At 59.9% G+C, this 56,071-nt stretch carries 53 protein-coding genes and 1 pseudogene (1 of these 54 cut by a window edge); 23 read left to right on the forward strand and 31 right to left on the reverse strand.

Annotated features, from left to right (window positions below; genetic code table 11):
• Positions 1–82: 82 nt before the first annotated feature.
• Together ACP7A2_RS13665 and ACP7A2_RS13670 are read right to left on the reverse strand one after the other, a co-directional pair.
• A complete protein-coding gene (locus tag ACP7A2_RS13665; RefSeq protein ID WP_426134611.1) occupies positions 83–499 on the reverse strand; it encodes a PaaI family thioesterase in 417 nt (138 codons plus the stop codon).
• A 91-nt stretch (positions 500–590) separates the two neighbouring features.
• Complete coding sequence (locus ACP7A2_RS13670; RefSeq protein ID WP_426134612.1) at positions 591–1,676, reverse strand: DUF1615 domain-containing protein; 1,086 nt, start codon at positions 1,674–1,676, stop codon at positions 591–593.
• A gap of 354 nt (positions 1,677–2,030) precedes the next feature.
• Here ACP7A2_RS13670 and ACP7A2_RS13675 point away from each other — a divergent pair, with 354 nt between their 5' ends.
• The 3 genes from ACP7A2_RS13675 (at position 2,031) to ACP7A2_RS13685 (ending at position 7,738) form a co-directional block, all read left to right on the forward strand.
• Positions 2,031–6,839, forward strand: a complete 4,809-nt coding sequence (locus ACP7A2_RS13675) for an RHS repeat-associated core domain-containing protein (RefSeq protein WP_426134695.1) — start codon at positions 2,031–2,033, stop codon at positions 6,837–6,839.
• A gap of 3 nt (positions 6,840–6,842) precedes the next feature.
• Positions 6,843–7,262 carry a hypothetical protein gene (locus ACP7A2_RS13680; RefSeq protein WP_348054833.1) on the forward strand — a complete coding sequence of 140 codons (420 nt, stop codon included), beginning with the start codon at positions 6,843–6,845 and terminating at the stop codon, positions 7,260–7,262.
• A gap of 146 nt (positions 7,263–7,408) precedes the next feature.
• Positions 7,409–7,738: a hypothetical protein gene (locus ACP7A2_RS13685; RefSeq protein WP_426134613.1), complete on the forward strand. Its 330-nt coding sequence runs from the start codon at positions 7,409–7,411 to the stop codon at positions 7,736–7,738.
• Positions 7,739–7,797: 59 nt separating this feature from the next.
• On the opposite strand, the gene hemB is transcribed toward ACP7A2_RS13685, so the two are convergent.
• From hemB to ACP7A2_RS13700, 3 genes are all read right to left on the reverse strand, one after another.
• On the reverse strand, positions 7,798–8,772 hold the full coding sequence (gene hemB, locus ACP7A2_RS13690) for a porphobilinogen synthase (protein ID WP_426134614.1): 975 nt from the start codon (positions 8,770–8,772) through the stop codon (positions 7,798–7,800).
• Between the two features lie 129 nt (positions 8,773–8,901).
• Positions 8,902–9,744 carry a PhzF family phenazine biosynthesis protein gene (locus tag ACP7A2_RS13695; RefSeq protein WP_426134615.1) on the reverse strand — a complete coding sequence of 281 codons (843 nt, stop codon included), beginning with the start codon at positions 9,742–9,744 and terminating at the stop codon, positions 8,902–8,904.
• Between the two features lie 3 nt (positions 9,745–9,747).
• Positions 9,748–10,446 carry a glutathione S-transferase N-terminal domain-containing protein gene (locus tag ACP7A2_RS13700; protein ID WP_426134616.1) on the reverse strand — a complete coding sequence of 233 codons (699 nt, stop codon included), beginning with the start codon at positions 10,444–10,446 and terminating at the stop codon, positions 9,748–9,750.
• A 251-nt stretch (positions 10,447–10,697) separates the two neighbouring features.
• Between ACP7A2_RS13700 and ACP7A2_RS13705 the strand changes: the two genes are divergently transcribed.
• Positions 10,698–11,399, forward strand: a complete 702-nt coding sequence (locus ACP7A2_RS13705; RefSeq protein ID WP_426134617.1) for a histidine phosphatase family protein — start codon at positions 10,698–10,700, stop codon at positions 11,397–11,399.
• A gap of 64 nt (positions 11,400–11,463) precedes the next feature.
• Positions 11,464–12,519 carry a permease gene (locus ACP7A2_RS13710; protein ID WP_348054827.1) on the forward strand — a complete coding sequence of 352 codons (1,056 nt, stop codon included), beginning with the start codon at positions 11,464–11,466 and terminating at the stop codon, positions 12,517–12,519.
• Here ACP7A2_RS13710 and mnmH read toward each other — a convergent pair.
• From mnmH to ACP7A2_RS13730, 4 genes are all read right to left on the reverse strand, one after another.
• On the reverse strand, positions 12,509–13,609 hold the full coding sequence (mnmH, locus tag ACP7A2_RS13715) for a tRNA 2-selenouridine(34) synthase MnmH (RefSeq protein WP_426134618.1): 1,101 nt from the start codon (positions 13,607–13,609) through the stop codon (positions 12,509–12,511). The genes ACP7A2_RS13710 and mnmH overlap by 11 nt on opposite strands.
• Positions 13,609–14,643 (reverse strand): selenide, water dikinase SelD, encoded by a 1,035-nt coding sequence (gene selD, locus ACP7A2_RS13720; protein ID WP_426134619.1) that lies wholly within the window; start codon positions 14,641–14,643, stop codon positions 13,609–13,611. The genes mnmH and selD overlap by 1 nt, the downstream gene beginning before the upstream one ends.
• 94 nt (positions 14,644–14,737) lie before the next feature.
• Positions 14,738–15,487 carry a TerC family protein gene (locus tag ACP7A2_RS13725; RefSeq protein WP_426134620.1) on the reverse strand — a complete coding sequence of 250 codons (750 nt, stop codon included), beginning with the start codon at positions 15,485–15,487 and terminating at the stop codon, positions 14,738–14,740.
• A gap of 31 nt (positions 15,488–15,518) precedes the next feature.
• Positions 15,519–15,770, reverse strand: coding sequence for a hypothetical protein (locus ACP7A2_RS13730; RefSeq protein ID WP_426134621.1), 252 nt, complete (start codon positions 15,768–15,770; stop codon positions 15,519–15,521).
• A 134-nt stretch (positions 15,771–15,904) separates the two neighbouring features.
• Between ACP7A2_RS13730 and nhaR the strand changes: the two genes are divergently transcribed.
• Positions 15,905–16,807 (forward strand): transcriptional activator NhaR, encoded by a 903-nt coding sequence (nhaR, locus tag ACP7A2_RS13735; protein WP_426134622.1) that lies wholly within the window; start codon positions 15,905–15,907, stop codon positions 16,805–16,807.
• A gap of 4 nt (positions 16,808–16,811) precedes the next feature.
• Here nhaR and ACP7A2_RS13740 read toward each other — a convergent pair whose 3' ends face one another.
• On the reverse strand, positions 16,812–17,969 hold the full coding sequence (locus tag ACP7A2_RS13740) for an MFS transporter (protein ID WP_426134623.1): 1,158 nt from the start codon (positions 17,967–17,969) through the stop codon (positions 16,812–16,814).
• A gap of 242 nt (positions 17,970–18,211) precedes the next feature.
• On the opposite strand from ACP7A2_RS13740, the gene sstT reads away from it, so the two are divergent.
• On the forward strand, positions 18,212–19,432 hold the full coding sequence (sstT, locus tag ACP7A2_RS13745) for a serine/threonine transporter SstT (protein ID WP_426134624.1): 1,221 nt from the start codon (positions 18,212–18,214) through the stop codon (positions 19,430–19,432).
• Positions 19,433–19,495: 63 nt separating this feature from the next.
• Here sstT and ACP7A2_RS13750 read toward each other — a convergent pair whose 3' ends face one another.
• The gene (locus ACP7A2_RS13750) at positions 19,496–20,005 is read right to left on the reverse strand and encodes a DUF1993 domain-containing protein (RefSeq protein ID WP_426134625.1); all 510 of its coding nucleotides are present in this window, start codon (positions 20,003–20,005) and stop codon (positions 19,496–19,498) included.
• A 125-nt stretch (positions 20,006–20,130) separates the two neighbouring features.
• On the opposite strand from ACP7A2_RS13750, the gene ACP7A2_RS13755 reads away from it, so the two are divergent.
• The gene (locus ACP7A2_RS13755; RefSeq protein WP_426134626.1) at positions 20,131–20,778 is read left to right on the forward strand and encodes a YceH family protein; all 648 of its coding nucleotides are present in this window, start codon (positions 20,131–20,133) and stop codon (positions 20,776–20,778) included.
• A 120-nt stretch (positions 20,779–20,898) separates the two neighbouring features.
• Here ACP7A2_RS13755 and ACP7A2_RS13760 read toward each other — a convergent pair whose 3' ends face one another.
• The gene (locus ACP7A2_RS13760) at positions 20,899–21,717 is read right to left on the reverse strand and encodes a shikimate 5-dehydrogenase (protein WP_426134627.1); all 819 of its coding nucleotides are present in this window, start codon (positions 21,715–21,717) and stop codon (positions 20,899–20,901) included.
• Between the two features lie 156 nt (positions 21,718–21,873).
• Here ACP7A2_RS13760 and ACP7A2_RS13765 point away from each other — a divergent pair, with 156 nt between their 5' ends.
• The 3 genes from ACP7A2_RS13765 (at position 21,874) to ACP7A2_RS13775 (ending at position 22,930) form a co-directional block, all read left to right on the forward strand.
• Positions 21,874–22,227, forward strand: coding sequence for a hypothetical protein (locus tag ACP7A2_RS13765; RefSeq protein ID WP_426134628.1), 354 nt, complete (start codon positions 21,874–21,876; stop codon positions 22,225–22,227).
• A 234-nt stretch (positions 22,228–22,461) separates the two neighbouring features.
• Positions 22,462–22,656: a hypothetical protein gene (locus tag ACP7A2_RS13770; protein ID WP_375067308.1), complete on the forward strand. Its 195-nt coding sequence runs from the start codon at positions 22,462–22,464 to the stop codon at positions 22,654–22,656.
• 91 nt (positions 22,657–22,747) lie between these two features.
• Positions 22,748–22,930: a hypothetical protein gene (locus ACP7A2_RS13775; RefSeq protein ID WP_348054814.1), complete on the forward strand. Its 183-nt coding sequence runs from the start codon at positions 22,748–22,750 to the stop codon at positions 22,928–22,930.
• A 3-nt stretch (positions 22,931–22,933) separates the two neighbouring features.
• Here the strand turns inward: ACP7A2_RS13775 and ACP7A2_RS13780 are convergent, their stop codons facing one another.
• The gene (locus ACP7A2_RS13780) at positions 22,934–24,001 is read right to left on the reverse strand and encodes an AI-2E family transporter (RefSeq protein WP_426134629.1); all 1,068 of its coding nucleotides are present in this window, start codon (positions 23,999–24,001) and stop codon (positions 22,934–22,936) included.
• A gap of 242 nt (positions 24,002–24,243) precedes the next feature.
• On the opposite strand from ACP7A2_RS13780, the gene yegQ reads away from it, so the two are divergent.
• Complete coding sequence (gene yegQ / locus ACP7A2_RS13785; RefSeq protein WP_426134630.1) at positions 24,244–25,557, forward strand: tRNA 5-hydroxyuridine modification protein YegQ; 1,314 nt, start codon at positions 24,244–24,246, stop codon at positions 25,555–25,557.
• A gap of 47 nt (positions 25,558–25,604) precedes the next feature.
• Here yegQ and ACP7A2_RS13790 read toward each other — a convergent pair whose 3' ends face one another.
• The 3 genes and pseudogenes from ACP7A2_RS13790 to ACP7A2_RS13800 all read right to left on the reverse strand — a co-directional run bounded on the left by ACP7A2_RS13790 (position 25,605) and on the right by ACP7A2_RS13800 (position 28,764).
• Positions 25,605–26,426, reverse strand: a complete 822-nt coding sequence (locus ACP7A2_RS13790; protein ID WP_426134696.1) for a methyl-accepting chemotaxis protein — start codon at positions 26,424–26,426, stop codon at positions 25,605–25,607.
• Positions 26,427–26,462: 36 nt separating this feature from the next.
• A pseudogene (locus ACP7A2_RS13795) lies at positions 26,463–27,284 on the reverse strand (cache domain-containing protein); the annotation flags it as partial.
• Positions 27,285–27,444: 160 nt separating this feature from the next.
• Positions 27,445–28,764: a Na+/H+ antiporter family protein gene (locus tag ACP7A2_RS13800; RefSeq protein ID WP_426134697.1), complete on the reverse strand. Its 1,320-nt coding sequence runs from the start codon at positions 28,762–28,764 to the stop codon at positions 27,445–27,447.
• A gap of 339 nt (positions 28,765–29,103) precedes the next feature.
• Here ACP7A2_RS13800 and ACP7A2_RS13805 point away from each other — a divergent pair, with 339 nt between their 5' ends.
• On the forward strand, positions 29,104–31,251 hold the full coding sequence (locus ACP7A2_RS13805) for a methyl-accepting chemotaxis protein (RefSeq protein WP_426134631.1): 2,148 nt from the start codon (positions 29,104–29,106) through the stop codon (positions 31,249–31,251).
• A gap of 144 nt (positions 31,252–31,395) precedes the next feature.
• On the opposite strand, the gene ACP7A2_RS13810 is transcribed toward ACP7A2_RS13805, so the two are convergent.
• From ACP7A2_RS13810 to ACP7A2_RS13825, 4 genes are read right to left on the reverse strand one after another with little or no spacing between them, the layout of a single operon-like run.
• A complete protein-coding gene (locus ACP7A2_RS13810; protein WP_426134632.1) occupies positions 31,396–32,715 on the reverse strand; it encodes an ATP-binding protein in 1,320 nt (439 codons plus the stop codon).
• Positions 32,712–33,380, reverse strand: a complete 669-nt coding sequence (locus ACP7A2_RS13815) for a response regulator transcription factor (protein ID WP_426134633.1) — start codon at positions 33,378–33,380, stop codon at positions 32,712–32,714. Before ACP7A2_RS13815 ends, ACP7A2_RS13810 begins: the two co-directional genes overlap by 4 nt.
• On the reverse strand, positions 33,380–33,694 hold the full coding sequence (locus ACP7A2_RS13820; protein ID WP_348054808.1) for a PepSY domain-containing protein: 315 nt from the start codon (positions 33,692–33,694) through the stop codon (positions 33,380–33,382). Before ACP7A2_RS13820 ends, ACP7A2_RS13815 begins: the two co-directional genes overlap by 1 nt.
• Positions 33,694–33,996, reverse strand: coding sequence for a PepSY domain-containing protein (locus tag ACP7A2_RS13825; protein WP_426134634.1), 303 nt, complete (start codon positions 33,994–33,996; stop codon positions 33,694–33,696). The genes ACP7A2_RS13820 and ACP7A2_RS13825 overlap by 1 nt, the downstream gene beginning before the upstream one ends.
• A gap of 160 nt (positions 33,997–34,156) precedes the next feature.
• Between ACP7A2_RS13825 and ACP7A2_RS13830 the strand changes: the two genes are divergently transcribed.
• The 6 genes from ACP7A2_RS13830 (at position 34,157) to codA (ending at position 39,127) form a co-directional block, all read left to right on the forward strand.
• Positions 34,157–35,236: a patatin-like phospholipase family protein gene (locus ACP7A2_RS13830; protein WP_426134635.1), complete on the forward strand. Its 1,080-nt coding sequence runs from the start codon at positions 34,157–34,159 to the stop codon at positions 35,234–35,236.
• Positions 35,237–35,312: 76 nt separating this feature from the next.
• Positions 35,313–35,669: a 6-carboxytetrahydropterin synthase QueD gene (gene queD, locus ACP7A2_RS13835; protein ID WP_219268315.1), complete on the forward strand. Its 357-nt coding sequence runs from the start codon at positions 35,313–35,315 to the stop codon at positions 35,667–35,669.
• Between the two features lie 92 nt (positions 35,670–35,761).
• Positions 35,762–36,211, forward strand: coding sequence for a GNAT family N-acetyltransferase (locus tag ACP7A2_RS13840; RefSeq protein WP_426134636.1), 450 nt, complete (start codon positions 35,762–35,764; stop codon positions 36,209–36,211).
• 217 nt (positions 36,212–36,428) lie between these two features.
• Positions 36,429–37,697: a cytosine permease gene (codB, locus tag ACP7A2_RS13845; RefSeq protein WP_426134637.1), complete on the forward strand. Its 1,269-nt coding sequence runs from the start codon at positions 36,429–36,431 to the stop codon at positions 37,695–37,697.
• 27 nt (positions 37,698–37,724) lie between these two features.
• The gene (locus ACP7A2_RS13850; protein WP_426134638.1) at positions 37,725–37,874 is read left to right on the forward strand and encodes a hypothetical protein; all 150 of its coding nucleotides are present in this window, start codon (positions 37,725–37,727) and stop codon (positions 37,872–37,874) included.
• A 17-nt stretch (positions 37,875–37,891) separates the two neighbouring features.
• A complete protein-coding gene (codA, locus tag ACP7A2_RS13855) occupies positions 37,892–39,127 on the forward strand; it encodes a cytosine deaminase (protein WP_426134639.1) in 1,236 nt (411 codons plus the stop codon).
• A gap of 9 nt (positions 39,128–39,136) precedes the next feature.
• Here the strand turns inward: codA and ACP7A2_RS13860 are convergent, their stop codons facing one another.
• From ACP7A2_RS13860 to ACP7A2_RS13880, 5 genes are all read right to left on the reverse strand, one after another.
• Positions 39,137–41,293: a lipase family protein gene (locus tag ACP7A2_RS13860; protein ID WP_426134640.1), complete on the reverse strand. Its 2,157-nt coding sequence runs from the start codon at positions 41,291–41,293 to the stop codon at positions 39,137–39,139.
• A 14-nt stretch (positions 41,294–41,307) separates the two neighbouring features.
• Positions 41,308–42,087, reverse strand: a complete 780-nt coding sequence (locus ACP7A2_RS13865; RefSeq protein WP_426134641.1) for a hypothetical protein — start codon at positions 42,085–42,087, stop codon at positions 41,308–41,310.
• The gene (locus ACP7A2_RS13870; protein ID WP_426134642.1) at positions 42,084–42,917 is read right to left on the reverse strand and encodes a DUF4123 domain-containing protein; all 834 of its coding nucleotides are present in this window, start codon (positions 42,915–42,917) and stop codon (positions 42,084–42,086) included. The genes ACP7A2_RS13865 and ACP7A2_RS13870 overlap by 4 nt, the downstream gene beginning before the upstream one ends.
• Positions 42,917–44,935 carry a type VI secretion system tip protein VgrG gene (locus ACP7A2_RS13875; RefSeq protein ID WP_426134643.1) on the reverse strand — a complete coding sequence of 673 codons (2,019 nt, stop codon included), beginning with the start codon at positions 44,933–44,935 and terminating at the stop codon, positions 42,917–42,919. Before ACP7A2_RS13875 ends, ACP7A2_RS13870 begins: the two co-directional genes overlap by 1 nt.
• 302 nt (positions 44,936–45,237) lie before the next feature.
• Positions 45,238–46,215, reverse strand: a complete 978-nt coding sequence (locus ACP7A2_RS13880) for a diaminopimelate epimerase (RefSeq protein ID WP_426134644.1) — start codon at positions 46,213–46,215, stop codon at positions 45,238–45,240.
• Between the two features lie 341 nt (positions 46,216–46,556).
• Here ACP7A2_RS13880 and ACP7A2_RS13885 point away from each other — a divergent pair, with 341 nt between their 5' ends.
• Complete coding sequence (locus ACP7A2_RS13885; RefSeq protein ID WP_426134645.1) at positions 46,557–47,708, forward strand: MFS transporter; 1,152 nt, start codon at positions 46,557–46,559, stop codon at positions 47,706–47,708.
• Positions 47,709–47,732: 24 nt separating this feature from the next.
• Here ACP7A2_RS13885 and ACP7A2_RS13890 read toward each other — a convergent pair whose 3' ends face one another.
• The 6 genes from ACP7A2_RS13890 to ACP7A2_RS13915 form a co-directional block, all read right to left on the reverse strand.
• Complete coding sequence (locus ACP7A2_RS13890) at positions 47,733–48,281, reverse strand: type III secretion effector protein (protein ID WP_426134646.1); 549 nt, start codon at positions 48,279–48,281, stop codon at positions 47,733–47,735.
• Between the two features lies 1 nt (position 48,282).
• Positions 48,283–48,645 (reverse strand): hypothetical protein, encoded by a 363-nt coding sequence (locus ACP7A2_RS13895; protein WP_426134647.1) that lies wholly within the window; start codon positions 48,643–48,645, stop codon positions 48,283–48,285.
• A gap of 176 nt (positions 48,646–48,821) precedes the next feature.
• A complete protein-coding gene (locus tag ACP7A2_RS13900) occupies positions 48,822–49,163 on the reverse strand; it encodes a type III secretion protein (protein WP_426134648.1) in 342 nt (113 codons plus the stop codon).
• A 163-nt stretch (positions 49,164–49,326) separates the two neighbouring features.
• Positions 49,327–51,732 carry a TonB-dependent siderophore receptor gene (locus tag ACP7A2_RS13905; RefSeq protein WP_426134649.1) on the reverse strand — a complete coding sequence of 802 codons (2,406 nt, stop codon included), beginning with the start codon at positions 51,730–51,732 and terminating at the stop codon, positions 49,327–49,329.
• Between the two features lie 97 nt (positions 51,733–51,829).
• Complete coding sequence (locus tag ACP7A2_RS13910) at positions 51,830–52,783, reverse strand: FecR family protein (RefSeq protein ID WP_426134650.1); 954 nt, start codon at positions 52,781–52,783, stop codon at positions 51,830–51,832.
• Positions 52,784–52,806: 23 nt separating this feature from the next.
• Positions 52,807–53,307: a sigma-70 family RNA polymerase sigma factor gene (locus ACP7A2_RS13915; protein WP_426134651.1), complete on the reverse strand. Its 501-nt coding sequence runs from the start codon at positions 53,305–53,307 to the stop codon at positions 52,807–52,809.
• Between the two features lie 200 nt (positions 53,308–53,507).
• On the opposite strand from ACP7A2_RS13915, the gene ACP7A2_RS13920 reads away from it, so the two are divergent.
• From ACP7A2_RS13920 to ACP7A2_RS13930, 3 genes are all read left to right on the forward strand, one after another.
• Positions 53,508–54,092: a hypothetical protein gene (locus ACP7A2_RS13920; RefSeq protein WP_426134652.1), complete on the forward strand. Its 585-nt coding sequence runs from the start codon at positions 53,508–53,510 to the stop codon at positions 54,090–54,092.
• Positions 54,093–54,250: 158 nt separating this feature from the next.
• Positions 54,251–55,051 carry a glucose 1-dehydrogenase gene (locus ACP7A2_RS13925; RefSeq protein WP_426134653.1) on the forward strand — a complete coding sequence of 267 codons (801 nt, stop codon included), beginning with the start codon at positions 54,251–54,253 and terminating at the stop codon, positions 55,049–55,051.
• Positions 55,044–56,071: the 5' portion of a glycoside hydrolase family 15 protein gene (locus tag ACP7A2_RS13930; RefSeq protein ID WP_426134654.1), read on the forward strand. 799 nt of this gene lie beyond the right edge of the window; only the first 1,028 of its 1,827 coding nucleotides appear in the window; it begins with the start codon at positions 55,044–55,046; its stop codon lies beyond the right edge, outside the window. Before ACP7A2_RS13925 ends, ACP7A2_RS13930 begins: the two co-directional genes overlap by 8 nt.

Genomic DNA, 56,071 nt, shown 5'->3' on the forward strand with positions numbered 1-56,071 from the left:
AAGGCGGTGTGTCAGGCACGTTGATGCGACTGACACACCGCCTTCGCGAGCAAGCCCGCTCCCACACTTTTGATTTGTACAGTCAGTCAAACCGTGGCACCGCAAACACCGCATTCGCCCGCGCCACTACTTTCTCTCCCACCTGCAAGCTCACCGTGGCAAACGCCATCTGGCGGCCGCGCTTGTGGTGCTCCAGCCGCACCACAATCCACTCCCCCACCTGCACCGCTCCCAAATAATCCACAGTCATGCTCGCCGTAATCAACGGCAGCGGCGGCTCGCTGGAAAACGCCATCGCGTACCCCATGCCGATATCCGCCAGAGTCGCCAACACCCCGCCATGCACCGTGCCGCGTCCATTGGCGTGACGATTGTCGGCGCGCAGGCCGATTTCCAGTTGCACACCCTCGCCTCGACAATAAGCCGGGCCGAGCAAGTCGAGAAGCGGGCTACTGCGTGGCAGCGAGACAAACCCTTCGGGCACGGCGTGAGCAATCATGGTGAATTCATCCTTGGAGGCAGGGTTGAGATTTAACTCAACCCACCGTCAGCCGCCACCACCATCAACCCGACCGATTACGCGTGATCAGCTAACGCTTCATACAGCGTTGATAGCGCTCATCCACGCGCTTGGCGAACCACGCCGTCGTGAGGTTGCGGGTAATCTTCGGACTCTTGAGCACGATGCCCGGCAAAATCGCCCGTGGCATCGGCTTACCGGCGGCCTTCTCAGCCAGGGCAAATACGCGCTTGTAGAGGGTCGTCTCCTCAAAATCCAGTTGCTCGCCCTGCTCCAGCTGGCTGCGGATGCTGGGGTTGCGCATATCCAGCTTCGCGCCCAGCGAGCGTACCGCCAACTCGGTGGTGCCTGGCAACAATGAACCGTAGGAAATCAAATCACCGTCCAGCGCCAGCTCGGTGCCAGTGACACGGCTGACAGCCGCCTGGAACGCGGCGTTACGGCTGGCGTACCAGCCCGCGTTGAAGTCGGCAAAGCGATACAGCGGCCGGTCATAATTCACCGGGTAACCGAGCAAATGCGCGATGCCGAAATACATCCCGCCTCGACGGGTGAAGACTTCCCGACGAATCGTTCCATCAATGGTGTAGGGATAACCCCGCGCCTGTTTTTGCGCAAACTCGATGCTGACCTGCATGGGGCCTGCGGTATGCACCGGGTTAAAGCCACCGAATAGCGTGCTGCCCAAGGGCACCATGCTGATGAAGTCGTCAAAAATCCCGCTCAGGTCTTTCTCGGTGCGCGCGGCGTTCAGCCGGTCGGCGTAAGACTTGCCATTCGGCGAGCGCAATTGCAGCGAGGTGCGCACGACAAAGGCCGGTACATGAACTTTGCCCGCGCGCCGCAGCATTTCGTCCATGGCGATTTTGCCCATGTTCGGCACGGGTGGATCGACCTGATAGGTGGACTCTTGTTCGGTCACCGCCAATACGGCGCAGATATTTTCAGTGCCGGGGTAGATCTTCTGCGTGTCGAAGGCCGTGTAGATATCCTGCGCCCAGCCATTGCGGTCGGCCACCGTAGCGGGCAGCAGGCGCACAATCTGCGCCTTCACCTCGGCTTCGCTACGCTCGGGCAATTGCGGCCCGCGTGAGGTAGAGCAGCCAGCCAGCACCAGCAAGGTCGTGAGAAACAGGATCAGTCGGTTTGAATACATGGGGCTTCCTTGGACAACGGCAGGCTGGGCATTGCGGATATCGACAGGTAAGTCTAACCGGGGTTCGCCGACCTGCTGCACTCCCAGTGGTGACCGAACGTGACAAGGCCAGACGCCAGCAGTCTCTCAGGAGAATTCGATGCCTGGCATCAAGAGCACGCATGCTGCTGAAACATCCCACGCAACGCCCGGATAAGCTCTACATCTCTTCTCTGAAAACCTCTGCAAAGTCCTTCGCCTGATCACACAGTGCGAGGGATTGCAGATGGTTTTTTTCGTTAGTGCCCCGATTGTTGGGGCTGTCTCTTGATCGCCGCTACCGGCCAAACCATTGGCCTTCTGGTACTGGCGGCCATGGATTCGAATACCCGCGACGTCGAATCCGTCATCAGCGATTTCAAACGCTGCCTTAATAGTTACGACACTTGGGCGGAAAGCTTTTTCAGCTTTTCGGCGCTGGATATCGAGCAGGTATTCAAGGTCGGGGATGAAGTGGCGCTGGTGGCGCCAATCAACGGCGCAATCCTGCCCAGCAGCAGCGTTGCCACCTGCAAGGCCAACGGCACGTTGACCCTGGTGCATATGTTCCAAAGCGCGAAGTTTGTGCCCATTGGCAACACCCCGGTGATGCTGCAACGCATCGATCCTGCTGGCGCCCCGTTGGGCGAACCTATTCATAAGACGATTGGCCCGAGCGGCATCCTCGAAATCACTGAGTGTGATCGCAATCAAACGTATCAAGTCAGTTTCTACCCCAACGTTTCCAAAGCGCATTACAAGGCGTTGTACGCGTCCTATCAGTCGGTTATCGCACCGCTGGAGGGCTGGTTGCGCAGTGAGTGGACGACCACTTTCGGACCGATCTGGGAAAACTATTCCGAGGCGAACTACCTCACGCGTTACCTCATGCTGCACAAAGCTTACGCCCGAGGGTTTGGCGAGGCGTTGCAATCGCTGTGGGACAACATCAAACAGCTGTGCGAGTGGATTTCCCATCCGTTGGTGTATGCCGAAAAACTACTGCATTACCTGTCCCAGGCCGAGTTTGAAAAACTGCTGGCGCTGAGCGCGGACACCCTCGCAAAAGCCTTGCTGGTGCTCAGTGATGAGCCGCTGATGTTTATTCATCTGTCGGCATTCGTGAGTTGGATGCGGTTGATGCCGCCGCCGTATATGAATGAGTTGCTGGGCGAGATCAGCGGCGAAGTGCTGATCAACCTGCTGCTGGGTTTAGCCACTGCCTGGATAGGCGTGGTGGTGCGCATAAGCCCGAAGGTGCTGGCTGGTATCAAGTCTCGCCGGGCGCGTGAGTGGTTGCAGCACGTGGCCAAACAGTTCGGAAAATCTCGCCTGGATCAGCATGCGCAAGTGGCAAAGCCGATCTTGCTGGGTGGGCCGGCGACGTCGATCAAGACGATCCCGGCTGCGTCGTTGAAGGCTGGGGATCAGGTGGTTTCGAACCCGGTGCCGGCGGTTCGTGGGAAGACGCAGCGGACGGTGTTGGTCAGGCAAGAGCACGTCGACGATGTGCCATCCTCGGGTAAGAACCCCAACGGGAATGCGGCGGTTTCTGCGGATAAGACCGCTACCAACGGTTGCCCGGTGTCGATGGTGACCGGCGAGGAACTGCTGACACTGGTTGACGGCACTTTGGATGGGATTTTGCCGTTTGAGTGGACGCGGCTTTATCGCACCAGTGCGGTGGAAGTGGATTGCGGGTTGGGGGTTGGCTGGAGTCATTCGCTGGCTCAGCGGCTGGCGGTGGTGGGCGATTCGGTGGTTTGGACGGACCACGAGAATCGGATTACCGAGTTTCCGCTTCCCACTGCTGCACGTCCGGCGATTACCAACAGCCTCGCTGAAGCTGCGATCTACTTGGGTTCGTTGCCTGACGAGTTAGTACTAGCTCAGGGCTCGCGGTTCTACCACTTTCGCGATGGTTCGCTGACAGCGATCAGTGATGCGTATGACAACCGGCTGCGTGTTTCCCGCGATCTTTTGGGACGGGTTGAGCGGCTCGATAACGGCGTGGGTCGTTCGCTGCTTTTGCGCTATGAGCATGGCCATATTGTTGCGGTGGACTATCAGGTTCATCGGGCAGAAGGGCCTGGGCCGCTTGTTTGGGTTACTGAGCAGAACGTTGTTTCCTACAGCTATGACGACATTGGACGACTGGCTTCGGCGACCAATGCCGTAGGCGAAAGTGAGGTTTATCGGTACGACGAGCAGCACGTCATTCTTGAACGCCAGTTGGCCGGTGGGGCGAGTTTCTTTTGGGAGTGGGAACGCTCTGGCAAGGCGGCACGGTGTGTTCGGCACTGGGCCAGTTTTTCGCAGATGGACACGCGGTATGTGTGGGGTGATGACGGCGATGTCACGGTTCACAACGCCGATGGTAGCCAGGAAGTGTACGTGCACGATCAACGTGCGCGACTGGTACAGCGTGTTGACCCTGATGGCGCGCAGCACCTCAAGTCCTACGACGACAAAGGCCGGCTGACAGTTGAGCAGGACCCGCTGGGTGCGGTGACGGCGTATGAATACGACGACGCCGGACGGTTGGTGGCGCTATTTCCCGGGGACGATGAACCGACTTCCTACGAGCATGACAACGGTTTCGTACGAGTCGTAAGGCGTGGCGAAGCGGTTTGGAAGTATGAGCGCAATGATCAGGGCGATGTCACGCGTAAGACCGATCCTTCCGGCAGCGTTACTGACTACAGCTACAACAAACACGGGCAACTGACGGGGGTTTGGTATCCCGACAACAGCTGTCATCGGCTGGTGTGGAATGAGCGGGGGCAGCTCACTGAGGAACAACTACCCAATGGCGGGGTTAAGCGCTATCGCTATGACGATCTGGGACGACAGGTTGCTCGCGAGGATGAATTTGGCGCCCTGACTCAGTACCAGTTGGACAGTGTAGGTCGGCTGATTCGCGTGGTTCTGCCGGGCGGCACTACGCGGGAATATAGCTACAACCCCTACGGAAAAATCACCGCTGAACGTGATGAGCTGGGGAACGTCACCCGTTACGAATACGGCGACGGCCTGCACCTCATCAGCCGCCGCCTCAATGCTGACGGCACCCAAGTCAAATACCGTTACGACAACACGCGATTACTGCTGACCGAAATCGAGAACGAGGTCGGTGAAGTGTATGGGCTTCAATACCATCCCAACGGTCTGATCCAGCAGGAGATTGGCTTTGACGGCCAGCGCACCGCCTACCTCTACGACCTCAACGGCAACCTGCAGGAAAAGACCGAACACGGCGACGACGGCAGTCAGCTAATCACCCGTTACGAGCGAGACCACGCCGGGCGCCTTGTACGAAAAATCCTCCCCGACGGCAAAACCGTCGATTACACCTACGACCGCCAAGGCAATCTCCTCGGCGTCAACGACGGCCACTGGGCGCTGGCCTACGAATACGACACCCAAAACCGCCTCACCACCGAACACCAAGGCTGGGGCACATTGCGCTATGGCTACGACGCCTGCGGTCATCTGAAAAACCTGCGCCTGCCGGACAACAACCGCCTCACCTTCAATCATGAAAAAGGCGGCCATCTTGCCACCGTCGAGTTGAACGGCGCCCCCCTCACCTCCCACCTATTCAAGGCAGGCCGCGAACGCCAACGCCAACAAGGCCAACTGATCAGCCACTACGGGTACGACGAGCAAAACCGCCTGCACGCCCACGTAGTCACTCAGCAGAAACACGATCTCTACCAACGCCACTACGACTACGACAAAACCGGGAACCTCAGCCGCATCCTCGACACCCGCAAAGGCGAACACCATTACCAGTACGACCCCCTCGCCCGCCTGACCCGCGTCGCTCACTCGCAAGACGAGCAGGAACGCTTCGGCCACGACCCGGCGGGCAACCTGCTGATGCAGGATCGCCCCGGACCGGACATCGTGGCTGGCAATCGGTTGATGATTCAGGGCGATCATCAGTACGACTACGATGCCTTCGGTAATCTGATCCGCGAACGACGTGGGCGCGAACATCGGCTGATCACCGAGTATCGGTATGACTGCCAGCACCGGCTGATCGGAATTACCCAACCCAACGGGCAAACCGCCAGTTACCGCTACGACCCGTTCGGTCGGCGCATCAGCAAAACCGTTGACGACATAACGACCGAGTTCTTCTGGCAAGGCGACAAGCTGATCGCCGAGCATCACGCGGATCGTCACCGCAGCTATATCTACGAACCCGACAGTTTCCGCCCATTGGTGCTGCTGGAAGGCTTTGGCCCAAAAGCCACCAAGCCCTTCCACTACCAACTCGACCATCTCGGGACCCCGCAGGAACTCACTGATCCCAACGGCGAAATCGTCTGGTCTGCGCATTACAAGGCCTACGGGAAAATCAGCCGATTGGACGTAGGCAAAATCGACAACCCCCTGCGCTTCCAAGGCCAATACTTCGATGCGGAAAGCGGCCTGCACTACAACCGCCATCGCTACTACAATCCAGATATTGGTCGCTATCTGACGCCGGATCCGGCGAAGCTGGCGGGTGGGATCAATGCGTACCAGTACGTGCCCAATCCTGCGGGGTGGGTGGATCCGTTAGGATTGGTTTCTTGCCCTAATGGCGGTTGCAAACCCACCGATAAGCAGCAGAGCCCTCTTCACTCAGTTAAAGTTGACTCCCGAGAGCCCACTACTCCGCAGCCTGAGATAAAAAAGAGACAGGCGAGGATCGAGGAATTAACCGAAGCTAATGCAAAACGTAGAGTTTTGGAATATGAAGCAGAGTACGACATGCACATGGTTGGCAAACATGGTCCAGAGGTACCTGACGCGAAGGTACGCCGAAGGTCAATTGATGGAAAAGACCCAATAACGGGCAGTATCCCGCAGAATGGTAAAGGGGTTCCCAGCTCGCAATTTAACAGTTGGAAGCTTCAATTACAGGCGTGGACTAAAGCAACCTCTAGAGTCGAACGAAAGCTCCCACGCTATACTGGCATCGACGGTAAGACAAATGACGTAGTGCGTCTAGAACTACCGGGAGCCGGCCGTGGTTACAGGCCAAATAACAACGATTCTAATCACCCGAAATTTAATCCTTCGATGAATGGTGCCGAAATGAAATTTCGTGAAGACGGCACACCTTTCACACTATTCCCTATTAAGGAATAACCAATGCTATCCAACCCATCTTCCCCGCACATACCTTTCGATGCCAGCTTATATTATTTCGTAGGAGTTTTTGACATCTACGATAGAGAAGAAACCAAGGGGCGAGAGCTGCATGCCTACAACCCGAACGACAAAAAGGATCGAGAAAATCTAATTCTTAAATATTGCCTTGACCCATATAACAAGCTTTCCTATCGCCACAGATACAAATTAGTGGAACACCTAAAAAGCGCTTTAAATACAGAGCTCTTTGACTTCCATTCTTTTTTTGAAAACAACCCAGAAGAATATTCAACAATGGCTTGGGATGAAACTGAAATAGCGGACCCCCGGGGTTTCTTCGCCGACATCTACCGTCTCGCCAATCAAGCTTGGAAAGAGGACATCCAAAGAGCAAGCTTTGAAGACCAATCAACATGGTAAAAACTGTGCATCAGCGCCGCTTTAGAAAGCGACGTTCCAGTGAGTCAAAATAGTACCAAGGGATACTCGCTATTGAATCCGAAAAGGGGCTTCTCCTGAAATCACGTAAAATTACCATCATCAAAAACGGTGTACGTGAAAATGCCTTGATCCAATACGAAGGGGGCAAGCTCACCCTAAACTTGGTATTGCGTGATGGCATGCGAAAAACCTACACCGCACTGGACCTGTTCGACTGCTTCGGTTTAATGAGGGCAGACCTGAAAGATATAAAGTTTCTATGCAAAGGCGCAAAAATCAATGTACACACCTCAGGGAGGTCGTCGCACATGTCTAACGGGCTTGTTGCTTACGAGATGACTATGGGTATTCCAGAGGGTGAGCTTGTGCATATTTTCTCTTACGACGAAAGCAATCTCACCAACGATATACAAGAGCAACGCGACTTCTGCCAACGCTGGGCGGAATCGGTGTAGGAGTATTGCGAAGCTCCTGCGACGAGCTAGCGCCCTCGCCACAGGATTAAGACGCGGAATTAAATCCCCGCCAACGCCAAATCCATCGCAAAGTACGTAAAAATCAAATCCGCCCCCGCGCGTTTGATTGACCCCAACGTCTCCCGCACCACCCGCGCTTCATCAATTGCTCCAGCTTGGGCGCCGAACTTGATCATCGCGTACTCGCCGCTGACCTGATACGCGGCTACTGGCAGGCGCGAGGCTTCGCGGATGTTGCGAATAATGTCGAGGTACGCACCGGCTGGTTTGACCATCAGCGCGTCGGCGCCTTCCTGTTCGTCCAGCAGGGATTCGCGCACGGCTTCGCGGCGGTTCATCGGGTTCATCTGGTAGCTTTTGCGATCGCCCTTGAGTGCGCTGCCGCCGGCTTCGCGGAACGGGCCGTAGAGGGCCGAAGCGAATTTGGTGGAGTAGGCCATGATGGGGATGTGGGTGAAACCGGCGTCATCCAGGGCGCGTCGGATGGCCTGGACCTGGCCGTCCATGGCGGCGGACGGCGCGATGACGTCGGCACCCGCACGGGCGGCGGCGACGGCTTGTTTGCCGAGGTTGACCAGGGTGGCGTCGTTGTCGACGTGGGCGCCGTGCATCACGCCGCAGTGGCCGTGGTCGGTGTATTCGCAAAAGCAGGTGTCGGACATCACGATCATTTCCGGCACGGCGTCCTTGATGATCGAGGACATGCGCGAGACCAGGCCGCGTTCTTTCCAGGTGTCGCTGCCGTTGGCGTCCAAGTGGTGAGAGACGCCAAAAGTCATTACCGATTTGATCCCGGCGCGAGCGTAACGCTCGATCTCAGCGGCGAGTTTCTTCTCGGGGATGCGCTGCACGCCGGGCATGCTGGTGATGGGCACGAAGTCGTCGATTTCTTCTTCGACGAAAATCGGCAGTACCAGGTCGTTGAGGGTGAATTCGGTTTCCTGGAACAAGCCACGCAGCTCCGGGGAGCGGCGCAGGCGGCGTGGGCGAGCTTGGGGGAACTGGCTGGTCATGGTTTTCCTGACTGGATGCTGAACGGTAACGGCATGAATCTTTGGGGCAAAAGCTTATGCCCCCGGGCCAGGCAGCACAAATGCCAAGGGCCCAACAGTGTATTACGCGACTCGCAACAATTCGTTGATCTAGAGCTGTACATGCCCTTCGATGCAGACGGCTACCGCGCCGCCGATCCAGACTTCATCGCCTTGGCGCTCAACATGAATGCGCCCCGCTCGCCCGATGGCCGTGCCTTGGCTGACAATGTAGCGGTCAGGTGCCAGCCCCTCAGCCAGCAACCATTGGGCGACGCCGGCATTCAGGCTGCCGGTGGCCGGGTCTTCCTGAGCGCCATCGCCGGCGATGAAGGCGCGGACTTCGAAGTGCGTGTCTATATCATCGCGCGACGGGTCACAGGGAGCGATTACGCCTATGGCCAAACCGTGCAGTTGTGAATAGTCGGGCTGCAGGGCAAGCACCTGGTCTCGATCGGCAAGCATCAATGCCAGCCAGCCGGCACCGTTGTCGACCCACTGGCTGCGCACAATGGCGTGTGGTGTGAGGCCCAACGCCAGACGCACGCGCTCCAGCAGCGGCGGCTCCACCGCGCCGGAACGCAATAATGGCGGTGCGATAAACGCCAGTTGCTGACCTTGTCGGCGGATACGCACCAAGCCTATTTCGCACTCCTGGATGATCTCCTCGCCTTTCGGTGTGCCGCCCGCTTGCAGCCACGCATGGCAACTGCCCAGCGTCGGGTGCCCGGCGAAGGGCAGTTCCTTGAGCGTGGTGAAAATTCTGACGCGGTAATCGGCCTCAGGGTCGCGCGGCGTCAGCAAGAACGTGGTTTCGCTGAGATTGGTCCAGTTGGCGAAGTCAGCCATCTGCTGGTCTGTCAGGCTGTCAGCGCCCAAAACCACGGCCAGCGGGTTGCCCTTGAGCGCGACGCTGCTGAAGACATCCAGCTGTCTGACATCGAAGGTCTGCATGTTTTAACCCGGAATACTCAAGCCACGGATAACCGCCGGGCGTGCGACGAAGCCGTCCAGCACGCGCAGCACGTTGGGGAAATCGGCAATGCCGACCAGGTCGCCGGACTCGTAGAAACCGATCAGGTTGCGAACCCACGGAAACGTGGCGATGTCGGCGATGCTGAACTCGTCGCCCATGATCCAGGTGCGGCCCAGCAGGCGTTTTTCCAAAACCTCCAACAAACGCCGGGACTCGGCCACGTAGCGGTCTCGCGGGCGTTTGTCTTCGTAGGCCTTGCCGGCAAATTTGTTGAAGAACCCCACCTGGCCGAACATTGGGCCAATACCGGCCATCTGGAACATCAGCCATTGAAAGGTTTCGTAGCGGGTGGCCGGATCTTCGGACAGCAGCTGGCTGGTTTTTTCCGCGAGGTAAATCAGGATCGCCCCGGATTCGAACAGCGCCAGCGGCTGGCCGCTCGGGCCATTAGGGTCGATGATTGCGGGGATTTTGTTGTTGGGGTTAAGGGACAGAAACTCCGGAGAAAACTGGTCGTGGGTCTCAAAACTGACCTTGTGCGCCTCATACGGCAGGCCCAATTCTTCAAGCATGATCGAGACTTTGACCCCATTGGGCGTGGGCAACGAATACAGTTGCAGCCGTTCCGGGTGTTGAGCAGGCCATTTGCTGTTAATCGGGAAAGCGGCAAGTGCGTTCATCGGAAAGTCTCTCGGCGGAAAGTCCCCATAATAGCCACCTGCCCGGCGTCCTGCATGGGTCATCATCCCGCAACATTGGCGCGCTAATCTGCCGCTCAGGCGAACCAAAGTTCCCAAACGCACTCTTAAGTGCGCCAACCGGTGAAAGGAGACACCTCGTTACAACGACACGGAAAACCACGGGACGCTGGATGCGTCACTGGGGCCGGGCTTGTCCGCCCTAATCCGAAGCATGAAGACTCGAATCTATAATGACAATCAAGCCTCTGTGCCTTGCGCAACGACTCAAACGTTATTCATACATCCTGCTGCCGGCAATTCTGGTCGGCGGCGCGATCGGCCTGACGCTGCAGGCGCGAACCAGCAGTGCAGATCCGGTGGACGGCGTGCAGACGCTGGTGTTCCTGCGTCACGGCGAAAAACCGGCCGGCGGCCTGGGCCAACTCAATTGCCAAGGGCTCAACCGCGCGATGAACCTCGCCACGGTGCTGCCGGAAAAATTCGGCAAGGCCGACTATGTGTTCGCCGCGAACCCGACACGCAATGTCGAGGAAGGCGAGAAGGATAACTCCTACAGCTACATTCGCCCCCTGATGACCATCAGCCCCAGCGCGATCAAGCTTGGCCTGCCGGTGAACATCAAGTTCTCCGCCAATGACACCAGCGCCCTCGCCGACGAACTGGTGGAAGACAAGTACCACAATGCGGTCATCTACACCGCCTGGTCCCATGGCTACCTGCCGGATTTGATCAACAAGGTGGCCAGCGAAGCGTCGGGTGAGAAACACACCATCACCGACGATTGGTCGGGCAATGACTACGACACGCTGTATGTGCTGACGTTGACCTGGCACAACGGCAAGGCTTCGCTGCTCAGCCGCAACTACAAGCAAGGCCTGAACAACGGCGAAGAGACCTGCCCTGAGCCGACGCAGGTAAGCGCCGAAAGCTGAGGTGCCTGACGATTCGCAGGAGGCGTATGATGCGCGGCTATTGACTCATCCTCGGATCACCACCATGTCAAACCTCGCCTCCACCCAGCCCAATCGGGGCTGGGCCTTCTGGTGGAAACCAGCCCTGTTTTTAATCGTCGCCTGCGTCGGCCTGTACTACGTGAAGTGGTCGCCTTACTACTTCAAGGCATTCACGGCGGCGGATAGCCACAGCATCGGCGCCTCGATCATCAATGATCAGCAAACATCCCCCTTGATGGCGGCGTGGGCGTATGCCCAGGTGTATTTCCTCGCGATCTGGAAAGCCGCCGTATTGGCGGTGATCCTCGGCTCGCTGCTGCAAGTCTTGATCCCCCGCGATTGGCTGTTGCGCCTGTTTGGCCGCGCTGGCCTGGGCTCAACCGTGCGTGGCGGGTTGTTCGCATTGCCGGGCATGATGTGCAGTTGCTGCGCGGCGCCCGTGGCTGCCGGCATGCGCCGTCAACAGGTGTCGGTGGGCGCGGCACTGGCCTTCTGGATTGCCAACCCGGTGTTGAACCCTGCCACGCTGGTGTTCATGGGGTTTGTACTGGGTTGGGGTTTCACCGCCTTGCGACTGGTTGCAGGAATTGTGCTGGTGGTCGGCGTGTCGTTGATCGCCCAGCGCATTGCACGTCCCGACCAAGTGCCCGAAGCGGCGTTGGATGCGGTAGCCGGGGCCAGTGCAGTCGAGTCGCAACCGTTTCTGAGCCGCTGGTTGCGCACGCTGTGGCAGCTGTTCTGGAGCACGATTCCGATCTACATCGTGGCGGTATTGTTTCTGGGTGCAGCGCGGGTCTGGTTGTTCCCGCACGTGGACGGGGCCATGGCCAACAGCCTGGTCTGGCTGGTGCCCCTGGCCATTGTCGGCACGCTGTTTGTGATTCCGACAGCGGCCGAGATCCCTATCGTACAAACCATGATGACCCTGGGCATGGGCACCGGCCCGGCCGTTGCCTTGCTCATGACCCTGCCGAGCGTGAGCCTGCCGTCGCTGCTGATGCTGCGCAAGGATTTCGATGCGCGGGTACTGGTGACGGTGGCCGGGCTGACCATGCTGGTCGGCGTGATATGCGGGTTGATCGGTGCGGTCATCCTTTAGCGGAACGCTCGCGCAGGTATTCCACGACCGCAGCCTGTTCCCCTGAAAACTCGATACGTGCGCCTTTGCTTTCTCGCTGGAAGGCGTACATCGGGTCGTAATACTCTCGCAGCAGGCCTTCGATCCAGCCTCGATGCATATCCACTGCGCCACTGCGCGCCTGTTCCGCCAAGGCGTCCTGCAGGATCGTCTGCAACCGCTGGAACCGCTCGCCACCCAGGCGCTTGTGAATATTGGTGAGGCTCTGGCTCAGGCGTTCAGCAAACAGCGCCTGGCCGTCGTCGCCAAATACCCGGATGAATTCAGCGCACAGGTCGACCACGTAATCGCGCAGGATCCGCTCGACGCGTCGTTCCAGACCGTCTTCCAGCCAAACCATCGGGAAGCTCTGCATGCCCTTGTGCAACGGCAATGGCAACGCGCAACTGCCGATCATGCGACTTTCATCCTCGACTACAAACTGCTCGATGCCGCCCGCGCGTTTTTTCAGCAGGTCCACCGCCAGGCGGTTTTCAAAATCGATGTTGGACGGCTGCGCGGTGGCACGCTTGCCAAAGCTGGAACCCCGGTGGTTTGCATGGCCTTCCAGGTCCAGCGCGTTCTTCAACTGGCCGAGCACTTCGGTCTTGCCCGTACCGGTCATGCCTCCCAACACCACGAAATCACACTGCTGCGCGACCTGGTCGAGGGTGTCCACCAAAAATGTACGCATGGCTTTGTAACCCCCGCCAACGCGGGGGTAGTCAATGCCGGCTTCGGTCTTCAACCACTGCTGCACGATCTGCGAGCGCAGGCCACCGCGAAAGCAGTACAAATACCCTTCAGGGTTGGCCTGGGCGAACCGCGCCCATTGCTCGATACGTTCAGCCTTGATGGCGCCGGACACCAGCTCATGCCCCAACACAATGGCCGCTTGCTGGCCCTGCTGTTTGTAACAGGTGCCGACGCGCTGGCGCTCCTCGTCGGTCATCAGCGGCAGGTTGACCACGCCAGGAAAGGCGCCCTTGGTGAATTCGATCGGCGCGCGGGTATCCATCATCGGCCGGTCGTTGAGAAAGATGTCGCGGTAATCGGTGATATCAGTCGCCATCAAACCACCTCAACCGCGTTTTTCTGTCGCTCAACCAGTTCGCCGATGGGTTGCAGGTTCAAGTCCAACTCAGCCGCCACCGCGTGGAACTCAGCATCGCCCTCAGGCGTTACGGCGATCAGCAAGCCTCCGCTGGTCTGCGGGTCGCACAGCACGCGCTTGTGCAGTTCCTGCAGGCGTCCAAGCTTGCTGGCGTAACTGTCAAAGTTGCGCAGTGTGCCGCCGGGCATGCAGCCTTGGTCAAGGTAGTCCTCGACCCCCGGCAGGCGTGGGACTTTTTCATAGTCGATGCGCGCCGTCAGCCCGCTGCCGTCGGCCATTTCTACCAGGTGACCTAAAAGGCCGAAACCGGTGACGTCGGTCATGGCCGTCACGCCTGCCAGCTTGCCGAAGCGGCTGCCAGGCTTGTTGAGGGTACACATCCAGTCACGGGCGAGGCCGATGTCCGCCTCGCGCAGTTTGCCCTTTTTCTCGGCCGTGGTGAGGATGCCGATGCCCAGCGGCTTGGTCAGGTACAGCTTGCACCCGGCGGTGGCGGTGTCGTTGCGCTTCATATGGCGTTTTTGCACGATGCCGGTCACCGCCAGGCCAAAGATCGGTTCAGGCGCGTCGATGGAATGGCCACCCGCGAGCGGAATACCCGCCGCGTCGCACACCGAACGCCCGCCACGAATCACTTCCCGGGCGATTTCCGGGGCCAGTACATTGACCGGCCAACCGAGAATGGCAATGGCCATCAACGGGTCGCCGCCCATGGCGTAGATGTCGCTGATGGCATTCGTGGCGGCAATGCGCCCAAAGTCGAACGGGTCGTCGACAATCGGCATGAAGAAATCGGTGGTAGAAACCACGCCGCGCTCGTCGTCAATCGCGTAGACCGCTGCATCGTCCCGCGAGGCGTTGCCCACCCACAAGTTGGGGTCAAGGTTCTGTGCGCCGCTGCCGGCAAGAATCACTTCCAACACCTGGGGCGATATTTTGCAGCCGCAACCCGCGCCGTGACTGTATTGGGTGAGGCGAATCGGCTCGTTCATGGTGGACCTCAAACTATCAAGTGAGCGGAGTCTACCAGACAGCAAAAGGCCGGCTGGGCTCGAGGGAGCGCAGCCGGCCTTTTGGTTTCTGCCGTTACTGTCTGGCAGCCAGCAAACGCTGGTGGCGATTGCGGCGTGCGATGTTCAGGCACTCGATCGCTGCCGAGAACGCCATTGCCGCATACACGTAGCCTTTTGGCACATGGGCACCGAAGCCTTCCGCGATCAACGTCATACCGATCATGATCAGGAAGCCCAGGGCCAACATTACTACGGTCGGGTTGTCGTTGATGAACTTGGCCAGCGGTTCAGCCGCCACCAGCATCACGATCACCGAGACCACCACGGCAATAATCATGATCGGCAAGTGCTCGGTCATGCCCACGGCGGTGATGATGCTGTCGATGGAAAACACCAGGTCGAGCAGCAAAATCTGGCCAATCGCGGCAGCAAAACCGATGGTCACGGTATTGCTGACACTCACCTTCTCTTCAGGCTCCGGGTCCATGCTGTGATGGATTTCGGTGGTTGCCTTCCAGACCAGGAACAGGCCACCGGCGATCAGGATCATGTCCTTCCACGAAAACGCCTGGCCGAAGATTTCGAACACCGGCGCGGTCAGCTGCACGATAAACGCGATGGTGCTCAACAAGCCCAGGCGCAATATCAACGCCATGCTGATACCGATGCGCCGCGCTTTGGCCCGGTGCTTCTCGGGCAGCTTGTTGGTCAGAATCGAGATGAAGATCAGGTTATCGATGCCCAGCACGATTTCCATCACGATCAAGGTGGCCAGGGCGACCCATGCGGTGGGGCTGGCGGCCAGTTGTAAAAGGTAGTCCATAGGTCAGTCCTGACGTGGTAAGGCTTGGGAATTAAGATTCTTTGGTGTTGGATTCAGAAGCGTTTTCGGTTTCTTCTTTGTCTTTCTTAGGGCTGATCAAGCCTTGGGTGGCCTCACTCAGCGCCTGCTCGGCGGCCTTGTGGGTGTCATCAATGGCTTGCTTGGCCGATTCGGTGGCCTTGCCCATCACTTGTTGCGCACTCTTTTCAACCTGATCGCAACCGCTGATCACTACCAATGAAAGCGCAAGCAACGACGCCGCGCCCAGGGAATTGAGTTTCATCATGTATTCCTCGTTAGAACCATTGGGTCCAAATAGTGGCCCCTCGATAGCGAGGCATTCTATGCAGGTGAACAGTTCAGGAAAATTCGTATTTTTCTCACGTATACTTCGATTTTTACGAAGTGTAGACGCTGATGCTCAATTATCGACAATTGCATTACTTTTGGGTGGTGGCCAGAACTGGCAGCATCGTGCGCGCCTGCGAGCAACTCAACCTCACGCCTCAGACCATCAGCGGGCAGATCAGCCTGCTGGAGCAGACCTTTGGTGTCGCGCTGTTTCAGCGTGTAGGGCGGCAGTTGGAATTGACCGAGGCCGGGCGTCAAGCGCTGCCCTACGCCGAGCAGATGTTCCAGACCGGCAATGAACTGGAAGCCATGTTGCGCGCGCAACCTGACGAGCAGCAGATTCTGTTCCGGGTTGGCGTGGCGGATGTGGTGCCCAAGTCCATTGTCTACCGGCTGATCGCGCCGACCATGGAGTTGAGCGAATCGATCCGCATCACCTGCCGCGAAGACAAGCTCGAACGGTTATTGGCCGACCTGGCCATCCAGCGCCTGGATTTGGTGATCTCCGACAGCCCGATGCCCACGCACCTGGACATCAAAGGCTACAGCCAGAAACTGGGAGAATGCGGCATCAGTTTCTTCGCCACACAGGCGCTGGCTGACGCATACGGCGGCGATTTCCCACAATGTTTGCAGGGTGCGCCGCTGTTGATTCCAGGGGCAGAAACCGTAGTGCGCAGCCGCTTGCAGCGCTGGTTCGCCGAGCAGCAGATTCAGCCGAAGATCATCGGCGAATTCGACGACAGCGCCTTGATGCAAGCGTTTGGCCAATCCGGCAGCGGGATATTCATCGCCCCCAGCGTGATCGCCGATGAGGTGGTGCGCCAATACGGCGTGGCGCTGATCGGCCAGACCGATGCGGTGACCGAGTCGTTCTATGCGATCTCGGTGGAACGCAAGGTCAAGCACCCCGGCATTGTGGCGATTACCGAAGGCGCTCGACGGGAATTGTTTACCGCCCAGCCCTGACAGCTCAGGCGTTGGCCGCGGCGGAGGGTTTGGCGGTCATCAGCCACAGCGCCAGCAGAATCGACACCAGGATAAACCCGGAGGCCGCAAAGCCCAGGCTGCCCAGGCCGAGGGTGTCGATCACTTGCCCGCCAACCATCGCCCCCAGCCCAATACCCAGATTGGCCCCGGCGATATTCAGCGACGCGGCAAACGCCGGTGCGTGAGGCGCCGCCTTCATCAGGCGCACGTGGCTGACCAGAAACATCGCCGCCTGGGTCACGCCCCACACGGCCATGGCCGCCGCCAAACCGACAGTGGAGTGAATCGCCGGCACCAGCGCGACCATGCCCGCGATCATGAACCCGCAGAACACCATGGACGCAATCAACGGGTGGCGATCCACCGCACGCCCGCCAAGGGAGTTGCCGATCAGCCCGACTGCGCCGAAGCCCATCAGGCACCAGCCCACCAACGTGCCGTCGAAACCGGCCAGCCGTTCAAGGATGTCCGCCAGGTAGGTGTAGGCGGTAAACATGCCGCTGAACACCAGAATCGACAGCAGGATGTGGCCCTGCATCAGCGGGTTGCGCAGGATCTTGAACTGCGCACGCAACGTCACTTGATCGTTTTTCGGTGTGGTCACTGGCAGGTAGATAAACAGCAGCAACGCCTTGGCCAACGCGACCACGGCGAGGATGGAGAACGCAGTGCGCCAGCCGAACATGTCGGAAATCAGCGTGCCCACCGGGATGCCGAACACCGTCGCGCAAACGATGCCAAAACCGATCTTTTCAATTGCACGCCCGGCGTATTCCGGGCCGACGATATCCACCGCCGTTTCGCTGGCCAGCGCCCAAAACACCGGCAACCCGAGGGCGGGGATCAGGCGTGCGACGGCCATGACCCAGATATTCGGCGCCAGCGCCGCTACCGTGTTGGCGGCGGCAAACATCAGCAGGATGGTGATGAACAGGCGCTTGCGCTGAAACCGCGCGAAGTACGCCGTGAGGAACGGGCCGAACGCTGCCACGGTGAACGCAAACAACGTCACCAGCAGCCCCGCCTGGGACACGCTGACATTCAGGTCCCGGGCAATGGAGGGCAACAGGCCGACGATGATGAACTCTGTGGTCAGCACGGTAAAGCCGGCGGCCGACAACAGCAGGATGGGAAACAGCATGAAAACTCCGCAAACGAAGACATCAACGACAGCCCAAGGGGCTCGCTGAAGGATAGGAAAGGTGAGAAGGCAGGATGTTAACAGAGTACGTCTGAACTTGGCCAAGGCCTGCGGCCGAGGGTGACCGAATGCCGCACCAAAATGGGACGCTTCCCACAGCATGTTAGACTTTGCGCCTACTTCCTACAGCCCTTTCTGCCTGCAATGTTGCGTCCTACTAAAAAAATCAGAGACAACTGTTTATGACTGCTGCCCCTTCCCTCTTCCAGCGACTGACCCGTGTCAGCCTGGTCACGCAAATCGTCATCGGCCTGATTGCCGGTATTGTGCTGGCCTTACTGTTGCCCGAGGCAGCGAAGGCCACCGGGTTTATCGGCAAAGTGTTTGTCGCCGCACTCAAGGCCGTGGCACCGATTCTGGTGTTTGTGCTGGTGATGGCGTCAATCGCCAACCACAAGCACGGCCAGGAAACCCATATCAAGCCGATCCTGTTCCTGTACCTGCTGGGCACCTTTGCTGCCGCCGTGGTTGCGGTGGTTGCCAGCGCGCTGTTCCCCTCGACGCTGGTGCTCGCCACCCATGACGCCAGCGTCAGCGCCCCCGGTGGGATTGGCGAAGTGCTGCAAGGCTTGCTGCTGAGCGTGGTGGACAACCCGGTCAGCGCGCTGATGAATGCCAACTTTATCGGCATTCTGGCGTGGGCCATCGGCATGGGCATTGCGATTCGCCATGCTGGCGAAACCACCCGAACCGTACTGGACGACCTGTCCAACGGCGTGACGCTGATCGTGCGCGTGGTGATCCGTTTCGCGCCGCTGGGCATTTTCGGCCTGGTGGCATCGACCCTGGCCACCTCCGGCTTCGGCGCCCTGCTCGGCTACGCGCACCTGCTGGTGGTGCTGATCGGCTGCATGCTGTTTGTAGCGCTGGTGGTCAACCCGGCCATCGTGTTCTGGAAGCTGCGCCGCAACCCTTACCCGCTGGTGTTGATGTGCCTGCGCGAAAGCGGGATTACCGCATTTTTCACCCGCAGTTCGGCGGCAAATATCCCGGTGAACCTGGCGTTGAGCAAACGCCTGGGTCTGCATGAAGACACCTACTCGGTGTCGATCCCGCTGGGTGCCACCATCAACATGGCCGGCGCCGCGATCACCATCACCGTGCTGACGCTGGCGGCCGTGCATACCTTGGGCATCGCCGTGGACCTACCTACCGCCGTGTTGCTCAGTGTGGTCGCGGCCATCTGTGCGTGTGGGGCATCGGGTGTGGCGGGTGGTTCGTTACTGTTGATTCCACTGGCGTGCAGCCTGTTCGGCATTCCCAGTGAAATCGCCATGCAGGTGGTGGCTGTAGGTTTCATCATCGGCGTACTGCAGGATTCGGCGGAAACGGCACTGAATTCGTCGACCGATGTGCTGTTTACTGCGGCGGCTTGCCTGGGCAAGGAAGAACAGCCAGCTTAAACATCAGGCGAAAAAAAGCCCGGGGCGGTTCACTCAAGAACCGACCCGGGCTTTTTTATGGGCTTAGAAAGCGCCCATGTAATCACGCTTGCCCACTTCCACACCGTTGTGGCGCAGCAAAGCGTAAGCCGTAGTGACGTGGAAGAAGAATTGCGGCAGGCCGTAGGTCAGCAGGTAGGATTGGCCGCTGAAGCGCTTCTCTTTCGGGGTGCCTGGGCGAGTGATGATTTCGATGCCTTCCTTGCCGTCGATTTGCTCAGGCTTGAGGGTGTCGACGAACGCCAGCACTTTGGCGATCAGTGCTTGCAGGTCAGCGAAGGTGACTTCGGTGTCTTCATATTTCGGCACTTCGACCTCAGCCAGGCGCGCAGAAACGCCTTTGGCGAAGTCGACGGCGATCTGCACCTGACGCACCAGCGGGAACATGTCCGGGAACAGACGCGCTTGCAGCAGGGCGTTTGGCTCGATGTTCTTGACGCTAGCGTGGGCTTCGGCTTTGTTCAGCACATCGCTCAGGGCGGTGAGCATTTGCTTGAAGACCGGGATGGAGGCGGCGTACAGGGAAATAGTCATGACAGTCTCGCGATAATGGCAGGGTGTGAAACCAGCGGCGATTATAGACCTGCCGGCCGTGCGCGCAGCTTGTCTTTTATTTTTTCAGGATTAGGCTAGGCACTTCACTGCATAGGGAAAGCGCGATGACCGCCGAGCACGACACCGACACCCCTGAGCCGCGCCTGAACAGCACGGAAATCCGCATCCTGGGCTGCCTGATCGAAAAACAGGCGACCAACCCGGAAACCTACCCCCTGACCCTCAACGCGCTGGTGCTGGCCTGCAACCAGAAGACCAGCCGCGAACCGGTGACCAACCTCAGCCAGGGCCAGGTCGGCCAAAGCCTGCGGGCGCTGGAAGGCCAAGGCTTTACGCGCCTGGTGATGGGCAGCCGTGCCGATCGCTGGGAGCATCGCGTGGAGAAGGCGCTGGAGTTGGTGCCGGCGCAGGTGATCCTGATTGGGCTGCTGTTTCTGCGCGGGCCGCAGACCGTGAATGAATTGCTGACCCGCAGCGGGCGCATGCATGATTTTGAAGACGCCGAGCAAGTGGTGCACCAGTTGGAGCGCCTGATTGCGCGGGGGCTGGCGCTGTTGGTGCCGCGCCAGGCCGGGCAGCGCGAAGACCGGTATACCCATGCGTTGGGGGATCCGGCGGATATTGAAGTGATTTTGTCGGCGCGCGGAAGTCCGGTGGAACGAGGGGCTGGGGTTTCGGCGGATCGCATTGAAGAGCTCGAAGCCCGGATTGTGGCGCTGGAAGAGCGGTTGGCGCAGTTGGAACAGGCCTAACGCAAATAAATAGGTGGGAGCGGGCTTGCCCGCGATAGCGGTGTGTCAGATACCCCTATATTGGCGAGTGGCACCGCTATCGCAGGCAAGCCAGCTCCCACATTGGATCTTCAGCGTTCCTCAGCTTCGGGCAAAGGCTACTGCCGCCTCAAACTGCTCATCAGTCGGCCGCACGCCGGTGTAGAGCACAAACTGCTCCAGCGCCTGGATCGCGATCACTTCCAGCCCGGTAATCACCCGCTTGCCCTTGGCCCGACCACGCACGATCAGCGGCGTTTCGGCGGGGATCGCCACCACGTCGAAGACTGTGTCCGCAGCGTCGATAGCCTCTGCTGCAAACGCCAACTCATTCGCCTCCTCGCCGCCTGTCATGCCGATCGGCGTTACGTTGACCAACATCTGCGGGCGCAAATCACCCAGTTCCGCCTGCCACGCATACCCCAGGCTCTGGGCCAGCGCGCGGCCAGCTTTCTCATTGCGCGCCACAATCACGCCGTTAGCGTAACCGCCATCGCGCAAGGCACTGGCCACCGCCTTGCCCATGCCGCCGCTGCCACGCAGGGCAAAGGTCGAATCTTTCGGCACGGCGTGCTTTTTCAGCAACTGCTCGATGGCGATGTAGTCCGTGTTATAGGCCTTCAAATGCCCGTCGGTGTTGACGATGGTGTTCAGGGAGTGGATGGCTTGAACCGAATCGTCGAGTTCGTCGACTAACGCAATGGCAGCCTCTTTAAAGGGCATGGAAACCCCGCAACCCCGAACGCCCAGGGCGCGGATACCGCCGATCGCGCCGGGCAAATCCTGGCTGCTGAACGCCTTATAGTAGAAATTCAGACCCAACTGCTCGTACAGATGGTTATGAAACCGCAAGCCAAAATTGCCGGGGCGCGCCGACAATGACATGCACAGCTGAGTGTCCTTGTCCGGGTGCATCTGCATGGAAACCTCCTTTGAGTAAGCAATTCGGTACAGACCTTACACAACCTTTACCTATCGGCTGTGCTGTTTTTCAGAAACACGTTGTCTTAAAAGTATCCCCGCGACAATCCTTGAGTCTATTGATTGCAGACCACAAGCGCAGGGGCTAACCGAGGAATGACCATGATCCGTAAAATCCCCAAAATCGCCTTGCTTATCGGCGCACTCGCTATGGCAGGCCAAGCCTCCGCCCACGGTGGTGGTTGGGGTGGCCCGGCCATATTGGGTGGTTTGATCGGCGCAGCCGTTGTCGGCTCCGTAGTTGCCAACCAGTCCCAGCCGGTCTACGTGCAGCAGCCGGTGTATGTGCAGCCGCAGCCGGTGTATGCCGCGCCTCCACCTGTTTACTACGCCCCGCCACCACCGGTGTATGTGCAACAGCAGGTGTATTACCGTCCGGCGCCAGTTTATTACGGCCCACCTCGCGGTTATTACGGCCCTCCCCACGGCTACTACGGCCGCGGTTGGTAACACGTAAGTGATAAAACAGGATCAGGCCTCGCCCACACGCGGGGCCTTTTTTTTGCCTGCGAAGGCCGGATTCAAGCGGCCGAGGTCGCTGTGAGGACAACGCTCAGGCGGTATTCCCACATCATGACAGTCCAATGTCTACTTGCCCGGCCCTGGCTTGCGCTGTCATGTTTACGTCATGCAACAGACTCATTATCGAGCCGGTCCACCAATAACAATTAAGGACGACTGACCATGCCCACGCAAAACCCGCATCGCACCGCCGGCCTGTGCACGTCCAGCAAGGTCTACAGCGCCCTCACCGAACTCAAGCACCTGGAAGGCCATCGCAGCGCGAAGTTCCTGGCGTTGCTTGCGCAAAACCTGGTGCTCAAAGGCCTGCTCAGCGAACAGGAAGTGTTGATCATGCTTGATCAGGTGGTGGATTGACGTGTGGCGTTGATGTCGACTATCGAGACGGGTGATTTTTCCTGAAGGGCGCAGGCCCGTAAGGTGACCTCCAAAGCGATTGGAGGTACTTATGCCCACTGTTCAAATCATGTCCGTCATTGGCAGCGCCGTCCCCGCCCCTCTTCGGGAGCTTGGGCTGTTGGCCTGCTGGTACCTGGTAAGCAACGGCGAACCCATCAGCGGTCCGCTCACTTCACTGTCTGCCGCCGAAGAACGGCTGCAACAAACGTCGAACTTCAGGCTGCATGCCTGACGCCTAAGGCAGCGGCAGCTTGACCCGTGGCTTGCTTTCGACAAACAGCGCCCAGCTCGAGATAAACAACGCGGCCACCAATGGCCCGATCACAAACCCGTTCAGGCCAAACACCGACAAGCCGCCCAGCGTTGAGATCAGGATCAGGTAATCCGGCATTTTGGTGTCTTTGCCCACCAGAATCGGGCGCAGCACATTGTCCACCAGGCCGATCACAAAGATGCCGAACAAGCCCAGCACCACGCCTTGCCACATCGAGCCGCTCAACAGGAAGTAGGCGGCCACCGGCCCCCACACGATCCCTGCACCCACCGCTGGCAGCAGCGACAAAAATGCCATTAACACCGCCCAGAGCAACGCGCTGGGAATGTCCAGAAACCAAAAGATCAAGCCACCCAGCGCGCCCTGGGTCACGGCCACCAGCACGTTGCCCTTGACCGTGGCGCGCACCACCCGATTGAACTTGAGCTGTAACCGACGCTTTTGCGGCTCGGCCAGCGGCACCGCCGTGCGCACCTTGCGTACCAGTTCCGGGCCGTCACGCAGCAGGAAAAACAGCAAATACAGCATGATGAAAAAGCTCACCAGGAAATCAAACGTGCCCTGGCCAAAGCTGAACGCCTGCGTCGCAAAGAACTGGCTGCCCTGCATCGCGCTCTTGACGATCTTCTCCCGCAAGCCTTCCAGGTTGCCCATGCCGAAGCGATCCAGCAGATGCTGGAAGTACGGCGGCAGGAAATTCTTGAACTGCTCGATGTACCCCGCCACGTCCAATTTGCCGCTTTCGACGTTTTTGTAGAGCGTGGCCCCCTCTTGCACCAGTAATACGCTGGTGATGATCACCGGCAGAATCGCAATCACCAGGCACACCGTCAGGGTTGCCAGTGAGGTCAGGTTGCGGTTCCAGCCAAATTTCATCTGCAGGCGGCGCTGCATCGGCGCAAAGATAATGCCGAGGATAACCGCCCAGAACACCGCGCCATAAAACGGCAGCAGAATCCAGATAAAGGCGATGGTCACCAGAGCCAGCAGCAACAGCAGGGTTTTGAATTGCAGATTGGTTTGATTCATGTCCGGTCCATGTCAGAAAAACAGGGTGCGTATGTGCGCCCTGAGGGTTAGTCCGCTGCAAATCCTGCGAGTGCCCTGATTAATGCGCCTTGATGATTTTCTTGGCCTGCGCCCTAGATTAGCTGGCGGAACACCCGGGCGTTTGGCGAATGCCATGACGGCCCACCGGCGCCTTATAGACCTGGATCAATACCTCACCTCGACAGCTCACTTACGCTCGCGACCTTTTGCGACCTGAGCCCATGCCGTCCATCCTTGCCCCCGAACTGCTCGCCCCCGCCGGCACCCTGAAAAACATGCGCTACGCCTTCGCCTATGGCGCCGATGCGGTCTACGCCGGGCAACCGCGCTACAGCCTGCGCGTGCGCAATAACGAATTCGACCACGCCAACCTCGCGCTCGGCATCAGCGAAGCCCACACCTGCGGCAAAAAATTCTACGTGGTGGTGAACATTGCGCCGCACAACGCCAAGCTGAAGACCTTCCTCAAGGACCTGGCGCCAGTGATCGCCATGGGCCCGGACGCGCTGATCATGTCCGACCCGGGGCTGATCATGCTGGTGCGCCGCCACTTTCCGATGATGCCGATTCACCTGTCAGTGCAGGCGAACACGGTCAATTGGGCGAGTGTAGAGTTCTGGCAGCAGCAAGGCATTGGCCGGGTGATTTTGTCGCGTGAGCTGTCCCTGGAAGAAATTGACGAAATCCGCCAGCACGTGCCGACCATGGAGCTCGAAGTGTTTGTACACGGCGCCTTGTGCATGGCGTATTCCGGGCGCTGCCTGCTCTCGGGTTACCTGAACAAGCGCGACGCCAACCAGGGCACGTGCACCAATGCCTGCCGCTGGAAATACCAGGCCACGCCAGCGGTTGAAAACGCCACGGGCGATATCGTTCAGGCGTATCAACCAACCCTGGGCATGGGCGCGCCAACCGAGCAGGTGTTCCTGCTACAGGAAGCCAACCGTGCCGATGAACAGATGCCCGCCTTCGAAGACGAACACGGCACCTACATCATGAACGCCAAAGACCTGCGCGCCGTGCAGCACGTGGAGCGCCTGACCCACATGGGCGTGCATTCGCTGAAAATCGAAGGCCGCACCAAATCCCACTTTTATTGCGCGCGCACCACTCAGGTGTATCGCCAGGCTATTGATGACGCGGTGGCCGGTCGCGCGTTTGATCGCAACCTGATGACCGACCTTGAATCCCTGGCCCAGCGCGGCTACACCGAAGGTTTCCTGCGCCGTCATGTGCACGACGAATACCAGAACTACATGAACGGCAGCTCGGTGTCGGAGCGCCAGCAGTTTGTCGGGGAATTGACCGGCGAGCGCCGGGGCGAGCTGGCCGAGGTCAAGGTGAAGAACCGCTTTGCGGTGGGGCATCACCTGGAACTGATGACCCCCGCCGGCAACTTTCACTTTGATGTGGCCACCCTGCAAAACGCCCAAGGCGCGGCCATCGACGTGGCGCCGGGGGACGGGCACACGGTCTACGTGCCGCTGCCAGCCGAGATGGACCTGCGCTTTGGCCTGCTGATGCGCGACCTCTAACGGGTCGCTGCGCAGAATGGCCGGATCGTATCGATACAGGCCCGAGGTCAGATCCTGAACTGACCCACCAACTGCCCCAGGCGTTGGCCCAAGTCAGCCAGGCTGCGGGAGGTCTGGGCGCCCAACTGGGTTTCGTCCGCCACACTGTCCACCGCCACGGCAATTTGATGCACGCTGCGGTTGATCTCCTCGGCGACGGCGGTCTGCTCTTCGGCAGCGCTGGCGATTTGGGCGTTCATCGCGTTGATGGTGCCGATTAACTGCGCCATGGTGTCCAGCGATGCGCCAGCTTCATTGGCTTTGGCCGACGTACCGTCGCCCGCATCGCTGGAACGGCGCATGGCATCAACCGCGGCCACTGTGCCTTTTTGCAGGCGGTCGATCATGCCCTGGATTTCCTGGGTGCTGGACTGGGTGCGGCTGGCCAGGGCGCGGACTTCGTCGGCGACCACGGCAAACCCACGGCCGGCCTCCCCTGCCCGCGCGGCTTCGATGGCGGCGTTCAGCGCCAGCAGGTTGGTCTGTTCGGCAATCGAGCGAATCACGCCAAGCACGCTGACAATCGACGACACATCCTGCTGCAGGCTGTCGAGGGACACCCCACTGCTGCGGATGTCGTTCACCAGCGCATGGATCTGCGCGATGCTGCCGTCCACCACACGCTTGGCGGCCTGGCCTTCGGCGTCGGTCTGTTGCGCAGCGACGGCGGCGCCTTGGGCACTGCGCGCTACCTCATGGGCGGCCGAGGACATCTGATTGATCGCGGTGGCCACCTGATCAGTCTCGTGCCGCTGGCGTTCCATCGCCTGCTCGGAGCGCTGGGCCTGATCGGAGACCTGGCTGACCAGCCCAGTGAGTTGGCCCGTCATCTCGGTAATCTGGCGTACCAGCCCGTGAATCTTGTCGACGAAGCGGTTGAAGGCGCCGGCAAGGTCGCCCAGTTCGTCCTGGCTGGTGATGGCCAGACGGCGGGTCAAATCGCCCTCGCCCGCCGCGATATCGTCGAGATTGGCTTTCATCAGGTGCAGCGGGCGCAGGATGGTATTGGCCAGCACCATGCCCACCGCGGCAATCACCAACAGCACCACCACGGCCACGCCGAGGATGCTCAACAGCACGCCTTGCATGCGTTTTTCGACCTTGGCTTCGACCACTGCGACCTGAGCGTCGATGCCGTCCAGGTTCACCGAGGTGCCGATGACCATGTCCCATTTGGGCAGGTATTCGGTGTAGCCGAGCTTGGGCACCAGTTCGGTCTGGCCGGGTTGGGTCGAGCTGTATTGCAGGTAGTGAGTGCCGTCCTTGCCGACCTTGACCAAGTCGCGGTTGACGTAAACGCCATTGGGGTCGCGGTTGTCCTTGAAGCTTTTGCCCACGCCGTCCGGGCTGTTGCCCTTGAACAGGCGGATGGTTTCGGAGTCGTAGCCGAAGAAGTAGCCGTCCTTGCCATAGCGGGTGTTGGACAGCAGCTTGACCACCTGCGCCCGCGCGCTGATATCACCGGGGGCGGCGGCGTCGTAGAGCGGTTTGATGGTGGTCATGGCCACCTCGACGTAGCCTTGCAGGGTCGTCTTGGCATCGTTGAGCAGGCGCTGGCGGGTTTCATCCACCTCATTGCGGGCTTGACCCTGGAGGATCCACACGGTGGTCAGGCTGATGACCACGGCAAACAGCAACACCGGCACTACGGCGAGGGACAGGACTTTGGCCTTAAGGCTCAGACGCATGGGATTTTCTCTCTTGTTAGTGGCGACTCGAGAGGTTAACGGCCAATGGCTGGATATCTGTAGGGGCAAAGCAAGGCGGCCTGGTTGAGTCAACTGCTCCCACAGTGACTCTCCATTGTGTCTGGTGAGATTTTAATCTGGGCCGCCTGGTGATCCAGCGTCAAAGTGTCATCGCCGCTAACCATCCAAACACCAACAGCGGAATGTTGTAATGCAAAAACGTCGGCACCACCGTGTCCCAAATATGGTGATGCTGGCCATCAATATTCAGCCCCGAAGTCGGCCCAAGCGTGGAGTCAGAAGCCGGCGAACCCGCATCACCCAATGCCCCCGCCGTGCCCACAATGCACACAATCGCCAGCGGGCTGAACCCCAGCTGCACACACAACGGCACAAAAATCGCGGCGAGAATCGGCACTGTCGAAAACGACGAACCAATCCCCATGGTCACCAACAGCCCCACCAACAACATCAATAACGCACCCACGCCACGGCTATGCCCAATAAACGCCGCCGACGTTTCCACCAGTGAGCGCACATCACCCGTAGCCTTGAGTACCTCGGCAAACCCGGACGAGGCAATCATGATGAAGCCAATCATCGCCATCATCTTCATGCCTTCAGTGAACAGGTCATCCGTCTCACGCCAGCGCACAATCCCTGACACCGAAAAGATCAGAAACCCGGCCAACGCGCCGATGATCATCGAATCCAGCCACAGCTGAATAATGAACGCCGAAGCAATTGCCACCCCCGCCACCAGCAAGGTCAGCGGGTTGTACTGCACCGCCACCTGCTCGACCCGTTCGATTTTCTCCAGGTCATACACACGCTTTTTGCGGTAGCTGATAAACACCGCCACCAGCAGCCCAACCACCATGCCCAGCGCCGGCAAGCCCATGGCATGGGTGACGTTGACCTGGCTGATGTCCACTCCGCTCTTGGCCACGTTCGCCAGCAGGATCTGATTCAGGAAAATATTGCCGAAACCTACCGGCAGGAACATGTAGGGCGTGATCAGCCCGAACGTCATCACGCAGGCGATCAGACGGCGGTCCAGTTGCAACTTGGTCAGCACGTAGAGCAGCGGCGGCACCAGCAACGGAATAAACGCGATGTGGATCGGCAAAATGTTCTGCGAAGCAATCGCCACCGCCCACAGCAGGCCGATCAGCAGCCATTTGACGTGACTGCCGCCAGTGGCTTCCTGGCGATCCACGAGCATCAGCGCCTTGTCTGCCAGGGCGTGGGCCAGGCCGGATTTGGCAATCGCCACCGCGAAAGCACCGAGCAACGCGTAGGACAACGCCACGGTCGCGCCGCCACCCAAACCGCCATTGAACGCCTTGAGCGTGGCCTCGATGCCCAAGCCACCGGTCAACCCGCCCACCAGGGCGCCGACAATAATGGCGATGACCACATGCACGCGGGACAGGCTCAACACCAACATGGTGCCGACCGCGGCGATGACTGCGTTAATCATGAGTACCTCAAGCAAAAACATAAAAAACAGGCATGCCCGCGCCCGGGCGGCCATGTGGCTGCCAGCGTGCAGGCTTGAAGGAGGTCTTATTAGAGGGCGCGCACTGTGCCGCAGGCGGCGCGGCATGTCAAAAAACCTGGTGTGTTGGTGTTGGGGCTGCTTTGCCGCCCAACGCGGGGCAAGCCCGCTCGCCACAGGGTGCTTGTCGTCTGTTCTGCCAGAAGAACCTGGAAGGGCTGACCCTCAGAGCAGGTTTAACTTGAACGTTTGAATAAAGTAAAAGCAGCTGGCGCCGATAACCTGATTCTCTGTGTTTTAGATTAAGGATGCCCCTCGATGTCCATCAGACAGCTTTCCATTCAATGGAAAATCACCCTGCTCGCCGGCCTTTGCCTGCTGGGGATCGTGACCCTGCTGGTGGGTCTGTCGCTGTACCGCATGGAGCAGAGCTCGAAGCAGGTCAAGGCGTCGAGCATGCAGATGCTCGACGAAGCCGCCCAGGCACGCATCGAGGCCCAGGGTGAAGTGCAGGCGCTGGGCATTCGTCAGCAATTTATGGACGCCTACCAATACGGCCACGGCTTTTCCCGCCAGGTGTTGTTTTTGCGCGAGCAGGCGGAAAAGCGTTTTCTCGACGCTTTCGACACCCGTGAAGACCTGACACGCCAGGTCAAGGCCGCGCTGCAAGCCAACCCCGACCTGCTGGGGTTGTCGCTGGTGTTCGAGGCCAACGCACTGGACGGCAAGGACGAACTGTTCGCCAACCAGGCCGAGTTGGGCAGCAACGAGAAGGGCCGTTTCGCCCTGTATTGGTCGCAGCCGACACCCGGCAAGCTGACATCAATGGCGCTGCCCGAAAGCGACATGGCCGACCTCAGCGTCGGCCCCAGCGGTGAGAAAGCCAACGCCTGGTTTACCTGCCCGCGCACCACCCTGAAACCCTGCGTGATCGAACCGTACTTCTACGTGATCGACGGGCAAAACGTGCTAATGACCAGCATCGTGTTCCCGCTGACGGTGAATGGCAAAGTCATCGCCTCGCTGTCGGTGGACATCAACCTCAATAGCTTGCAGGCCTTAAGCCAACAGGCGAGCCAGAAGCTGTACGACGGCCAGACCCAGGTCAGCATCGTGAGCCCGACCGGCGTGCTCGCGGGCTACAGCCCGGACGCCAGCAAGCTCAGCCAGCGTCTGGATCAGGTCGACAGCGTCAGCGGTGCGCAATTGATCAGCGCGCTGGCCAACGGATCGCAGAACCGTAGCCTGCGCGCAGGCCATCAACTCAAAGTGCTTGCGCCCTTCACGCCGATCCCGGAAGGCAAGCCGTGGGGCGTGTTGCTGGATGTGCCGGAAAACGTCCTGGTCGCCCCCGCCGAGGCGCTGAAAGCCACGCTGGACGCCGACAATGCAAAGGGCACCCTGCTCGAACTGAGCCTCGGCTTGCTGGCCGCCGTGGTTGGCCTGTTGCTGGTGTGGCTGATGGCGCGCAGCGTGACCCGGCCGATCCTCGGTGTGGCGTACATGCTCGAAGACATCGCCAGCGGCGAAGGCGACCTGACTCAGCGCCTGGCGTACGACAAAAAAGACGAATTGGGCCAACTCGCCGGCGGGTTCAACCGTTTCCTCGACAAACTGCAGCCGATTATTGCCGAGGTCAAACGCTCGGTGCAGGACGCCCGCAGCACCGCCGATCAGTCTGCCGCCATCGCGAGCGAAACCAGCGCCGGCATGGAGCAGCAGTACCGCCAGGTCGATCAGGTGGCCACCGCCTCCCACGAAATGAGCGCCACCGCCCAGGACGTCGCACGCAGCGCCGCCCAAGCCGCGCAAGCTGCCCGGGATGCCGACAAGGCGACCCGCGAAGGCTTGACCGTGATCGACCGCACCACCACCAACATCGGGCATTTGGCGGCAGACATGAGCACCGCCATGGCTCAGGTCGAGGGGTTGGCAGCCAATAGCGAGAAGATTGGTTCAGTGCTGGAAGTGATTCGCGGAATTGCCGAACAGACCAACCTGCTGGCGCTCAACGCCGCCATCGAGGCTGCCCGCGCCGGTGAGGCGGGCCGTGGCTTTGCGGTGGTTGCCGATGAAGTGCGCAACCTGGCGCGGCGCACGCAGGAATCGGTGGAAGAAACCCGCGTGGTGATCGAGCAGTTGCAAATTGGCACCGAAGAGGTGGTTGGCTCCATGGGCAACAGTTATCGCCAAGCCCAGGGCAGTGTCGAACAGGTCGGTCAGGCAGTCACCGCGCTGCGCCAGATTGGCGACGCGGTCACCGTGATCAGCGACATGAACCTGCAAATCGCCAGTGCTGCCGAAGAGCAGAGCGCGGTAGCCGAGGAGATCAACAACAACGTGGCGACGATTCGGGATGTGACGGAGTCATTGTCGGAACAGGCAAATGAGTCGGCGCGGGTGAGCCAGGCGTTGAATAGCCTGGCGAATCAGCAGCAAGGGTTGATGGATCAGTTCAAGGTTTGATTTGCCCGTATACATTCTGCTTCTTGAAGAAATTCTGTGTGAGAGCGGGCTTGCTCGCGAAGGCGATGTATCAGTCAACATAGTCAGTGACTGACACGCCGCCTTCGCGAGCAAGCCCGCTCCCACATTGTGAATTGCGGCGGGTCAGACCTGGCGTCGCGGCAGCTCGATCAGTGCTTTCAAGCCGCCCAGCTCACTCTCCTGCAACTGCAACACTCCGCCCCAGACCTCGACGATATCGCGCACGATTCCCAAGCCCAAACCGTGGCCGTCAATCTGTTCATCCAGGCGCGTGCCCCGGCTGAACACTTGGGCGCGCTGGGTTTCGGGGATGCCGGGGCCATCGTCTTCGACGGCGAGCAAGTAACTGTGGGGTGTTTCACTGATGCTCACGCGTATGTCGGCGTCGGCCCATTTGCAGGCGTTATCCAGCAGGTTGCCGAGCAGCTCCAGCATGTCTTCACGGTCCCAGGGCAATTGCAGGCCAGGGGTGCCGTGGTAGCTCAAGTCCAGGTGTTCACCGTGGATCATGGTCAAAGTGGCTAACAAGCCAGGCAGTTCCTGTTCACAGTCGAACAACGCTCCCGGCAGGGTTTCGCCGGCCAGACGGGCGCGATTCAGCTCGCGATTCAGCCGTTGCTGCACCTGCGCCAAATGGTCGAGCAGCAATTTGCTCAGTTCCGGATGGTCTTTGAGCTGTTCGCTCGACGCCACGCTCATCAGCACTGCCATTGGGGTTTTCAACGCGTGGCCCAGGTTGCCCAGCGCATTGCGCGAACGCTTGAGGCTGTCTTCGGTGTGGGCCAGCAGATGGTTGATCTGCGCCACCAGCGGTTCCAGCTCCAGCGGCACCTGGGTGTCGAGTTGCGAACGCTGGCCCTGTTGCAGCTGGGCGATCTGATTGCGCGCCGTTTCCAATGGGCGCAATGCGCGCCGCACGGTGACCCGTTGCAGAATCAACACCAGCATCAGCGCCGCCAGCCCCAACACCAGACCGATCTGACGCATCAGGCGGAAGCTTTCCCGCACCGGGGTGTAGTCCTGCGCCACGCTGATGGAAATCGACTGGCCGAAGCGCTTGTAGTCCTCACGCAATACCAGCAGTTGCTGGCCCTCCGGCCCGAGCTGCAAGTTGCCCTTGATCCCGGCTTCGGGCAGGCGCGGCAGGTCCTGGTCCCACAGTGAGCGGGAGCGCCAATGCTTGTCGGAGAAATCAATCCGGAAATAGTGCCCCGAAAACGGTCGTTGATAGGCCGGAGACAAACGGTTCTCGTGCAGTTGCAAACCGTCCGGCCCACGCACCAGCGCCACCAGCAGGTTCTCGCTGTCGTTGCGCAACCCCGCTTCCAGATAGCGCTGCAAACCGGCCTCGAACAACCACAAACTGGTTTGCGCCAGCACCACGCCGACCACCACCATCACGCTGATCAGCCCCAGGCTCAGGCGCCGCTGAATGGACCTCATGCAGGGCTGGCGCCAAACCGGTAACCCTGGCCGCGCCGGGTTTCAATCACGCTGCGGCCCAACTTGCGGCGCAGGTGGTTGACGTGCACTTCCAGCACATTGGAATCGCGCTCGGTCTCGCCGTCATACAGGTGCTCGGCCAGGTGGCTTTTCGACAGGATCTGATCCGGGTGCAGCATGAAGTAACGCAACAGGCGAAATTCTGCGGCGGTGAGCTGGATCTGCGCGCCATCGCGCAACACGCATTGGCGGCCCTCATCCAGGTGCAGACCAGCGGCCTGCAAGGTGGGCTGGTTGGCATGGCCGTGGGAGCGGCGCAGCAGCGCCTGGATGCGCAGGTGCAGTTCTTCGGGATGGAAAGGTTTGCTCAAGTAATCGTCGGCGCCGGCTTTGAGCCCTTCGATGCGCTCGGCCCAGGAATCGCGTGCGGTGAGCACCAACACCGGCGTGGCCAGGGACGCCGCGCGCCACTGCGCCAGCACGTCCAGCCCAGGCAGGCCCGGCAGGCCGAGGTCGAGAATGATCAGGTCATAGGGTTCGCTGCGGCCTTGATACACGGCGTCGCGACCATCAGCCAGCCAGTCGACGGCGTAGCCCTGGCGCTGCAGCCCGGCCGTGAGTTCATCGGCCAGCGGTACATTGTCTTCCACCAGAAGCAGGCGCATCAGTCGTCTTCCTTATCTTTGAGCAGCACACCGGTTGTAGCATCCAGTTTAATTTCGCGCACTACACCTTCAGTGGTCACCAACTCCACCTCATACGCATATTGACCGTGTTTCTTTTCAAGCTCGGCTTCCAGCAGCCGCGAGCCGGGGTAGCGCTCCATTGCTTGCTGCAACAGGTGCTCCAGCGGCAGGATCACTCCCTGCTGGCGCAATGCCAAGGCTTCATCCTGATTGAGGTCGCGGGCCGCAAGGCTTGAACAAAAAGCCAGGAGCACCAGCACCATCACACTGCTGGCGCGTCGATATACCGTCATTACGTATCCTGATGATTCTTGAGAACGTGCCCGCTGAGCGCGTCCAATTCGACTTCCCACTCGACGCCGTCGGCATCTTCCAGTTCGACCTGGTAGAGGTACTTGCCATAAGCCTCGTCCAGATCGGTGTCCAGCAACGTCGAGCCGGGATGCAGCGCCAGAGCGCAGGCTTCCAATTGGTCAAAGGCGACAATGGTAACAGTGCCAGGCAATTTCAGCGGTTTGTCGGGGTCCACTGCTTGGGCCTGTGCCGCGACGCAAGTGATGATACCGGCGGCGATCAGCGCTGTAAGGCGCTTCATGGCGAGTCTCCGTTTCAGAATGTTTTTCCTACGCCAGCCACCGTACTCATCGCAACTTAACTGAAACTGAATTGCCACCATGGCAATTTTCAAGCCTCATCTTTACCTATCACTGTAAGAGAATTCTTATAATGCTCCGTTCGCTGCAACCGAGACCGGTATGACCGCCATCCACATCAAGTTTCCTGCGCTGACACTCAAGGCGGGCAAACGCGCCTTTACGCGGATTCGTGAACGAGGCCTCGCACCCGCCGACGTGGGCATACTCCCCGGCGCGGCCGGTGGCCCCAAGGCGCTGGGCATCCAGGGCCTGGACCTGGCACTGTTTGGCGATTGGCTGCCGCGCGCCCCGCGAGAGCGAGCGCTGATCGGCGCGTCCATCGGCTCCTGGCGGTTTGCCAGCGCTTGCCTGCCCGACCCGGTGCAAGGCTTGCTGGACCTCGGCCGGCTGTATAACGAACAGCGTTTCGCCAAAGGCGTGACCATGGCCGAGGTCAGCCAGAGTTGCCAGCGCATGCTCGATGACCTGCTGGCCGGCCGCGATGCGCGGGTACTGGACAACCCTGACTACCGTCTGAACATCATGGTGGTCAAAAGCCATGGCCTGCTCGCCGATGACCACCGCGGGCGGTTGAGTTTGGGCCTGTCCTCGGTGATCGCCGACAACCTGCGGGGCCGTGCGCGGCTGTCGCGGCATTTCGAACGGCTGATCATTCATGACCCGCGCCAGGCGCCGCCGGTGCACCCGCTGAAGGACTTTGCGTCGCGCTTTATCGACCTGGAACCGGGCAACCTGCGCCAGGCACTGCTGGCCTCAGGCTCCATCCCGATGGTGATGCAAGGCGTGCGCGACCTGCCCGGCGCCGGGGCCGGCACCTACCGCGACGGCGGCCTGCTGGACTATCACCTCGACCTGCCCTATCACGGCGATGACATCGTGCTGTACCCGCATTTTACCGACCGCGTCATCCCCGGCTGGTTTGACAAAGGCCTGCCGTGGCGACGCAGCAATCAACAAGGCTTGCAGGACGTCTTGCTGCTGGCGCCGTCCAGGGATTATCTGGCGCGCCTGCCCCACGGCAAATTGCCGGACCGCAGCGACTTCAAGCGGTTTATGGGCGATGACGCGAGCCGCAATGCCTACTGGCAGACCGCAATGAGCGAGAGCCAGCGCCTGGGGGATGAGTTCCTGCAGCTGGCGGATAACGGTCAATTGGGTGAGCACTTGCAAGCCCTTTAACCCAGCGGTGTGCGCGGCGGTGGATCAAGCTGTTAAACTCGCCGCCTGCCAGACACCTGACCGAGCTGAAAACACTGTGGAAATCTTCAAGGAATTTACATTCGAATCCGCCCACCGCCTGCCCCACGTACCGCAAGGCCATAAATGCGGGCGCCTGCATGGGCATTCGTTCAAGGTGGCGATCCACCTGAGCGGCGATCTGGATCCCCATACCGGCTGGATTCGCGACTTCTCGGAGATCAAGGCGATTTTCAAGCCGCTCTATGAGCGCCTTGACCACAACTACCTCAACGACATCCCAGGCCTGGAAAACCCGACCAGCGAAGTGCTGGCCAAGTGGATCTGGACCGAATTGAAACCCCTGTTGCCGGAGCTCAGTGCGATTCGCATCCACGAGACCTGCACCAGCGGCTGCATCTACCGCGGCGAGTAAACCGGCGCGATGAAAAAACCACCCTTGCGGTGGTTTTTTTATGCCCGGCTACCTTACAGTCGGAGCTCCCTGCCGACACCGAGCCCGCCGCCATGCCCACCTCAATACGCGTTGCCACTGCGGGCGATGTCGCCTCCATTGAGGCCATCGTCGAAGCTGCGTACACGCCTTACATAGAGCGGATCGGGCGCAAGCCAGGGCCGATGCTGGAGGACTATCGTCAGTTGGTCGAGGCCGGCAGCGTGTCTGTGCTCGACAATATGGGAAAGGTTCAGGGCTTTATTATCCTGCTGGACAGCGACGGTGCGTTGTTACTGGATAACCTGGCGGTTGCCCCGGATGCCCAAGGCCTGGGTTTGGGCCGGCTGTTGATGGACTTTGCTGAACAGAGGGCGATTCACTTGGGGTACGCCGCTGTCCGGCTCTATACCAACGAAGCCATGACCGAGAACCTCACGCTGTACGCCCGCCGAGGCTATATCGAAACCCATCGCGCCGAGGCGCATGGCTTGCGCCGTGTCTACATGACCAAGGGTCTTTAGCAGCCCCCCGGAAGCTGTTCGACTGAGCCATTGTGTATCAGCGTTGCACCGCTTTCGTGCCCGACTGGGCACAAAGAACACCCCTCCCGGCGATTCCCACCTGTTTAGCTATAAATACAGTGCACGGTGCACAGCGCGCGCAGTGTGCCCGTCACTGCGACTGATTTGGCACGCGCGGTGCAACAGGCCAGCATCAGTCAATCAGGGAGCACGGCACATGACGAGGCAAGACTCGGGCAACGATTACCCCCTCAGCGAAGTACCGATGCATGCGCGCAAGGGCCTGGCGTCCACGGCCATGGTGCTGCTGGGGTTCACGTTTTTTACCGCGACCATGTTTGCCGGCGGCAAGCTGGGGGTGGCGTTCAGTTTTACCGACATGCTTGGCGTCGTGGCCCTGGGTAACCTGTTGTTGGGCATTTACGCCGCAGGCTTGGGTTACATCGCGTTCAAGAGCGGCCTGAACTCGGTATTGATGGGCCGCTTCTGCTTTGGCGAGGTCGGCAGCAAGCTCAGTGACCTGATCCTCGGCTTCACCCAGATCGGCTGGTATGCCTGGGGCACCGCCACTGCCGCCGTGGTGTTGGGCAAATACTTCGAACTGAGCCAGGGCAGCGTGCTGGCATTGATGGTGCTGTTCGGCCTGGTGTTTTGCGCCACGGCGTACGTGGGGTATCGCGGGCTGGAGATCCTGTCCTACATCGCGGTACCGGCGATGGGCATTTTATTGTTTCTGTCGATGTGGGTTGCCACGGTGAAAGTCGGCGGGCTGGACGGCCTGCTGGCGGTGGTGCCAACCGCCGAATTGGACCTGTCCACCGCGATCACTCTGGTGTTCGGCACTTTCGTCAGCGGCGCGACCCAGGCGACCAACTGGACACGGTTTTCCCGCTCGGCCAGGGTCGCGGTGCTGGCCAGCCTGATCGGTTTTTTTATCGGCAATGGTTTGATGGTGTTGATCGGGGCCTACGGCGCCATCGTCTATCAGCAACCGGATGTGGTGGAGGTGTTGCTGCTGCAAGGCTTCGCCATGGCGGCGATGGCCATGTTGCTGCTCAATATATGGAGCACTCAGGACAACACCATCTATAACTTTGCCGTGGCAGGCTGCAACTTGCTGCGCACCCGCCGCCGCAAGACCGTGACCCTTGGCGGCGCGGTGATCGGTACCCTGCTGGCCTTGTTCGGCATGTACGACCTGCTGGTGCCCTACCTGATTCTGCTGGGCACGGTCATCCCGCCGATTGGCGGGGTGATCATGGCGGATTTCTTCTACCGATATCGCGGCCGCTACCCACGCCTGGCCCATGCACGCCTGCCGGCGTTCAACTGGCCGGGCCTGGTGGCCTACGCCGTCGGCACCGTGCTGGCGTTCAACTCACCGTGGGTCGCACCGTTGGTGGGGATCGTGACGGCGTCCTTGACCTACATCGTGCTGACCGCCGTCCTGCGCGTGCGTGCACCGCTGGCTGACGCCCCGGCATGAGCCTGACTTCACGAGAATGGTAACCTTGTGGCCACCACTCAACGCCTGGCCATGCACCGCAACACCCTTACACACCGCGTCCAGCGGATTAAAGCCCTATGGGCTGACGCTGGACAATGCGTACGACCGCCTGGACATCGCAATAGCCCTGATGATCTGGCGGCTGACTGTCTTTAGCCAAGAGGAACTTGCCCATGCATATCATCAACGCCCGCCTGCGCAACCGTGAAGGCCTGCATGATCTGCACCTGGAACACGGCCGGATCGCAAGTATCACGTCGCAAACGACGGCGCCCGTTTTATCGGCCGATGATCTGGACGCCGCCGGCAATTTGGTCATACCGCCCTTCGTCGAGCCGCACATTCACCTCGATGCCACACTCACCGCCGGCGAACCACGCTGGAATATGAGTGGCACCTTGTTCGAAGGAATTGAGTGCTGGGGCGAACGCAAAGCCACCATCACTCTGGAGGACACCAAGACCCGCGCCAAAAAAACTATCCAGACCCTGGCCGCCCATGGCATCCAGCATGTGCGCACCCACGTTGACGTCACCGACTCGGACCTGACGGCGCTCAAAGCCATGCTCGAGGTGCGTGCAGACAGCGCGCACCTGATCGACCTGCAAATCGTCGCCTTTCCCCAGGAAGGTATCGAGTCCTACCGCAATGGCCGCGAACTGATGGCAGAAGCCATTCGCCTGGGCGCCGATGTGGTGGGCGGCATTCCTCACTTCGAGTACACCCGCGACCAGGGCGTCAGCTCGGTGAAATTCCTCATGGACCTGGCCGAGCGCACCGGCTGCCTGGTGGATGTGCACTGCGACGAAACCGACGACCCACACTCACGTTTTCTCGAAGTTCTTGCCGAAGAAGCCCGCAGCCGCGACATGGGGGCGCGCGTCACCGCCAGCCATACCACGGCGATGGGCTCTTACGACAATGCGTATTGCGCCAAACTTTTTCGCCTGCTCGGGCACTCCGGCATCAGCTTTGTCTCTTGCCCGACTGAAAGCATCCACCTGCAGGGCCGCTTCGACAGCTTCCCGAAACGCAGGGGCGTCACCCGCGTCAATGAACTGCTCGAAGCCGGCATGAACGTGTGCTTCGGCCAGGACTCCGTCGTCGATCCCTGGTACCCCCTGGGCAACGGCAACATCTTGCGCGTGCTCGAAGCTGGCTTGCACATCTGCCATATGCTGGGCTATCGCAACCTGCAAAGCGCGCTGGACCTGGTCACCGATAACAGCGCCAAGGCCATGGCCCTGGGCGACCGGTATGGCCTGGAACCTGGCCGCCCGGCCAACCTGTTGATCCTGTCGGCAGACAGCGACTACGAGGTGATCCGCAGCCAGGGCCTGCCGCTGTACTCAATCCGCAAGGGCAAGGTGCTGATGAAACGCCAGCCGGCACAGGTGGAGTTTTTGTAACGGCCTCGGTTAAACAATCGAATCGACATCAAACGGTTGCACCCTCTCCCGATCGTCGTGGGAGGGCGGCGGAATACTGGCAACCTGGGACAGTTTGCGATTTTCACGGTGGCTGAACCAGCGTTTGAGGCTCGGCTCCAGGCCAGAGGAATGGGTGTGACTGCCATAAACGTCACGCGCTTCCAGGCGGCGCCAGCGCAGCGAATCGAGGCGCTGGCGACTGGTGCGCAATCGGTCGATCTCGGCGTTCAAGGCCTGGTTATGTTCGTGCGCGTGATCGCGCGCGTTGGGTGGGCGACGCCGGTCCAGCTCACGGTTTTTGTCGCGCAGTTGTTGAGTCATCTTTTCAAGTGCATGGTCGATCAACTCAAACTCTGTTCGCGTGACCAGCGGCCCCTGACTGTCCACGGTTTGTTGCCAGCGACGCAAGGTGGCCCAGGCCGCAGGGATGTAGCTGGCGGTCATGAAGTGCTGGTTGGCCTGGAAGAGTTGTTTGAGCACATTGTCGCGGTCAGGCATATCGCCATGGAGCTGCACTGCGCGGTTGCAGCCTGCCTCCAGGATAGATTCACAGCCAGGTTTCCATAACACCGAGGATTGAGTGCCGTCGGGGAGCTTGATCGGCATGAAATGTTGTTGCTCGCCGTGATGCGTGTAGGGGTTGCTGCCGATGCGAACCAGCCCGGTGGCGAACAACAGGCCGCCTGGGCCAGGAGCGCTAAAAAGCATTACGGCCCCCGGGACCCAGAGTTTGGCGGTGGTGTTCATCCACGGCGCCGGGACGCTGGGCACCGGGTCGTTATGATTGACGATGCGGTGATGGACGAGGGATGAGGCGCCTTCGGCGAATTCGGCGTCGGCGGCGCGGGGGGCGCCGTAGGTGTAGAGGAGGATGTTGTAGTCACGGTCAGGACTTCGGCGAAGTCCTTCAGCCAATAGCAGTGCGATTGCGCCGCCGAGGCTGTGGCCGCAAATGACTATTCGTTGGCTGCTGTGGAATTGGTCAAGGTAATGCAGTATGAACTTGCGCATCGCTCGGTAGGCCAAGTAAAAACCCTCATGTGCCCGACCTACGCCCTCAGCAAAATCCACTTGATGGGCGTTTGCGTCGCGCAAGACATCAGCACCACTAACCGTACCTCGCACAGAGATCAGGATGACCTCATCGTGGTGAGTGATGAATGCCTGAGTGTCTGTGCCGAATTTTTCATCATCAAAAAAATGCAAGCCCGCTGGGTGCTCCTGCTGTTTCTCCGGATGCGGTCGATTTTGTAGGTATAACTCAGGATCGAAAGGAAGAATCTCGAAGCGTCGGGAGTACGGGACCTCTTCATAAAGTGGGTAAAAGCGCTGAGTTTGCTCGGGATCAATTCGCCACGCCTCCTGAAACCCAGACAGTTTCTCACCAAACAGATTTCCAACCGTCGGTGCAATCGGGAACGTCACTTGGTCAACGGGCTCATTCGGTGGTTGCTGGCCAAAATCGCAGTAACTCAGGGCTGACATCAGGGCCAGTTGATACAGATTCAAGGCACAGAACTGGTCATCGGTAGACAGTATCGGGCGCAACGCGCGTAAAGGCCGCACTTCCAACACGCTGTGTTGATTGGGAAATAGCACCACCCCTGTCAGGGTGGGCTGAGGAGGGCCGAATCCCAGGTCGGCCATCATTTTCAGGGCATGGCGTTGAGGGCTATGCGTCCTGGGAAATTGAGGCGGCAGATGGGCCACATGGCGTACCAGATCCCGCACTTCAACTTGATAGAACCGGTCTGCTGGCGATAGTGCGGGGTTGCCCTCTAGACGCTGTCCATTGCTACTGGAAAATCGAGTTTGCTCGGCGCGGACTTGAAGCTCGCTGATGGGTAGCGGGTATGTAAGACGAACTCGCAATCGGCTGTAGGGTTCTTCCGCTCCGGAATACAGGCTATCGAACTTAAGAACTACAGGACCGCAGTAAAACCCTTCCAGCTTGGCAAATCCGTCCCCATTTAATCTACCGTCGTACTGACGGCCTGTGCTGTCGTGGATTGAGTAAGAGAGCCCACCAAAAGCTTTTCCACTGCCCGTATCGTCTACCAGGCAAAAGCTCGCCCAATGCCCTTTCAAGGCGCAAGCAGGCATCTTGTCGCTGAAAAAAGGTTGCTTCCAAGCATCCTGTTTCATAAATTCACTCCTTGTTATTTGCACGTTGGGTAGACGTCACAAATGCGCCCATCCGGCATTTTTATTGGCTTGAAGTCCGTAGTATTGCCCTGGCAGTACGCGGACAGATCTTCAAAACTTTTACCTTTACAACGTCTCCAGCCCCCTGGGACTGCTATCCAACTGTCGCCAAACGCAGGCAGCTCATCCGCAGTAACAGTGAGTATCAACCTGAGTGTTCTGCCCGTTAGCTGATCTCGTTGGGCACCACCACCCGCTTTATATTTTTCTGGCTGACCTTCGTCGTCCAGCGAATTGCATTCCAAAAGTTTGGTGATCGCATGTGAGCGACCCACCGTGCGGAAATACCACCGGCATTGCCCTCGCAACTCCTGAACTCCTGACTCGGGCATCACTGGAAAACCTTCAGGCAAACGATCTGGAATACCGATGCTTGCTCTATCCCCCCCTACGTCCGAATCACGCTTCCCCCACTTCGCATAAAACTCAAACTGCACACTGCTCAACACTGAAGGGCACCCCTCAATGGTTTCACTCAACGGCAGCTCATAACTCACCCGGTTGGCCACCGGGTTGAACTCCGTAAAAAACAACTTGCGCTCCGGTCGCTTGCCGCGACGTACTGGCAAGGTGCAGGTCTGCCCCGTAGCGGGACGATAGTTAGCCGCCGTTTTAAGCTCGAAATCCGCTGGCAAATCCACTTCCAGCGTAAAGCGATCAACCGGCCCTACTGCACAGCCAGAAAGCCATCCCACACCAAGCGCAACCAACGCTCCAAGCACTCGCCTGCTCATGGTTGTTCCCCGCTTCTGCGCCACTGCTCTACTGTGCGTTCAAAGTGATCGATCGGCGTCTCTCCCCGCAGCGGCTGCCACTGGATCACGCTGCCTTGCGTCGCCTCCATCAACCGGTGCACTACCAGAAATTCGAGCTGCTGCACCCCATGCCACTGCCAGGCTCGGGCTTGCTCCAACACCTGCTTCAGCCAGATCCGAGGGTCCTGAAATTCAACCAGTGCGGCGAGATTTTCACTGTGTGCGGTCAGCAGGAATCGCAGGATGTTGGCGTGCAGGATCGCAGCCGCTCGGGCATTCGGCGTGTCCAGCCAAGGCGCAGGAACCGGCAGCGGACAGTCGCCCGGGGCGGGGTTGTGCGCCTGGCACCAGCGGTCTTCGTGCCAGTAACACACGCTGATCAGTGGGCCCAGGTATTGCGGCCAACGTTCGTTTGGCAGGTGAGCCAATGCCCGAGCCAGGGTGCGGTTATCGTCAAAACGGTACAGGGCACGGTTTCCCTGCGGGCCGACCAACAGACGCTCGCGCCAATGCCGAACCACGCAAGCCAGGTCGTCGTCGGGCAGGCTGCCCAACCAGCCCCAGTTCAGGTCGGGCTGTCGCAGCAGATCAACCAGCGCAGGCTCGTCCAGCTGCTCGAGCAGCACGATCACCGGGCCAACCGATGCCAGCTCGGCCACGGCGGTGTCACTGTAAAAACTGGCGTACTGCGACAGCGTACAGGCCGCAATCAACGGTTGGCGCGCATCGCCGTTGCCATCAAGGATCAAGCACACTCGGCGCCCGGCCTGTTGTTGCTGGGCCATCCATCGGTCTGGCAGGGTCTCCATCACGCAGCCCTCCCGGTGATGTCGCACAGGCCTTCGCGGCACTGCTCGCACACAGGGCAAAAGTCAGCGTCCAGCTGGCGGGCCGCATTCATCAGCGCACTTTGCGCGGTAGATACTTTCAGCAGGCTCGCCGCAGACAACGGATTCACCGTGCAGGTCGCATGCGGCACGCCACCGACGGTGATCGGCCGGCTGCTGAAAATTGCCCCTGCTTGAATCAGCAGGTGCTCTCCACCTGCCTTCAGGCTGAGTTGCGCGCCGGCATCGATGACTAGGCTGGCACCGGCCTTGATATGGATCTGTTGCCCGGCCTCGATGACCCACGACTGGTCCACAAGGGTTTGGCTGTCACCGTGTATGTTCAGATGATCGCTCGCCTGGAGGACACTCCTGCGATCACCTGTGACCTGATGATGCTCGCCGCCCGCCAAGTGCACCGTGCTTGGCCCCCTGATGACTTCCCGCCGTTCACCGGCCACCTCCAGGCGACTGTCGTGGCCCACCTGCTGCTCCAAATCGCGCTGGGCGCGCAGGTAGATGAGTTCCTCGCCACGGCGGTCTTCAAGGTGCAGCTCATTGGCCCCTGCGCCGCCCACGGAACTGCGGCTGCGCAATACGCTGCGCGTCTTGTGTTGCGGCAAGGGATAGGCGGGCATATTCAGCGCATTGGGCAGGCAACCATTGATCAAGGGTCGGTCGGGGTCACCTTCCAGGAACGTCACCAGGACCTCCATGCCCACCCGCGGAATCTGCAGCGCGCCAAAACCATCGCCCGCCCAACCGGACGCCACTCGCACCCAGCAACTGCTTTTATCATCGCGGCTGTCCTGGCGATCCCAATGAAAACGCACCTTCACCCGGCCATAAACATCGCAATGCACCTCCTCTCCCGCCGGCCCCGTTACCGTGGCGGTCTGGGTGCCATTGATGGTGGGCCTGGGGTGCTTGAGGGGCGGCCGATACGTTGCGCGCCAGGGCGTTGCGGTGAAGCGGTTGCGATAGCCCTGGAATTCAGCCGGTGCACACGCGGCCTCCTCCTGCACTTGTGGTTGATACCCCTCATGCCACACCGACGTGAGCAACCACAGGTCATTGCAGACCGGGTCAGGGTGATCCTGCAGTTCAAGAAAATGGCCACAACTGAACGCGGGCTGGTCACTCTTGCCCAAGGCCCGATAACGATCGCTTTGATGGCGCTCCAAGCCTCGACGCGCTAATTGCCGACCCCGCGCACGGCCGCTGAACCCACCGGGGTAACGGTAATCTTCCAGCGGTTGCGCCGAGGCTGGGCCGGCGTTGTCTTGCAGGCGCAGTGACGGATGCTCGAAGTCATGATCGCGGCGCACCGTTTGCTGGCAGCGGGTTTCCAGGCGTACGTCGAAACCCTGCACCACGCGCGTGTCGGCGGCCACGTTACCGACAGCGCAATAACGCTGCGCCGGCAAACGCCGAAACACCGTCTGGTCATCACCAAACACCAGCACATGCTCGTTCGGGCTGTGGCGAAAATGGTAGTGAATGCCCTCCTCCTCGCATAGACGCTGGATGAAGTGCAGGTCAGTTTCCGCGTACTGCACGCAGAACGTGCGCGGCGGATAGACCACCGGTCCGAGTTCGAAGGCATAGGCGTCGGCAAGGATGCCGTGGTGTTTGAGGACCGCCGCGATGATCTGCGGCACGCTGAGCTGCTGGAAAATCCGCTGGTCGCGCCGGTGGGCGAGAGATGCCAGCCTAGGTGCGAGGGTAAGGTGATAGCGGGTTAGCCGGGTACCCGGTTCATCACGGCCAATGCCATAGACCTGACCATGCAGGCCTGCGCCCGCTTCGCCGAAGTCCAGATAAACAGGCTGGTGCAGGAGCGCGTCCAGATCCAGAGAGGGGTTTTCGCTGACTAACTGCAGCTCGATGAAATAAGGCTGATCAAGCGTTTCACTGCCGCTGAAAGCCAGCACCTGAAAGTCACTTTTGGAATCTGAAAGAATCAATTTAAAACGGGACGACACATACCCATCAACCATCCGTAGTTACCCATCATGAAGTAATTAACCGAAAGGCTTTCCCCCAATGCGGATGCGGATAGAAGTGCGAAGGAAAGCGCCTGAACGCAGCAAAGCTTAGCGATTTCAGGCGAACGCCGGCCCTTCAAATAACGAAAAAGAAGTTTCGTACGGTGGGCTCGGAAGAGGCTTTTACTAAATAATACTGTGTATAAATCAAACAAACTTAAACAACTAGAAAGTTCCTACGCTCACTTTTCAACCTTAACTATCCGATAAAGAAACGGCTGACATGTATTCAAGCCATCAGCCATTCCTCCCTATCAGGTTATCGACCGTGCAGTCCCGAACAGGCTGACGCTCAGCAGTGTTTCGCCTGTGCTGCTCAAGCGCACTGGCGCCGTGCCACCTGGCATCACCACAGCCACGTCCCCGCTTTCGACCCAGCCCGCTCGCCACGCGGCACAAGCCACTGCGCTGGCGCTGGTGCCCGAGGACGCAGTGGGGCCCTCCCCTCGCTCAAACACCCGTGCGATGACTGTATTGCCCGAGGAGCGGGCAGCCCATTGCAAATTGACCCCGGCGGCACAGGGTTGGCCGCGGCCGACAGGTGGTGCAAAAGCAATTGCCTGCAACGCCTCAAACACTGCGGGCTGGTGCATCGAAAGGTTGTTGGGCAATGCGCCCACATGATCTAGGAGCGTCACGCAATGGGGATTGCCCACGCGCACAAACTGGCTGCGCGCCCAATGCGGGTCTATCGCAGCCAGTGCGGGCACGTGGCTGAAGCCGTAAGGAATGCCATCAACCCCCTCAGCCCCTGCGACTGAGGGGCCAAACGCAGGCTGCCCAAGCTCAAGCCAAAAACCTGCGACCTGTTCGTACACTGCCGGCTCTACAAAGGTGGACACCGGAGACGTTGCATCCGACTTGTCGTGGTGCACCCGCAACTCACAGCCTTGAGTCATCACGCCCTGATCCGTCAGCGCTTGGGAGAAAATCGTCAAACCGTTGCCACTGCGTTCGGCAAGCGTGCCATCGGTGTTGACAATCAACAGGTCAAACGGTGGCGCAGACTGGAACGGCCCGACCAACAACCCATCGCAGCGGTGTGCCTTGGCGTCAGCCGCACGCGGCAATGTACCCCAGCCACAGGCTGACTCAATGGCTGATGTTGCCCAGGCTGTGCGGGTATTGGCAGCCATTTGGGCCTGCTCGGGCACGTCAACCCCTTGGTTTCTGAGCCAGGCCGGGCTGACCACCCCGTAGATATTGCCTCGCGCGTCGTAGAATCGGGTCATGTTGCTGCCCGCCTGAAAAAGTTCATCGGCTCATCCGTCCAGTTACCTGCACATTTGACGGCAGCGTATTACAGAACATCAGGCCTGTGGGGGTGGCCTGGAAGGAAGTAATTTGCCGCACGGACCCTGGGGTTCATCGGCTCATACGAAAATTACCGCTCCGCCAGACCGGCCCCGCAGGTTAGATCGCTTCTATGTGGTCGCCAGCCTCTCGTCCGTTCCCGCTTTATAAAAATAAAGTCCGGGGGCGCACCACAGGGACGCCGGCTCGCGCCCCACCGCTTGATGTGCAAGGATGTTGCGCCGGACAGCGTTCGTTGAACGCATAACAAGGATTATTCATGACTGCCATCTCCACCCCAGCGCCCGTGGTTCCCGGGCGGCTGGAGCAAATGTCGACCCGCATCGCTTTTTTCATCGCAGGCTTCGGCATCGCCGCCTGGGCCCCGCTGGTCCCCTACGCCAAGGCGCGCGCTCACCTCAATGAGGGCACGCTGGGCCTGCTGCTTTTATGCCTGGGGGTGGGCTCGATCATCGCCATGCCGGTGGCGGGTGCGCTGGCTTCGCGCTTTGGCTGCCGGCGCGTACTCACAGGCGGCACCGTCGTGATCTGCCTGGCCCTGCCGATACTCGCCACCGCCAGTTCGATTCCGTTGCTGATGGTGGGCCTGTTCCTGTTTGGCGCGGGCCTGGGTACCGTCGACTCGACCGTCAACCTGCAAGCCGTGATCGTTGAACGGGCCAGTGGCAAAACCATGATGTCGGGTTTCCATGGGTTGTTCAGTTTGGGTGGCATCGTCGGCGCGGGGGGCGTTGCCGGGTTGTTGGGGCTGGGCCTGTCGCCACTGCAAGCGACACTGGTGGTCATCGTCGTCATGGCCATTGCGCTGCTCAAAGCCGCTCCGCATCTGTTGCCCTATGGCAGTGAAAGCTCGGGCCCGGCGTTTGCCGTGCCCCACGGCGTGGTGCTGTTTATTGGCTGCCTGTGTTTCATCGTGTTTCTGGCAGAAGGTGCCGTGCTGGACTGGAGCGCGGTGTTCCTCAGCGCCGAGCGTGGCCTGGGTGAAGCCTACGCCGGCCTGGGCTACGCGGCCTTCGCCTTGACCATGACTGCCGGGCGCCTTACCGGTGATGCCATCGTGCGACGCCTGGGCGCCACACGGGTGATCGTGATGGGCGGCGCGCTGGCCACCGCCGGCATGCTGCTCGCTACGCTGACGCCTGCCTGGCAAACAGCGTTGCTGGGGTATGCGCTGGTGGGTGCCGGCTGTTCGAATATCGTGCCGGTGCTGTACACCGCCGTCGGCAAACAGAAGGTCATGCCGGAGCACATCGCGGTGCCCGCCATCACCACCTTGGGTTACGCCGGCATTCTCGCGGGGCCTGCAGTCATTGGCTTCATCGCTCACGGCAGCAGCTTGAGTACGGCGTTCGTGATGATCGCGGTGTTGCTGGCCGGTGTGGCCATCAGCGGTAAAATCCTCAAGGTGTAAACACGCACCGCGCAAGGCCTGGCCCTACCGAGCCTTGTGCGCCTCGTACTGTTCCAGCCAGCGCTCCAGACTTCGGTTACACAACCACCCCTCGTGCCTGGGGCGTCCAAACAAGCGCGTCTGATTAGCGCGCTCCAGCGACCTTAATAGACCTGGCCGCTCGATGATGTTTTTCGCCATGTACACGCAATGTTCGGTGTACTTCTTTCGGGGTAGCCCAGTCGCGGGTTCCAGAAGGGGCAGGCCCAGGCTATCGGTGTCATCCGGATCATTCATCACGGCTGTGAGCAGTGCTATTTCCAGGTATTCATGGGTTTCAAAAAAGCCCGGCCGGTCTTTGGGCTTGTCCCTCAATTGCTGAAAATAGCCTTGGAGCGCTTGAACGACTTCGGCGTTGCCGTGGCCGTGAAAAGGGTCCTGGCTGAAGGTGCAGGGTGAGCTGTTACGCAGCAGGGTCGCGGCAGCTGCGCCCAGACTGTCGCGGGTGATGTAGCCCTCACTGTCCATGATCGTGTCGCTCAACATCGGGCGTTTGAGAATTTCCCTGACCACCAGAATCACACGGTCGCGCACGCTACTCTCCCGCCAGCGCTTGAGCTGCAATTTGCCGCAGAGAAGACGGCGTCAAGCGCCCGTCCTTGAGATACGCGTGCAGTTCACCGAAGTGCTTTTCCAACTCGCCCGCCAATTGGCTGTCGCTGTAAGTCGGGCCCGGAGGGGTTGTGTCGGCACGCGCCGCCGGCGCGTTCTGCAACGCCTGGTAGCGCAGCGAAGACAAGGTGCCCCACAACCGGGCTGGCCGCGGTGCCGGCACGCCTTGCAAGGCGTACTGTTCCTCATAGGCCGGGCGAACAGTGGGCGGCGGCGTGGTCCAGTGGGCCTCTGCCGCACCCATTGCCGTTGGCTGCGCGCGCGGTATTGCACCCTCAATTTTCATGCATCATCTCCCACCCTTCCCGGATTGACATTGGCCCAGAGGCCATCACTGAATAACCCTGAATCATCGAATGGATTGCAGGGCAGCCAGCCACCGATGTGTGGCCGGCTGAGCGTGATAGTTCCGGGTGGCGGCGCAATACCAATAACAGCATGTAAAAAACCTGCGACGCCTGTTCAGCCGGACTTCTGACCACGCCACCAGCTTACGAGGCCCTTGATCAAGGCTGCCCACGCACTTTCGGGTCGCTTTTGAGGCTCGTCGTCTGCATACCCCGGCTGCTCGGGGGCCAGCATGCCGCGGGCAAAATCATCGGCAACCGGGGCCTGGAACTTGTGTTGGCCCGCGAAGGCGTTCAGTCGCTGCGCTTCATCGCCGTACGCATGCAAGAGCGCCGCCGAGAATTCATTTTGGGTGATCCCCTGGTCTTTCAAGGAGGCTGGAAGATCAGCATCACGCCCACCGCGAAACGCGTCACGACCGGTGGATTGGCAGGATTGGAACGAAGTTGCTGTCATGTCTGGGCCCTGACTCAAAGTCTGAAAAGCGGCCAATACGCTCAAAGCCGCCGGGTCCCCCTGAGTGGCCAACCCGCGCAAACAGTTCCTTTACGAGCCGTCAGCAAGCGGCTCATCACTGTGGCAAGGGAGCTTGCTCCCCCGCCACAGGTTCGCCAGCAGGTCAGAAGCCGACGCTTGCCTGTACAAAGAAAGTACGTGGCTCGCCCGGGTACAACCCGGCGTTGTTGTCGCTGGAGCGAGTGTAGTGTTGTTGGTCGAAAACGTTTTTCACGCCTACGCCCAGTTTCAGGTTCGACAGTTGCGCGCCGAAGTCATAACCGCTGCGCACGTTGACCGAGACATAACCCGCAATATCACCGTACTGACCATCGGCGGTGCCCTGGGTGATGTAAGTGTCGCCCGTGCCCGGCGCACGCTGGCCCGACTGGGCGTAGACGTCAAGGTTATGAGTCCAGTGGTTAATGTCGTAGCGCAGCCCCAGGGTCGCCACTTCACGGGAATACAGCGGCAGGTCCCGGCCCTTGAACGGTACATCGCCCTCGGAGGTAGCCTTGGTGTAGGTGAAGCTGGCGCTGGCGGTCAGGCCGTCCAGGCGTGGGTCCAGGCTCGACAGGTCGTAGTGGGCCGATGTCTCGATGCCTTGGTGCTTGGTCGCGCCGAGGTTGGTCCATCCCACGTCGTTGCTGACGTATTGCAGCTCATCCGAGAAGTCGATGTAGAACAGCGTCACTTCGCCGCCCCACACGCTGTCGTTGTAGCGCGTGCCGATTTCGTAGGTCTTGGCTTTTTCCGGGTTCAGGCCATCGGCGGTCTGGTTGACCCGACCGCCCTGCCCAATCTGGGCGTACTGCAGGCTGCCGAACGAGTTTTCGTAGTTGGCGAACAGTTTCCAGGCGTCGGAGATGTGGTACATCACGCTCAACGCCGGCAACGGCTCATTGCTTTCGACCTTGCGGTTTTTCTCCACGGTGCGCACGCCGTTCAAGGCTACCACCGGGCGATCATGCCAACGGGTTTCGATGTTTTCGAAGCGGATACCCGGGGTTACGGTCCAGTTACCGATATCGATTTTGTTGTCGATATAAAACGCATTGGCGACGGTACCGCCGGTGCGGTCCTGGTAAACGTGACCATCGCTTTGGCCGCCCGGCGTCGGCACGTTGTTCACCAGGTTCAGGCTGCTGGATTGCTCATGCATGCCTTCCTTGAGGTAGCGATAACCGACGCTGACTTCCTGGGTGCTGGGGCCCACGTCAAACACATGAGACAGGCGTGGTTCAATGCCCAAGGTGTAGTAGGTGCGAGGGTATGAGACGAGGGTCTTCAGGTCGCGGTTGGCGATGTTGCTGCCACGGAAGCTGTCTGTGTAATAGGTCAGCACTTCGGCCTGGGTGCGGTCGTCTATCTGGCGGATGTACTTGAAGGACACGTCCTTGCGGCGGCCACTGAAGTTGTCCCAGTCACGCACCGACTGGTACGGGTTGGCGTCGTACTGCTTCTGCGTCAGGCCGCCGGGCATGTCGGCACTGGCGTCGTAGTAGTGGAAATTCAGGGTGAAATCGTCTTGGTCCGTCGGCGCCCAGTGAGTCTTGAGGATCACGTCGTCGATATCGTTGGAGTTGTTGCTCTCGCGGTAACCGTTGCCATTCACGCCGGTATAGAGCAACGCGACGCCGATGCCGTTGTCGGCGGTGCCGCCGATAAACGCATTATCGAGGTGCTTCCAGCCCCCGTGTTCAGCGGTTTGCAGGGTAGTGCCGACTTCACCGGAGAACGTCTGCGGGATCGCACGGGTGACGAAGTTGATCACACCGCCGACGTTCTGCGGCCCATAGCGCACGGAACCGGCGCCGCGCACCACGTCGATGCTGTCCAGATTACCGGCGGCAATCGGCGCCATCGACAGTTGTGGCTGGCCATACGGGGCAAACGCCGCCGGCACGCCGTCGATCAGCACGGTGGAGCGTGGCGACAGGCGCGAGGTCAGGCCACGCACACCCACGTTGAGGGAAATATCACTGCCGCCGGTGCCGTTGGATTCCTGCACCTGCACGCCCGGCACACGCCGCAACACCTCGCCGACGTTCATCGCGCCCTGCTCCACCATGGCTTCACGACGAATCACGGTGCGCGCGCCAGGGTGGTTTTGCACCACGGCGGCGTTGGCATCGCCCAGCCAGTCGCCCACCACTTTCACGTCGGTGACGCCCAACTCCAGTGGCGAGCCGGCCTCACCGGTGCCGCTGCTCAGCGGGCGCAGTGTCACCGAACCGGCATCCATTTGGTAATCCAGGCCACTGCCCTGCAGCAACTGGCGCAGGGCTTGTTCCGGCGAAAGGTTGCCGTCCACCGCAGGCGCTTGTTTGCCCGCGACCAGGTCCGGGCTGAAAAACACTTGCAGGGACGTCTGCTGGCCCAGTTGGCTCAACGCGGCGCCCAAGGGCTGGGCGCGGATATGAATACCCTCGTCAGCATAGGCCGCAGGCAGTGCAGCACTCACGGCAAGTGCCAGCGCCAGCGGCGCCCAGCGGGAGATGTTCTTGTTGTAGACGGCCAGTTTTTTCACGTCGAACCCAGTCCTGTGATCGCAAGAGTGTGCGGCTGTTAATGCAAACCAGTTGCAGTTGCAGGAGAAGACGAAGAGCGCGGAAAAAACCTGAACGTCAGCGTGAAATAATTTCCTGGCTGCCATCCGGCAAGGTGCGCAGCGCCACTGGCAGGATGTGCGGCAGGGCTTTGAGCAAGGCGTCGGTGTCGTCTGCCTTGAATACGCTGGTCAGGCGCAGATTGCTGACTGCCGCCGTACTGACGCGCAACGGCTGCTCGCGGTAGCGCGACACTTCTCGCGCCACTTCACCGAGGCTGGCGTTATTGAACACCAGCTTGCCGGTGCGCCAGGCAGTCAGTTCGTCGGGGTTCACGGCATAGGCGGCCACTACCTTGCCCAGGCTGTCGATGTGCGTGCCCCGGCCAGCGGTGAGCGTGACGACGTCATCCGCCGCACGCCCCTGCACCTTGACCGTACCCGCCTCGACCACCACGCGGGTCTGGTCATCATCACGGCGCACGTCGAAACGCGTACCGGTGACCGTCACCTGCCCTACCCCGGTGGCCACTACAAACGGGCGGCGGGTATCGTGTTCGACGCTGAACATCGCCTCGCCGCTTTTGAGCTCCACGCCGCGCCGGTCTTTCTCGAAATGCACCGCGACAACGCTGCGGCTGTTCAGGTCCATCACCGAACCATCCGGTAACGCCACCTGGCGATGCTCGCCCACGCGCGTGGTGAACTCGGCGCTGTAGGGCTTGGGGTAATCGAGCCCGCTGAACAGACCTACACCCAAAGCAACCGCCAGCACACTGGCAGCGACCGCATAACGCAAGATGCCACGCCGTTGCGGGCGTTCCACCGGTTCCTCGCACAGCGCCTGCAAGCGCGCTTGAGGCACTAAATCGGTGGCGTTCCAGAGCCCTTGCAGCACGTCGAATTCATACTGGTGCTCAGGCCTTTGCGCACGCCATTCATCGAAGCGCTGGCGCTCTTCAACACTCAGCTCGGCGTCTTGCAGGCGCACAAACCAGTGCGCCGCTTCATCGCGAGCATGGCTATCCATCATGGAAGGTCCTGTTTCAAAGCGGGTCATGGGGCCATCGCATCCAGGCGGTCACGTAGATGCCGCAGGGTGCGGATCATATACTTTTCCACCATGTTTTTTGACAGCCCCAGGCGTACGGCGATTTCCTGCTGGGTGAGCCCCTCGATTTTCTGCCAGATGAAAATCTTGCGGCAGTTGAGCGGCAGCTCGGCCAAGGCCTTCTCGATGGAGTCCGCCAGCTGAACCGCGTGCATGTAGTGCTCCGGGTCGCCGCTGTGGGGCGCATTTTGCTCAAAGGCTTCCAGCGCCAGCGCCTCACGGCGATCTTCGCGACGGTAGGCGTCTACCGCAATATTGCGTGCGGTTTGATGCAGGTAAGCGCGCGGCTGCTCAACTTCGGTCGAACGGGATTCAAGCACTCGCACGAAAGTGTCGTGGGCCAGGTCCTCGGCCTGCTGACGATTCCTCAGGCGGCGCGTCCAGGTTCCGATCAACTCTTCGTAATGCTCGAAAAAGCCTGTTCTGCGGGGCCGTGGAGGAATCATCGCGTGAGCACTGGTGAGGCGGGGCGTGAATAGTAATGCTTCCTATTAAGCGGAGCAATTGGAAGCTGTCGGCGTGTACGTTGATACCTGCGTCGATCCAGGCTGCTGGCTAAACACCGAGGGCTGAATTGATTCGATTGCTGCGCATGACTACCAGACTTAAGATTCCCACATCTACTAACTCAAGGACGCAAGTAGCGATGACGCATTCCAGACTGGGCAAACAATTTGTACAAATGTCAGGCGAATTTGGTGTGACATCGGAGCTATACCGCCGCGGCATTCAAGCCTCCCTCACCTACGGTAATAGCAAGAGTGCGGACGTTGTCGTTTTCTCCGAAGCGGGAAGCAGGGCAGCCAGAGTGGAAGTCAAATCCGCTTCGATTAGAAGTTGGATCGTCGGAAAACAGGCACTGTTGGCAGCTCCTCATATCGTCTGGGTGTTTGTCTTCATGCCGTCCCCCGCAGACACTTTAAGTCCCGCACAGGTGGCGGAAAATGGTCTCGCTTCGCCCCGGTATTTCATTCTCGATTCATTGGGCGTCAAACAGCTCTACGAGCGAAAGCTCGAAGAAGCTAAAAAGAAGAAAGCAAAAAAGCTCTCGGATGCCGAAATGATCGAGATTGAAAGTGCGCAAGGGGAATATCTCAATCCCAACAAAAAAACGGACACAAAAACCAAGCCAAAAAGATCGCCTAAAGACCCCATGATCGTATTTTTCTACAGCGACTTGCAGAATGAATACAACCGCTGGGACAGGGTCGAGACCGCGTTGAAAAAATAAGGACTTCCGGGGCTGTGCATGATCGTCCCACCAATGCGTACTGCACTGGAGAAATCGATCCGAACAGATAGCCCTTTGTAACATTTGAGACCGCAGATGAACTTGTTCACCGCCCCACCAGTCAGCACAAAGGACTCTCATAAAACGGTGGGTGGGCGATGCAGATCTCGTTGCAGCAACAAGTGGCGCTGGTCACTGGCGCCAGTTCCGGCATTGGTGCGGGTGCGGCACAAGCGTTGGCTGAAGCCGGCGCGGCCGTGGTACTTAACTACAACTCCCAGGCCGCTCCGGCCGAGGCCCTGGCGGCGAAAATCAACGCCAACGGCGGCCGGGCGATTGCCATTGGTGGTGACGTTTCCAAAGAGGCCGACGTTGAACGCTTGTTTGCCCAAACCCTCGAAGCCTTCGGCCATCTGGATATCCTCGTCGCCAACTCGGGCCTGCAAAAAGACGCCAACCTGGTCGACATGACCCTCGATGACTGGAACACCGTTATCGGCGTCAACCTCACCGGCCAGTTCCTCTGCGCCCGCGCGGCCGTGCGTATTTTCAACCGCCAGGGCGTGCGTGATGGTGTGTCACGCGCCGCCGGCAAGATCATTCACATGAGCTCGGTGCATCAGATCATCCCGTGGGCCGGGCATGTGAATTACGCGGCGTCCAAAGGCGGCGTCGAGATGTTGATGCGCACCCTTGCGCAGGAAGTCAGCGAGCAGCGCATCCGTATCAACGGCATTGCACCGGGGGCGATTCGCACGGCGATCAACCGTGCCGCCACTGAAGGCGCGGCGGAAAAAGAGCTGCTCAAGCTGATTCCCTATGGCCGTGTGGGTGATGTGGAAGACGTCGCCAATGCGGTGGTCTGGCTGGCCAGCGACGCCTCCGATTACGTGGTGGGCAGCACTCTGTTTATTGATGGCGGCATGAGCCTTTATCCGGAGTTTCGTGGCAATGGTTGATTTCAAGAACGAACCCCAAAGCGCCATCGATGCCCACGGCATAATCGGCGACATGCGCAGCGCGGCACTGATCAACGACAAGGGCAGCATCGATTTTTTCTGCTGGCCGGAATTCGACAGCCCGTCAATCTTTTGCTCGCTGCTCGACACGCCCGACGCGGGTGCTTTCCAACTCACACCGGACTTGCCAGACGCTCGCCGCGAGCAGATCTACCTGCCCGACACCAACGTGCTGCAAACCCGCTGGCTCAGCGATGAAGCCGTGGTGGAAATCACCGATTTGCTGGTGATCAGCGAAGAAATCGACGACCTGCCGCTCTTGATTCGCCGGGTGCGTGTGGTCAGCGGCAAGGCCACCCTTCACCTGCGCTGCGCCGTGCGCCATGACTACGCACGCACGCCAACCCGCGCCAGCGAAGTCGATGGCATGGTGTATTTCAGCGCCGACGGCAAGCCCGGCCTGCGCCTGGCGAGCAGCCACGCGTTGCAGATCGAAGACGACGCGGCCATCGCCACATTCACCCTGAATCAGGAAGAAGGCGCCGAATTTGTGCTCGGCGGTGAGCAAGACGAACGCGTCGACAGCGGCTGCACCGACCTCGCCCTGGCCCACACGCTTAAATTCTGGCGCGGCTGGATCGCCCAATCCAATTACCGTGGGCGCTGGCGCGAAATGGTCAACCGCTCGGCCCTGGCCTTGAAGCTTCTGACCTCGCGCAAACACGGCGCAATCATCGCCGCGGCCACGTTCGGCCTGCCGGAAAGCCCCGGCGGCGAGCGCAATTGGGACTACCGCTACACCTGGATCCGCGACGCCTCGTTCACCGTTTACGCCTTCATGCGCCTGGGCTTTATCGAGGAAGCCAACGCCTACATGCGTTGGCTCAAAGGCCGGGTCAGCGACTGCTGCGGCCAGCCGACCAAAATCAATATTCTCTACGGCATCGACGGCCGTCAGGAACTGCCCGAAGCCGTGCTGGACCACTTCAGCGGCCACGGCGGCGCCAAGCCCGTGCGCAT

This window comes from Pseudomonas sp. PWP3-1b2, assembly GCF_049896045.1.
Taxonomy (GTDB): domain Bacteria; phylum Pseudomonadota; class Gammaproteobacteria; order Pseudomonadales; family Pseudomonadaceae; genus Aquipseudomonas; species Aquipseudomonas antarctica_B.

Excerpts from the sequence above, each read along its gene's own strand:
- ACP7A2_RS13670 (WP_426134612.1), bottom strand. The coding sequence starts at position 1,676 with ATGTATTCAAACCGACTGATCCTGTTTCTCACGACCTTGCTGGTGCTG.
- ACP7A2_RS13710 (WP_348054827.1), top strand. The coding sequence starts at position 11,464 with ATGTCAAACCTCGCCTCCACCCAGCCCAATCGGGGCTGGGCCTTCTGG.
- ACP7A2_RS13790 (WP_426134696.1), bottom strand. The coding sequence starts at position 26,426 with ATGACGGGCCAACTCACTGGGCTGGTCAGCCAGGTCTCCGATCAGGCC.
- ACP7A2_RS13705 (WP_426134617.1), top strand. The coding sequence starts at position 10,698 with ATGACAATCAAGCCTCTGTGCCTTGCGCAACGACTCAAACGTTATTCA.
- ACP7A2_RS13755 (WP_426134626.1), top strand. The coding sequence starts at position 20,131 with ATGACCGCCGAGCACGACACCGACACCCCTGAGCCGCGCCTGAACAGC.
- ACP7A2_RS13765 (WP_426134628.1), top strand. The coding sequence starts at position 21,874 with ATGACCATGATCCGTAAAATCCCCAAAATCGCCTTGCTTATCGGCGCA.
- ACP7A2_RS13805 (WP_426134631.1), top strand. The coding sequence starts at position 29,104 with ATGTCCATCAGACAGCTTTCCATTCAATGGAAAATCACCCTGCTCGCC.
- ACP7A2_RS13825 (WP_426134634.1), bottom strand. The coding sequence starts at position 33,996 with ATGAAGCGCCTTACAGCGCTGATCGCCGCCGGTATCATCACTTGCGTC.
- ACP7A2_RS13840 (WP_426134636.1), top strand. The coding sequence starts at position 35,762 with ATGCCCACCTCAATACGCGTTGCCACTGCGGGCGATGTCGCCTCCATT.
- ACP7A2_RS13820 (WP_348054808.1), bottom strand. The coding sequence starts at position 33,694 with ATGACGGTATATCGACGCGCCAGCAGTGTGATGGTGCTGGTGCTCCTG.
- ACP7A2_RS13865 (WP_426134641.1), bottom strand. The coding sequence starts at position 42,087 with ATGAGCAGGCGAGTGCTTGGAGCGTTGGTTGCGCTTGGTGTGGGATGG.
- ACP7A2_RS13875 (WP_426134643.1), bottom strand. The coding sequence starts at position 44,935 with ATGGTTGATGGGTATGTGTCGTCCCGTTTTAAATTGATTCTTTCAGAT.
- ACP7A2_RS13915 (WP_426134651.1), bottom strand. The coding sequence starts at position 53,307 with ATGATTCCTCCACGGCCCCGCAGAACAGGCTTTTTCGAGCATTACGAA.
- yegQ (WP_426134630.1), top strand. The coding sequence starts at position 24,244 with ATGCCGTCCATCCTTGCCCCCGAACTGCTCGCCCCCGCCGGCACCCTG.
- codA (WP_426134639.1), top strand. The coding sequence starts at position 37,892 with ATGCATATCATCAACGCCCGCCTGCGCAACCGTGAAGGCCTGCATGAT.
- ACP7A2_RS13760 (WP_426134627.1), bottom strand. The coding sequence starts at position 21,717 with ATGCAGATGCACCCGGACAAGGACACTCAGCTGTGCATGTCATTGTCG.
- ACP7A2_RS13925 (WP_426134653.1), top strand. The coding sequence starts at position 54,251 with ATGCAGATCTCGTTGCAGCAACAAGTGGCGCTGGTCACTGGCGCCAGT.
- ACP7A2_RS13810 (WP_426134632.1), bottom strand. The coding sequence starts at position 32,715 with ATGAGGTCCATTCAGCGGCGCCTGAGCCTGGGGCTGATCAGCGTGATG.
- ACP7A2_RS13675 (WP_426134695.1), top strand. The coding sequence starts at position 2,031 with ATGGATTCGAATACCCGCGACGTCGAATCCGTCATCAGCGATTTCAAA.
- ACP7A2_RS13695 (WP_426134615.1), bottom strand. The coding sequence starts at position 9,744 with ATGCAGACCTTCGATGTCAGACAGCTGGATGTCTTCAGCAGCGTCGCG.
- ACP7A2_RS13725 (WP_426134620.1), bottom strand. The coding sequence starts at position 15,487 with ATGGACTACCTTTTACAACTGGCCGCCAGCCCCACCGCATGGGTCGCC.
- ACP7A2_RS13700 (WP_426134616.1), bottom strand. The coding sequence starts at position 10,446 with ATGAACGCACTTGCCGCTTTCCCGATTAACAGCAAATGGCCTGCTCAA.
- ACP7A2_RS13665 (WP_426134611.1), bottom strand. The coding sequence starts at position 499 with ATGATTGCTCACGCCGTGCCCGAAGGGTTTGTCTCGCTGCCACGCAGT.
- ACP7A2_RS13880 (WP_426134644.1), bottom strand. The coding sequence starts at position 46,215 with ATGACCCGATTCTACGACGCGCGAGGCAATATCTACGGGGTGGTCAGC.
- ACP7A2_RS13775 (WP_348054814.1), top strand. The coding sequence starts at position 22,748 with ATGCCCACTGTTCAAATCATGTCCGTCATTGGCAGCGCCGTCCCCGCC.
- ACP7A2_RS13815 (WP_426134633.1), bottom strand. The coding sequence starts at position 33,380 with ATGCGCCTGCTTCTGGTGGAAGACAATGTACCGCTGGCCGATGAACTC.
- ACP7A2_RS13780 (WP_426134629.1), bottom strand. The coding sequence starts at position 24,001 with ATGAATCAAACCAATCTGCAATTCAAAACCCTGCTGTTGCTGCTGGCT.
- ACP7A2_RS13895 (WP_426134647.1), bottom strand. The coding sequence starts at position 48,645 with ATGAAAATTGAGGGTGCAATACCGCGCGCGCAGCCAACGGCAATGGGT.
- mnmH (WP_426134618.1), bottom strand. The coding sequence starts at position 13,609 with ATGGCGACTGATATCACCGATTACCGCGACATCTTTCTCAACGACCGG.
- ACP7A2_RS13770 (WP_375067308.1), top strand. The coding sequence starts at position 22,462 with ATGCCCACGCAAAACCCGCATCGCACCGCCGGCCTGTGCACGTCCAGC.
- ACP7A2_RS13860 (WP_426134640.1), bottom strand. The coding sequence starts at position 41,293 with ATGAAACAGGATGCTTGGAAGCAACCTTTTTTCAGCGACAAGATGCCT.
- selD (WP_426134619.1), bottom strand. The coding sequence starts at position 14,643 with ATGAACGAGCCGATTCGCCTCACCCAATACAGTCACGGCGCGGGTTGC.
- ACP7A2_RS13920 (WP_426134652.1), top strand. The coding sequence starts at position 53,508 with ATGACGCATTCCAGACTGGGCAAACAATTTGTACAAATGTCAGGCGAA.
- ACP7A2_RS13885 (WP_426134645.1), top strand. The coding sequence starts at position 46,557 with ATGACTGCCATCTCCACCCCAGCGCCCGTGGTTCCCGGGCGGCTGGAG.
- ACP7A2_RS13740 (WP_426134623.1), bottom strand. The coding sequence starts at position 17,969 with ATGCTGTTTCCCATCCTGCTGTTGTCGGCCGCCGGCTTTACCGTGCTG.
- ACP7A2_RS13910 (WP_426134650.1), bottom strand. The coding sequence starts at position 52,783 with ATGATGGATAGCCATGCTCGCGATGAAGCGGCGCACTGGTTTGTGCGC.
- nhaR (WP_426134622.1), top strand. The coding sequence starts at position 15,905 with ATGCTCAATTATCGACAATTGCATTACTTTTGGGTGGTGGCCAGAACT.
- ACP7A2_RS13680 (WP_348054833.1), top strand. The coding sequence starts at position 6,843 with ATGCTATCCAACCCATCTTCCCCGCACATACCTTTCGATGCCAGCTTA.
- hemB (WP_426134614.1), bottom strand. The coding sequence starts at position 8,772 with ATGACCAGCCAGTTCCCCCAAGCTCGCCCACGCCGCCTGCGCCGCTCC.
- ACP7A2_RS13900 (WP_426134648.1), bottom strand. The coding sequence starts at position 49,163 with ATGACAGCAACTTCGTTCCAATCCTGCCAATCCACCGGTCGTGACGCG.
- ACP7A2_RS13870 (WP_426134642.1), bottom strand. The coding sequence starts at position 42,917 with ATGGAGACCCTGCCAGACCGATGGATGGCCCAGCAACAACAGGCCGGG.
- ACP7A2_RS13830 (WP_426134635.1), top strand. The coding sequence starts at position 34,157 with ATGACCGCCATCCACATCAAGTTTCCTGCGCTGACACTCAAGGCGGGC.
- sstT (WP_426134624.1), top strand. The coding sequence starts at position 18,212 with ATGACTGCTGCCCCTTCCCTCTTCCAGCGACTGACCCGTGTCAGCCTG.
- codB (WP_426134637.1), top strand. The coding sequence starts at position 36,429 with ATGACGAGGCAAGACTCGGGCAACGATTACCCCCTCAGCGAAGTACCG.
- ACP7A2_RS13750 (WP_426134625.1), bottom strand. The coding sequence starts at position 20,005 with ATGACTATTTCCCTGTACGCCGCCTCCATCCCGGTCTTCAAGCAAATG.
- ACP7A2_RS13730 (WP_426134621.1), bottom strand. The coding sequence starts at position 15,770 with ATGAAACTCAATTCCCTGGGCGCGGCGTCGTTGCTTGCGCTTTCATTG.